The sequence below is a fragment of the Bacillus sp. 179-C3.3 HS genome, assembly GCF_047229225.1.
Taxonomy (GTDB): Bacteria; Bacillota; Bacilli; order Bacillales; family Bacillaceae; genus Bacillus.
The window spans coordinates 1-57,671 of record NZ_JBFEFT010000023.1; the positions used below are offsets into that span (position 1 = coordinate 1).

Genomic DNA, 57,671 nt, shown 5'->3' on the forward strand with positions numbered 1-57,671 from the left:
GTTGTGATGGGGTTTTATATAGGGAAGGCACGTTTTTCCGATAAAAAGGAGCAGCGGAAATGGCTTTTCTTTTCGTTATTACTTCCCGTGCTTTTTCACGGCTTGTATGATTTTATTCTTCTTGGTATGAAAAACTGGGGATATATCATGCTGCCATTTATGATCTTTTTATGGTGGTTTGGCTTACGAAAAAGCAAAAAAGCACGTGCAGTAAAAATGATCCAAATGTAAGGTAAGAAAACGTCCTATGAGGTAATAGGGCGTTTTTTGTCGTTTCCACCCAATTCTCTCCTGTGAGAATGTATAAAAATAGGGATCGGAAGAAACATATAGTCAAACACCAAACATACAGGAGGATCAAATATGGACAGAGCTCATTTCAAGAAACAAGTCGTCCTCATCTTCTCAATTGTTCTACTCGTCTCTTCACTTATGACAGCTCAAAAAAGTGAGGCATTTACCAATCAAGTGATTCAGCGAGGAGCGACGGGAGAAGATGTTGTGGAGCTACAAGCTAGGCTCCAGTATAACGGTTTTTATAACGGGAAAATTGATGGCGTGTACGGCTGGGGAACTTACTGGGCGGTTCGCAACTTTCAAAGTCAGTTCGGCATGAAGAAAGTGGACGGACTTGTAGGTGAAAAAACAAAAAAGAAATTGGTTCAAAAAACAAAATACTATAAAACCTTCGTACATGAACAATTGCAAAAAGGGAATGAGTTTACACATTATGGCGGAAAACCTCTTGACCAGCAAACAAAGGCACCGAAAAGAAGTGCACGAAAAAATACGGCTGGGAAAAATGAGCAGCCAAAAAGTGGATCAACTGGGAAGTCTAGCAGTCAATCCGGTAAACAACAAGCAAATCAATCTCCAAAACAAACAGCAACGAATATGCCAGGCGGTTTTTCTAGTAATGATATACAGCTACTGTCACAAGCGGTTTATAGTGAAGCAAGGGGTGAGCCTTATGAGGGGCAGGTGGCCATTGCGGCAGTTATTTTGAATCGTTTGAATCATCCAACATTCCCTAATACGATTGCCGGTGTCATTTTTGAACCATTGGCATTTACGGCAGTCGCGGACGGGCAATTTTATATGACGCCGAATGAAACAGCAAAAAAGGCGGTGTTTGATGCCATCAATGGTTGGGATCCATCTGAAAGTGCCGTCTATTACTTTAACCCTGATACAGCCACAAGTGAATGGATTTGGGGAAGACCACAAATTAAACGAATCGGAAAACATGTTTTCTGTGAATAAAAAGAGGTGTATATAAATGATCAGAGGAATATTGATTGGTATTTTAGGGATTGCTGTGATCTCAACAGGCTATTGGGGCTATAAAGAACATCAAGAAAAAGATGCAGTGCTCCTGCATGCTGAAAATAACTACCAAAGGGCGTTCCACGATTTAACGTATCAGGTCGATCAGCTGCACGATAAGCTAGGGGCAACCCTTGCGATGAACAGTCAAACGTCTATCTCACCAGTGCTTGCAGATGTTTGGAGAATGTCAACAGAAGCACATAACAATGTCAGTCAGCTTCCACTCACATTGATGCCTTTTAATAAAACAGAAGAATTCTTGGCGAATGTAGGGGATTTTAGTTACAAATCATCACTAAAATCCTTATCAGATGAACCGCTGAAAAAAGACACACATCAAACCATTTCGGCTCTTTATGAGCAAGCGGCAGATATTCAAAACGAGCTGAGACAAGTTCAGCACCTCGTATTAAATAAGAACTTAAAATGGATGGATGTTGAAATGGCACTGGCAGAAGGTGATCATAAAAGCGACAACACCATCATTGATGGCTTAAAAACCGTTGAGAGAAATGCAGATGCATTTGCAGATGTAGATTTAGGCCCAACCAATGTTTCATCTGAGTCAGAAGCACGTGGTTTCAATCACTTACAAGGTAAAAAGATTTCGAAAAAAGAAGCAATGACCATCGCACAGCAATTTGCACCTGACAACAATCAAGATTTTAAAGTGAGAAAAAGTGGAAGTAAAACAAATCGAGATGTTTACAGCTTATCGATGTCAGACCCAGATAATCGCGCAAATTTTTACTTGGACTTAACTGAAAAAGGAGGACACCCCGTTTACCTTCTTCAGAATCGAAATGTAAAAAAACAAAAGATCAGTTTAAATGATGCGTCTGAAAAAGCATTGAGTTTCTTAAAAAAGCATGGATTTCAAACAGAATCATTCCATCTAGATGAGAGTGCACAATTTGATAATATCGGTGTATTTACCTATGTGCCTCTTCAAAAAAATGTTCTGCTTTATCCAGACAGTATTCGAATGAAAGTCGCTTTAGATGATGGAGAGATTGTTGGTTTTTCAGCTAAAGATTATTTATTGAATCATAAAAAGCGTGAGATCAAGGCGCCTAACCTTTCACAAAAAGAAGCGGAAAAAACGCTGAATCAACATGTGAAAATTGAGGACAGTCATCTTGCTATCGTACAGAATGATATGTCAGAAGAGGTTCTCTGTTATGAGTTTCTTGGAACGATCAAAAATGACACATATCGCATGTTCATCAATGCGGATACAGGAAAAGAAGAAAGAATAGACAAGCTAAAAAATGCAGAACCTATATATAAAGACCTATAGAAATTAGAAGTGAGGAAAAGGCTAATAAGTCTTTTCCTTTTTTATTGGACATGGTTTAATAAAAAGGAGGATAAAACTTCATAAACGAAAAGAGTGATGAGGAATGTTACAAATAGGGGATGCAATCACAATTGAGTATGTCAATGAGAACAAAGAAGTGAAAACAGTGAAATCTAAAGTTCTGGAAAATAATGACGATAGTATTTGCATTCATTATCCAGCAGATAAAGAAACGGGACGTACGATTTACTTAAATCAACATACAGAGATTACTGTCTTCTTTTATGATGAAAATCAAGTTCCATACAAATGTGCAAGTGAAGTCATCGGTAAAAAGAAAGTAGACATCCCGATGATCATGATTTCAATTCCGCCAAAAGAAGAAATGATTCGCTTGCAGCGCAGGGAATACTTGCGTGTCGATGCATTGATTAACGTCCACATCAAACAAGATCAAGCGTCTTTTGAAACATTGATTGTCAATATCAGTGCTGGCGGAATAGCGATTGTTGTGCCAGAAGGGGTTTCATTCAAAGAATATGGTGATGTGATCGCTGAATTTCAGCTTCAGTTAAAAGAGCAATTACTTCATATTAAAGCGGTTGCAGAAGTAAATCGCGTATACAAAGATGAAGTATCAGGTAAAACTAGAGCCATCATGGAGTTTACTGAAATCACAAATGACCAACAGCAGCACATCATGAAGTACTGCTTCCAACAGCAACTTTTAACACGTGTCAAAAAAGTGTAAGAATAAAGGGTGTAAAAAGCTTCCATACTAGAGAGGGATAACTCTAGCATGGAGGCTTTTTACATGAGAACAATCGAGCGATGGTTAATCAAAGTCGTATTCATTCAGCTTGTTTTATTAATAGCTGTTCAACTCACACTCCATTTGACAAAAGGGGAATTGTTTTTGTCGAAAGTCGTACAATACGAGGGTGTGAATAACATGAAAATTGAAGATTGGATTGAGACATTTAAGCAGAAGGATTGATACAAAAATTCCCCGTTTTTGCGGTGAACATGTTACAATTCAAATGGGAGATTCAATCAAGGAGAGGTATTATGAAAAAGAAATTATCTATTGCAATTGATGGTCCTGCAGCTGCAGGAAAAAGCACTGTGGCAAAAATTGTTGCAGCAGAAAAATCATTTATTTATATTGATACAGGCGCTATGTATCGCGCTATCACACTTGCGGCACTTGAACATGATGTGAATTTAGAAGATGAACAGGCACTAGATGCTTTGCTTAAAAAGACGGTGATTGAACTTGTCTCGACTGACGAAGGTCAAAAAGTTCATGTAAACAATCAAGATGTCACTGAAGAAATTAGAACAGACCGCGTCAGTAACCAAGTATCTGTTGTAGCGAAACATCGAGCTGTTCGTGAAGAAATGGTTCGCAGACAGCAAGAGCTTGGCAAACGTGGCGGCGTTGTGATGGATGGCCGGGACATCGGTACTCACGTTCTTCCAGATGCAGAAGTGAAAATTTTCTTGCTTGCATCAGTCGAAGAAAGAGCAAAGCGCCGTTTTGAAGAAAATCAGAAAAAAGGTTATAAAGTTGATTACGATCAGTTGATCGAAGAAATTGCAAGACGTGACAAGCTAGATTCCGAGCGGGAGGTATCTCCGTTAAAGAAGGCGGATGATGCGCTTGAAATTGACACAACGTCCCTCACCATTCAAGAGGTAGCAGGTAAAATCCTAGATGTCGTCAGCCGCGTAGAAAAACAGTGAGAAATTTTAGAAAACTTTAATAAGTAAGAGGTTTATCTCTTGACAAACAAGGCCTTTTATTAGAAGTTTATACTAATACTATTTTTTTATTGATCATTCAAGCAATTAAGTTGATTTGAATGTTTCTATAATACATATTCGGCTGGTAATCATCATGCTTAAGACACATATTCATCCAGTCGTTTAATTTAAGCTGTGTAGGTTTGGACCAAGGAGGTTATCGAAATGACAGAGGAAATGAATCAAATCGATGTTCAGGTACCAGAGGTTGGAGATGTAGTGAAAGGGATCGTTTCAAAAGTTGAGGATAAACATGTTAATGTGGATATCGTTCATGTGAAACAACCTGGGATCATCCCAATCAGTGAATTATCAAGTCTTCACGTTGAAAAAGCATCAGATGTCGTAAAAGATGGCGACGAGTTAGAGCTTAAAGTAACAAAGGTCGAAGACGATGCTTTGATTTTATCGAAACGTGCTGTTGATGCAGACCGCGCTTGGGAAGACCTAGAGAAAAAGTTTGAAACAAAAGAAGTATTTGAAGCTGAAGTAAAAGACGTTGTCAAAGGTGGTCTTGTCGTTGACATTGGAGTGCGTGGATTTATCCCTGCATCTCTTGTGGAAGCGCACTATGTAGAAGATTTTACAGATTACAAAGGCAAATCGCTTTCACTTGTTGTGGTAGAACTTGACCGTGAAAAAAATCGTGTCATTCTTTCACATCGTGCAGTTGTAGAGCAAGAGCAATTGGACAAAAAGCAAGGCTTCCTGCAGAAGCTTGAAGTAGGAAGTGTCATCGATGGAAAAGTCCAGCGCTTGACTGATTTTGGTGCATTTGTTGACATTGGCGGCATTGATGGATTAGTTCACATTTCTCAACTATCCCATGCACATGTTGAAAAGCCATCTGACGTTGTAGAAGAAGGACAAGAAGTGAAGGTCAAAGTATTAGCAGTTGATCGCGATAACGAACGCATCTCGCTTTCTATTAAAGAAACATTACCAGGACCTTGGAGCCAAATTGGCGAAAAAGTAAAACAAGATGATGTTCTTGAAGGAACTGTACAGCGTCTTGTGAGCTTTGGTGCATTTGTTGAAATTCTACCAGGTGTAGAAGGACTTGTGCATATTTCACAAATTTCGCATAAACATATTGGTACCCCACAAGAGGTTCTTGAAGAAGGCCAGACTGTAAAAGTGAAGGTGCTTGATGTCAATGAAGAGGAAGAGCGCATTTCATTAAGCATTCGTGACCTAGAAGAAAATCCTGAAAAACAAATAGAAGAAAATTATCGTCAATATCAGGCGAAAGAAGAAAACACAAGTGGATTCCAGCTTGGCGACCTGATTGGTGATAAACTCAATAAACTAAAATAATTTGGTGATCAAAATTGACGCGAGCTGAAAGAAAGAAACAGCATATTGAACATGCTTTGTCGACTGGACAACAGGCAGCAACTGGATTAAAAGATGTATCCTTCGTTCACGTCGGTCTACCAGATCTTGCGACATCACAAATTGATACACATACGACAATTGGCGGACTGACTTTCGGTTCGCCAATTTTTATCAATGCAATGACTGGTGGGGGTGGAGAGTCAACATATGAGATCAATCGCTCTCTATCTATCGCAGCGAAGGAAACCAATATACCAGTGGCAGTTGGCTCCCAAATGGCTGCCATCAAAGACAAGGAAGAAAGACATACGTTTGAAATTGTTCGGAAAGTCAATCCAGATGGACTGGTTTTTGCGAACTTAGGTAGTGAAGCAACTGTTCAGCAAGCACATGAAGCGGTTGAAATGCTAGAGGCGAATTTGCTTCAGATTCACTTAAATGTGATTCAAGAGATCGTCATGCCAGAAGGCGACCGTGACTTTCGAGGAGCCATTGAGCGAATCGCAGCCATTACAGAGTCAATCGGCATCCCTGTTGTCGTCAAAGAAGTGGGATTTGGAATGAGTAAAGAGACAGCTAAGAAACTATTTGATGCTGGGGTTGCGGCTGTTGACATTGGCGGATTTGGTGGAACGAACTTTTCTAAAATCGAAAACCTAAGACGCCAGAAAGCGCTGCTTTATTTTGATAATTGGGGCATTCCGACTGCTGCAAGTATTGCTGAAGTACATACAGCCTTTCAAGATCAAACCCTTTTAGCCTCTGGAGGAATCCAAGATGCACTGGATGTCACGAAATCAATTGCACTTGGCGCATCCGCAGCTGGTTTGGCAGGCTTTTTCTTAAAATCGCTGACAAATGGCGGGGAGAGCGGTCTTATTTCCGATATCATCAGCCTTCAAGAAGATGTGAAGATGCTCATGACTGTCCTTGGGGCGAAGACGATTGAAGAGCTTAGAAACACGCCGCTCGTCATTACGGGTGACACGAGTCATTGGTTAAAAGAAAGAGGCGTGAATACGACATATTATAGTGTAAGGTAAGTGGCATGTGAGAGGATCACATGCCTTTTTTTATTGATTTCTTTTTCGAGCACTTTCTGGACTTTCTAACGTTGTTGCGCCTTTATGATGAACCGATTGGTCACGATCAGATTCCACTCTTCTTGATGCCTTTAGGCGTTTTTCCTGTCTATCTTTTCCCATCATACATCCCTCCTTTCCTCATAGGTTTCACCTCTTGCCATTTTTCATACGAAGCTGACAGTGATATACATGTTTAAAAACTGGAGATCTTCCCATAATGTAATTGAGGTGATAGGCGTTGGAAGCGATGTATTATTGGTCGATCTGGTTCATTTGGATTATTGTGACCTTTATTATGGAGAAAAGCATATGGCGTACCGTGCTGGCCATTTGTGTATTGTGTCATATGATCTTGAGTCACTGGATGATCAACATAATGGACATCGACATGAATGCAGGGTATTTGCTCACATGTTTATATGCATGTGTTGCATTTGTAATCTTTCACTCTTCATATCGAGTCATTAGAATCATGCAATTAGGTTCTATGATTAGTGCGTATGCCTTTTTTAAGATCTTTGCATTATATGACCCTGTTTGGTTCACGCTAATAAAGGTCGAATGGGTTGTATTTGGCTTGTTGGTTCTCATGTGTTTCACATATGGTCATCATCTAACTGAACGAATGACATTGTGGATGATGTCTATGTGTCTCGGAGAGTCCCTATATTCATTTGCCATACAACGCCTCACATCATCAGTTGTGATAGGGGATCTGGCGTTTCTCTCACTTGTCGTTCAAGGAATCATCTTCCTTTTAGGTGTAGATCAGCTAGCAACACTCATGACCACCCGTTCATCCAGAAAATTAGTCAAAGGGGCTGCAAAATCAACATGACGAACTACACGTTTCCTGTGATTATTGGTGTCATCTTTGGGATGGCAGCCAGATTGTATATGTTACGAACCGATTATCGTCAATATCCGACGTACATACATGGACAAGTGATTCACATTGCACTCGGTTTTATTGCGTCAGGACTTGGGGCAATCATTATGCCTGCGCTCATTCAAGAGGAATTCACAGCGATTACCTTCTTAACACTAGCAGCCACCCAATTTCGCGATGTACGTAATATGGAAAGAAACACGTTGACACAAATGGATTCGTACGAACTTGTCTCACGAGGCAGTACATATATCGAAGGGATTGCCATCGCTTTTGAAAGTCGAAATTATATTGCCATTCTCACTGCCCTCATTGTAACAAGCGCTTGTATTTTCTTTTCCTTGCTTGTTGGAACAGTGGTCGGAATCATTTGCGTTTTTGTGGCGAAAATATTGATGTCTGGGAGTCAAATGAAAGATATTGCCGATATTGAAAAAGCTGAACTGCGGTTTGATGGAGCAGGGCTTTACGTCAATGATATTTATATTATGAATATCGGGCTTCCTGAAAAGCAGAAACTCATATTAGAGCATGGAATGGGTTTTATTTTGAACCCAAAGAACTTCAATGCAGCCACAACGATTGCCAATCTTGGTCAAAGGCAAGCGGTGTTATTCGATTTATCCAATGTGCTAGGTGTGTATCGAGATTCTGGTGAACCATCACTTTCTCCCCTTGCAAAACGGGATCTCAATAAGGGCACACTCGGAGTGTTCATATTGCCTCAATTAAAACGTGAAGATTTAGCCATTCGTGTATTAGAAGAAGTACCAATCTTGGAAAATGCCATTAGAATGCCGACAGAATTCATTAAAAAGAAAGCGAGGTAAATGAAATGGGGAGTAAAATAGAACAATTTATTTTGGCAGTGGCTACAACGAATAAGCAACGCGTCATGGGGGGGACAGCGGTTTTTTTCTGTAAAAACAAAGAAGAACTGGATATGTATGCGATGAATTTAGAGGCCATTTTGGATGGGATTGCACACGCAATTGGAGAAGATCTTTACTTGATTGTCAAACATTTTTAAGTTATACATTGTGGTCTGATTAAAAATTGATATAATATATAAGTTGAACCCTTCATATTTGAAGGGTTTATTTCATAACAAACTGAATGAAAATTTTAAATCCCGGTTGAAACATGATGATGAACATATTGAATCGCGGCTGGATTGAAAGGAAGGGTACTATGGGTAAACCTGTCGTAGCCATTGTTGGAAGGCCCAACGTTGGAAAATCTACAATTTTTAATCGAATCGCAGGCGAAAGAATATCGATTGTAGAAGACACACCTGGTGTCACAAGAGATCGGATCTACAGCTCTGCTGAATGGTTAAATTATGATTTTAATTTAATAGATACAGGTGGAATAGATATTGGCGATGAGCCGTTTTTGGCCCAAATTCGCCATCAAGCAGAAATTGCAATGGATGAAGCAGATGTGATTATCTTTATGGTGAATGGTAGAGATGGCGTGACATCCGCTGATGAAGAAGTAGCGAAAATCTTATATCGCACAAAAAAACCAGTTGTTCTGGCTGTAAATAAACTGGACAACCCTGACATGCGAAATGAGGTGTATGACTTTTATGCACTTGGCTTTGGTGAGCCGCACCCGATTTCTGGTACACACGGGTTAGGTCTAGGTGATTTACTTGATTCGGTGGCAGAGCATTTTAAAAACTTGCCGGAAACGCAGTACGATGAAGACATTGTGCAGTTTTGTTTAATTGGCCGTCCGAATGTAGGGAAATCTTCTCTGGTCAATGCCATGCTCGGTGAAGAGCGCGTTATTGTGAGCAATATCGCTGGTACTACACGAGATGCTGTTGATACGATGTTTACGTACAATCAGCGTGACTTTGTCATTGTCGATACAGCAGGTATGCGGAAAAAAGGGAAAGTATATGAAACAACTGAGAAATACAGTGTACTTCGTGCGTTAAAAGCCATTGATCGATCTAATGTGGTCGCTGTTGTTCTTGACGGACAAGAGGGAATCATTGAGCAGGACAAACGAATTGCAGGCTACGCCCATGAAGCTGGAAAAGCTGTTGTGATCGTTGTAAACAAATGGGATGCAGTTGAAAAAGATGAGCGCACAATGAAAGAATTTGAACAGAACATTCGTGAGCACTTCCAGTTCCTTGATTATGCACCCGTCTTATTCATGTCTGCTCTGACGAAAAAGAGAATCCATACCTTAATGCCGTCCATTATTACAGCAAGTGAGAACCATGAGATGCGTGTTCAAACAAATGTTCTGAATGATATTATTATGGACGCTGTTGCAATGAATCCAACTCCAACACATAATGGACAACGCCTAAAAATTTATTATGCGACACAAGTGGCGATTAAGCCGCCGTCCTTTGTTGTGTTTGTCAACGATCCAGAATTGATGCACTTTTCTTATGAACGTTTCCTAGAGAACCGTATTCGTGATGCGTTTGGTTTTGAAGGAACACCAATCAAAATATTTGCGAGAGCGAGAAAATAAAAAGGGTGAGCAGGATGAAGAGAATTACTGTACTTGGAGCAGGAAGCTGGGGAACAGCTCTTGCACTTGTATTAGCTGATAATCATCATGACGTACACATGTGGGGCCATAGACAAGAATTGATTGATCAAATCAATGATCAACATGAAAATCATGATTACTTGCCAAATGTCGCATTGCCTAAGTCTATTAAAGCTACAACCGATATGAAGCAAGCATTAGAAGGCACAGACGTCATCATTGTGGCTGTGCCAACAAAAGCGATACGTGAAGTCTTAAAAGCAGCAAATGAGTTTATCACGGCTAAAGTACCGTTTGTTCATGTGAGCAAAGGAATAGAGCCAGATACACTTCTTCGAATTTCAGAAATGATTGAACAAGAAGTCCCAGCCTCCATCAGAGACGCTGTTGTCGTATTATCAGGTCCGAGCCATGCCGAAGAAGTAGGATTGCGTCATCCAACAACGGTGACCGTTTCTTCAGAAAATATTGAAGCAGCACAATTTGTTCAAGATTTATTTATGAACAACAACTTTAGGGTGTACACAAACCCTGATGTGATCGGTGTAGAAATTGGTGGAGCGCTTAAAAATATTATTGCGCTTGCAGCAGGGATTACAGATGGCCTCGGATATGGTGACAATGCGAAAGCCGCCCTCATTACGAGAGGATTGGCTGAAATCGCTCGTCTTGGGACGAAAATGGGCGGAAATCCACTGACATTTGCCGGTTTAACTGGTGTTGGGGATTTAATCGTGACATGTACAAGTGTCCATTCTCGTAACTGGCGTTGTGGGAATTTACTCGGAAAAGGCTATAAGCTTGAAGAAGTACTAGAGGAAATGGGAATGGTCGTTGAAGGCGTCCGTACGACAAAAGGCGCCTATCAGCTATCCAAAGAATACAATGTCAGCATGCCAATTACTGAAGCTTTGTTCCACGTTCTATTTGAAGGAAAAAAAGTCGATGATGCGGTTGAATCGTTAATGGCTCGTGTGAAAACACATGAGATGGAAGACCTTGTGAACATGTTTGAAAATCAAACAAAATAATTGATAGACTGAACATAGGCATGTAGAGGATGCAAGATGGGGGAGACTTGCATAACATAGCAATGAAGTTTGAATAGAGCTTTGCCTCTACAGAATGTGGAAGAATATAGTCGATGAATTGACTGAAGCGGAGTCCCCCTCTTTGCTTCAGTTTTTTTATCCCCTTTTTCCCGAATGATTGGAAAAATGATTGATATTTACCTTATTTTTGGTTTAGAATGAAATATAAACGCTTACAATTTGTTCGTTATTAAGGGAGGACAGGCAGGATGAGTTTTGCTTTAATCAAGATGTGGTTTGCGCTTGGTTCAATGGGGCTCATGTTTTTAGCCGTAGTAACCATTTATTTAAGCCGGTTTAAGCTGAAGAGTCGATTTCTTAAAATAACCGCCTCTACCATTGCATACAGTTTAATGCTTATATCAGGAATCATTGTGTTTTTCGTTGTATTTAGCGGACCGGTCAATGAATAAAGGAAAAGGAAGAGTGTGATGATCAAAGCAAAAGTCAGTGTCATGTTGTTAACACTCATTTTACTTACAGGATGTCTTTATCCAGAAAACCGTAAAGTAGAAAATAGAGTGCCGTATGAAGAGCAGCTGCAAAGTGTACAGGCTGCGATCGGCGATTTTCAAAAAGCAACAAATGGTCTCTTGCCCATTGAAACAAAAGAAGCTGACACCCCGATATATCAGAAGTATGTCATTGATTTTAAGCGCTTGTCACCAAGATATCTGCATGATGTACCGTCCACATCATTTGAAGGCGGAGGAGAATACATATATGTTCTTACAGATGTTGAAAATAACCCGACAGTGAAACTGATTGACGTGAAAATGACACAAACCATCAGTGAATTGAGGCTAAGGATCAAAATATATCAAGACGAACATACATACCCGCCATACGGCAAAGTAGTTTCGAAAGATTTATATACTTTAAATGAAAAAAAATTAGGATTAAAAACACCGCCAGTCGTGACGAGTCCAGTCACAGGCAACTCACTCCCATTACTGATTTCTTCAAATGGTGAAATTTATGTTGACTACCGCAGTGATTTCACGCATATTTTAGAAAAAATGAAACAAAAGCCGAAAACAGGCGAAAATATTCAAGATGTATATTGGCGGGAAACCCCATTTGTACCGGCCTATTCTGTCCCATACACAATCAATAAAAAAGGCGAGCCTGCCTTTCTACAAAAAAAGACGTCATAAACAAGAATGAACCTTTTTCCTTTGCATATAAATGAGGAGAAAGGTTTTTTTATGGCTTAACCATACTCTTAAATCAAAAAAGTGTCATATTCAAATAGGACAACGTCATACACATATATTGTCCTGACACCTTTTAAGCAAAGTTTGATTGAAGTATAGAGTATTTTAAATTGAAAATGAGGATAGCAAGTCCGGGAGGGGATCACTTGGAAAAAGTCGATATTTTCAAGGATATCGCTGAACGAACAGGAGGCGATATATATTTAGGAGTCGTTGGCGCTGTTCGTACGGGGAAATCTACGTTTATTAAAAAGTTTATGGAGCTCGTGGTGCTCCCGAATATCAATAATGAGGCGGATCGTGCGAGAGCACAAGATGAATTGCCGCAAAGTGCGGCAGGGAAAACAATTATGACCACAGAGCCAAAATTTGTGCCAAATCAAGCGGCATCCATTCATGTGAGTGATGGCCTTGATGTGAATATTAGACTCGTCGATTGTGTAGGGTATACTGTCCCTGGTGCACGAGGCTATGAAGATGAAAATGGCCCTAGAATGATCAATACGCCTTGGTATGAGGAGCCGATCCCGTTTCATGAAGCAGCGGAAATTGGTACACGCAAGGTCATTCAGGAGCATTCAACAATCGGCGTTGTGATCACAACAGACGGGTCGATTGGGGAAATTCCAAGACATGACTATGTTGAATCTGAAGAACGTGTCATTGATGAACTGAAAGAAGTGGGCAAACCATTTATCATGGTGATCAACTCTGTAAGACCGTATCATCCTGAAACAGAATCGCTGCGTCAGGAATTAAGTCAAAAATATGATATCCCTGTACTCGCCATGAGTGTAGAAAGCATGAGAGAGCAAGACGTACTCAGCGTTCTTCGTGAAGCATTATATGAATTCCCAGTGCTAGAGGTGAATGTAAACTTGCCTAGCTGGGTCATGGTGCTAAAAGAAGATCATTGGCTGAGAGAAAGCTATCAAGATTCTGTAAAGGAAACAGTGAAGGATATTAAGAGATTAAGAGATGTGGATCGGGTGGTTGGCCAATTCAGTGAATTTGATTTCATTGAGAGAGCGGGCTTAGCAGGGATTGAAATGGGGCAGGGAATTGCAGAGATTGACCTGTATGCGCCAGATGATTTATACGATCATATTTTAAAAGAAGTTGTTGGAGTGGAAATTAGGGGGAAAGATCATCTCCTCGAGCTCATGCAAGACTTCGCTCATGCGAAAACAGAATATGATCAAGTATCAGATGCATTAAAAATGGTCAAACAAACCGGCTATGGCATTGCCGCTCCAGCCCTTTCAGACATGAGCTTAGATGAGCCGGAAATCATTAGACAAGGCTCAAGGTTCGGGGTCAGATTAAAAGCGGTCGCACCATCCATTCATATGATCAAAGTCGATGTAGAGAGCGAATTTGCGCCGATTATCGGAACAGAAAAACAAAGTGAAGAGCTCGTTCGTTACTTAATGCAAGACTTTGAAGATGACCCGCTATCAATTTGGAATTCTGACATATTTGGCCGCTCCCTGAGCTCCTTAGTCAGAGAAGGCATACAAGCGAAGCTGTCTCTTATGCCTGAAAATGCAAGGTATAAACTGAAGGAAACACTTGAAAGAATCATCAACGAAGGATCAGGTGGCCTGATCGCGATCATTCTATAACATGTGAGACTCCTCATCGATAGGGGTCTTTTTTTGTGCTTCAGTCATAAATAGACAATTGAATAAAGATTAGTCAGATTCAGCTAAAATTAGGAATGTTCGTTCGTAAAAGTGCGCTTGATCCTTGACGAATAAGGCTTCTCCCCTTTAAAATGCTTGATATGGTATTTCATATGTGTTAATCTACTTACAGAAAATCTTCACTTTGTTGGACAATCATTCCTTCAAAAAGGATTTTCTACATGAAAGCCATGAATAACGCTTTTTATACGCTCTTTTTTCAAAGGAAGCGTATAGAAAGAAGTTGAATTGTGAAGTAATGATAACAATCTACTGATTGCATCTTTTTGGGAGGAGGTGAAAGGCATGAACAAGACAGAACTTATTAACGCGGTTGCTGAAGCAAGCGAGTTATCTAAAAAAGACGCGACAAAAGCAGTTGATTCTGTTTTTGATACAATTTTAGATGCACTTAAAAATGGTGACAAAATCCAACTAATTGGTTTTGGTAACTTTGAAGTACGTGAGCGTTCTGCTCGTAAAGGACGTAACCCACAAACTGGTGCAGAGATCGAAATCCCTGCAAGCAAAGTACCTGCTTTCAAACCAGGTAAAGCACTTAAAGACGCGGTGGCAGGTAAATAATCGTTATGTGTAATGATCCTGGTGCAGGAGTTATACATATACAGTTTCGCACTGGTCTAGAAAAGCCCCTTCGATAAGGGGCTTTTCCTTTTGATTCTAGAGGTGTCATTAGAACGCTCTTCTTTGCTTTTAGGATCTGAAGTGTGCTAGAATCTGAATGAAATGTAATCGCCTTTGGAGGATATAATACATGAGTGAAATAAATAAAGAATTAATCGAACATGCTGTACGTGATATATTAAAAGCAATTGGAGAAGACCCAGATCGTGAAGGACTTCTTGATACTCCGAAACGAGTAGCAAAAATGTATGAAGAAGTGTTCTCAGGCTTAAATGAAGATCCAAAAGAACATTTTAAAACCATTTTTGGTGAAGATCATGAGGAACTCGTTCTTGTCAAAGATATTGCATTCCATTCAATGTGTGAACATCACCTCGTCCCGTTCTATGGAAAAGCCCATATCGCTTACATTCCCCGTGGTGGAAAAGTGACGGGACTAAGTAAGCTTGCAAGAGCAGTAGAAGCAGTAGCCAAACGCCCGCAGTTACAGGAGCGTATCACATCAACGATTGCAGATAGTATGGTGGAAACACTTGATCCGCATGGCGTGATGATTGTCATTGAAGCAGAGCATATGTGCATGACGATGCGCGGTGTGAAAAAGCCTGGCGCTAAAACTGTGACATCAGCAGTACGCGGCACATTTGCAAATGATGCGGCGGCAAGAGCAGAAGTGCTTTCCTTGATTAAAAACGATTAATCAATAGATAGATGGAAGGTGAAAAGGTTGAGTGAAAATAAAGCATCTGATTTTGTGGTGATTAAAGCCATTGATAATGGCGTGAATGTAATCGGCTTAACAAGAGGCTCTGATACAAGATTTCACCATTCCGAAAAACTTGATAAAGGTGAAGTCATTATCGCACAATTTACTGAGCATACATCGGCTATCAAAGTAAGAGGCGATGCCGTCATTCAAACAAGCTTCGGTGAAATTCAAAGCGAGGCAAAGAAATAAAGCGTGACCATCACTTGATCAGATCAAAATGAGAATGGTTATGATATAATAAATCTCTATACAATGTGCAGGGCTACATATGAAACTGTAATTTTTGGGACAAGGGTGATATCTTTGCAAGACATCTACGGAATTTTATCGAATATCAATATAAAACTGAACAAAAAGCTTTCTCATCCTTACTTAGCCAAGCATTTACGGGCACCACTCATTGATGAGGATAAGCTCTTTCTTTTTCATGCAATGTTTGATGAAGCTCAGATTGATGCAGAAAAAAAAGAAAATTATATTTTAACGGCGATGCTTGTGCAAATTGCCCTTGATACCCATGATGAAGTCACAACGGCTGCAGCGATTAAACAAGACGAGTTCAAAAATCGTCAGCTCACCATCCTAGCAGGAGACTATTTCAGTGGTCTCTATTATTCTCTTCTCTCAGACATGAAAGATATATACATGATCCGGACTCTTGCGACGGCGATCAAAGAGATCAATGAACATAAAATTAGACTGTATGATCAGTCCATTCAAGATGCGTCGAGCTTTTATAAGAGTGTGGCGACAGTAGAATCTGCGCTATTCCAAAGGGTCTCTGAACACTTTAAGCTGCCGCACTGGAACGAGATCGCTAGTCGTTTCCTTGTTTATAAGCGTTTTATGAGGCAAACAGAAGGTGACAAACATTTAAAACTTTTTTTGAACGATCGCTTTATGGATGCCTACCAGTGTTTTGATAACTTTCAAGATGAAGGCTATGTGCAAGCTGAACAGCCGATCAAGGCGTACCTTGGTTCATCACCGTTCGTTCAAAAAGAGCTATTAAATCGCTTGGATCATATTAAAAATGAGCCTGCGTACCATCAGAAAGTGGAAGAAGGGTAAGTCATGCAGCAATCAAAAGAACAGCGAGTACACGGTGTATTTGAAAAAATATATAAAAACTATGATCAAATGAACTCTGTCATTAGTTTTAAACAACATAAAAAGTGGCGCGACAAAACAATGAAGCTTATGAATGTTCCAAAAGGAGCAAAAGCGTTAGATGTTTGTTGCGGAACTGCCGATTGGACGATTGCACTTGCAGACGCTGCAGGAGAAAATGGCGAGATCAAAGGGCTGGATTTTAGTGAAAATATGCTAAGTGTTGGGGAAACGAAAGTGAAAGCAGGGGGCTACAGTCAAATTGAATTGCTTCACGGCAATGCGATGGAACTGCCTTTTGCGGATGATTCATTCGATTATGTCACCATCGGCTTTGGCCTTCGAAATGTCCCTGATTACTTAACAGTATTAAAAGAAATGACTAGAGTGGTGAAGCCTGGCGGAATGGTTGTATGCCTTGAAACATCACAGCCTGAAATGATTGGATTTAAGCAAGGGTATTATATCTATTTTAAATACATTATGCCGCTTTTTGGAAAGCTGTTTGCTAAAAGCTATCAAGAGTATTCTTGGCTTCAAGAGTCTGCCAAAACCTTCCCTGGCATGAAAGAGTTAGCTTCGCTTTTCGAAGAAGCAGGCTTGTCTGATGTCTCGTATCATCCATTTACAGGTGGTGTCGCAGCAACACATATCGGAAAGAAGCTTTGAATAAACGATATTCGGGTGAAAATAATGAAACTAAAAGCAATGATTTCTTTTTTAAATCATGATATTGATATAATTGAAAAAGAGCTTGAACAGACTGTTCGCTCTGATTATGCTTTATTAAGTGAAGCAGGTCTTCATTTGCTACAAGCGGGCGGAAAACGAATCCGCCCCGTTTTTGTTCTCCTTTCAGGTATGTTTGGCGACTACGATATTAATAAAATCAAGTATGTCGCTGTTGCCTTGGAATTAATTCATATGGCATCACTCGTCCACGACGATGTGATTGACGATGCTGAACTAAGAAGAGGAAAACCAACCATTAAGGCAAAATGGGACAACAGAATTGCCATGTATACAGGTGACTACTTATTCGCACGCTCACTTGAGTATATGACGAAAATCAATCACCCAATGGCACATGAAATCTTATCGAAAATGGTTGTTGAACTCTGTCTTGGTGAAATTGAGCAAGTAAAAGACAAATACAATATGGACCAAAATCTCCGTACATATTTAAGAAGAATTAAGCGAAAAACAGCCCTGCTGATTGCAGGAAGCTGTCAACTAGGTGCTATTGCAGCAGGCACTGATGAAAAAACACATAAAGCCCTCTATTGGTTTGGGTATTATGTCGGTATGTCCTATCAGATCATAGATGATGTCCTTGACTTCACCTCAACAGAGGAAGAACTAGGCAAGCCTGTAGGCGGCGATCTATTACAAGGAAATGTCACACTACCAGTGCTATTTGCATTGAAAAACCCGACATTAGAAGGTCAATTAAAATTGATTAATAGTGAGACAACGCAAAAGCAACTAAAGCCTGTGATCGATAGCCTAAAACAAACAGATGCCATCGATCGCTCCATTCGCGTGAGTGAGATGTATTTGCAAAAAGCATTCGAACAGCTAGACGAGCTTCCGCGTGGACGGGCTAAAACAGCACTTGCCTCCATTGCCAAATATATTGGGAAACGAAAATTCTAATCAACTTCGTGTTGATTGGTTTTTTTTGTGAAATATTTTGTCAAAAATTGATTCTTTTTTAAAAAGATGATACGATCACTTTGTAAGAATGTAAGCCTATACATACATAACGACGGGGTGGGAAACGGATATGGACAAAACATTTCTGATGGTGAAACCTGATGGTGTTGAAAGGCAATTAATCGGTGAAATTGTAACAAGATTCGAAAAAAAGGGGCTTAAGCTTGTTGGTGCAAAACTAATGAGTATTCCGAAAGAAGTAGCCGAAACACATTACGGAGAGCATAAAGAAAAACCATTTTTCGGGGAATTGGTTTCTTTTATTACATCAGGACCGGTTTTTGCAATGGTATGGCAAGGGGAACAAGTAGTAGACGTGACAAGACAGATCATTGGCAAAACCAATCCGAAGGAAGCATTGCCAGGTACAATCAGAGGAGACTATGGATTAACCGTTGGAAAGAACATCATTCATGGATCTGACTCACCAGAGAGTGCCGAAAGAGAAATCAACTTATTCTTCAAGCAAGAAGAGCTCACACACTGGGATCAAACCATTTCTAGCTGGATTTATTAATTCATCAAGCCAAGGTGTTCATCAAGAGAACACCCTGGCTTTTTTTATATTACGTCTTTTTCTATTATGAATTTCACAAGAGATGATACAAATTTATGATAAAAACAGCTATACTAGGACAAAGAAGATCAGACAGGAGAGGACACAGATGGATCAATATCAAGTATTTGTAGAAAAATGGAAAAAACTAACCGGAGTAGATTTAAATCTATACAAAGAAGCACAAATGAAAAGAAGGTTATCGTCTCTTTACGATAAAAAAGGATACAAGGATTTTGAAGCATTTGCAGTGGCTTTAGAAAAAGACAGAGAACTACTTGAAGAAACGATGGACCGTATGACCATTAATGTGTCAGAATTTTACCGAAACTATCAACGGTGGGAAGTGCTTGAGCAAAAAATCCTTCCACTTCTATTAAAAAACGGTGGGAACTTAAAAATATGGAGTGCCGCATGTTCTACAGGAGAAGAGCCCTATACCCTTTCTATGTTGTTGTCGAGCCACCCACTTGTAAAGGACTTTCAAATTATTGCGACAGATATCGATGACAAAGTCTTGCAATCGGCTCAAGAGGGGAAATACCATGCACGCTCCTTACAAGAAGTGCCTGAACATATAAAACAGAAATATTTCACAAAAGAAGATACCTCATATTACAAAGTCAATCATGAGGTGCGAAAACATATTCAATTTAAAAAGCATAACCTTTTAGCAGACCCATATGAGAAACAGCTAGATCTCATTGTTTGCCGAAATGTACTGATCTATTTCACAGAAGAGGCGAAAGAAGAGATTTACTTAAAAATGAGCAACAGCTTAAAAACAAATGGGGTATTATTTGTTGGGTCTACAGAACAGATTTTCCACCCAGAAAAGTACGGGATGACCTCTGCTGATACTTTCTTTTATCAAAAAAAGTAATCTAGCTGACTTTTTGCTAGAGAATATGTTATTATAGTTTTACTTAAAAGCGTTAATGCGATGAAGGGAGATAGAGTCATGAGGTACTTAACAGCAGGTGAATCACATGGTCCACAATTGACGACGATTATTGAAGGAGTTCCGGCGGGGCTTTACATAGAGCAGGATGATATCAATTATGAATTGGCAAGAAGACAAAAAGGCCATGGACGCGGAAGAAGAATGCAAATAGAAAAAGATCAAGCTCAAGTATTAAGTGGTGTTCGCCACGGAAAAACGTTAGGTTCTCCTATTACACTTGTTGTTGAAAACAACGATTGGAAGCACTGGACGAAGGTCATGGGTGCAGAGCCGATTACCGAAGAAGAAGAAAGTGAAATGAAGCGTCAAATTTCTCGTCCTAGACCAGGACATGCAGATTTAAATGGCGCCATTAAATATGGACATCGTGATATGCGGAATGTATTAGAGCGCTCATCAGCTCGCGAAACAACTGTACGAGTGGCAGCAGGTGCAGTGGCGAAGCAAATTTTGGCCCACCTTGGGATCAAAGTCGCTGGACACGTGCTTGAGATTGGTGGCGTAAAAGCAGAAGATACTGCATACAAATCGATTGAAGATTTGCAACAGGTAACGGAAGAATCACCTGTCCGTTGTTATGATGAAGAAGCAGGTCAAAAAATGATGAACGCGATCGATGAAGCGAAGAAAAATGGTGATTCGATTGGTGGGATTGTAGAAGTCATTGTAGAAGGAATGCCAGTTGGAGTCGGCAGTTACGTTCATTATGACCGCAAACTGGATAGCAAGCTTGCAGGTGCTGTTTTAAGTATCAATGCATTTAAAGGCGTTGAATTTGGGATTGGATTCGAGGCAGCGTCTAAGAATGGCAGTGAAGTTCATGATGAAATCATTTGGGATGAAGAAAAGGGATATACGAGAAAGACAAATCGCTTAGGCGGTCTTGAAGGCGGAATGTCAACAGGTATGCCAATTGTCGTAAGAGGTGTCATGAAACCAATTCCGACACTTTACAAGCCACTAAAGAGCGTTGACATCGAGACGAAAGAACCTTTCACAGCAAGCATTGAACGCTCAGATAGCTGTGCTGTGCCAGCTGCAAGTGTTGTAGCAGAAGCAGTCGTTGCTTGGGAGATTGCCAATGCAGTCGTTGAACAATTCGGTCTTGACCAAATCGATCGTATTAAAGAGAATGTAGAAAAAATGCGCCAACTTCAGAGGGAGTTTTAATGAAAACATTGGAAGTTCGTACGTCATTAACCACATATCCTGTATATATCGGTGACGGGATTAGACAGAATATCGTAGACTTGATGACTTCCACTGGCCGCTCCTATACGAAACTTTTACTTGTGACAGATTCTGCAGTTGATGCCATTTACGGTCACGAAATGGTCCAGCTACTTAAGCAGAAGTGGTCAGTCGAAAAAGTCGTCGTACCAAATGGAGAAGAGTCAAAATCATTCTCACAGTTTGAGCATATCCATACGAAAGCCATCCAATTTCAGCTAGATCGCTCCTCGTGTATCATAGCACTAGGCGGGGGCGTGATTGGTGACTTGGCTGGCTTTGCAGCAGCCACTTACATGAGAGGCATTGATTTCATCCAAGTTCCGACCACCTTGCTCGCACATGATAGTGCAGTAGGAGGGAAAACAGGCATCAATCACACACTTGGGAAAAACCTGATTGGGGCATTTCATCAGCCAAGAGCTGTCGTTTATGATACAAGCATGCTAGATACATTGTCTGACGTAGAAATGAGGTCTGGTTTTGCAGAGGTCTTGAAACATGCGCTTATTTCAAGTGAGGACTTTTTGTCAGAATTAATGTCGATCCGTTCGCTCGTAGAATTATCAAAAGACGAGTTAGCACATATGCTGTATCGAGGGATTCAAGTAAAAGCCTCTATTGTTCAAGAAGACGAAAAAGAACAAGGCATTCGTGCATTTTTGAATTTTGGTCATACACTAGGTCATGCCATTGAAGCAGAGTATGGATACGGAGTCATTACACACGGTGATGCGATTGCGATCGGTATGCAGTTTGCTTTATATGTCAGTGAAAAGGTGGTAGGACTGCGTATTCATCGTTCACAACTAAAAGAGTGGATGAAAGAATTAGGCTTCCCGCTACAAGTCAGACAAGATATCTCCACAGATGCGTTTGTGGATCGAATGATCGGTGACAAGAAGGCAAGGGGCGGACGTGTTCAATTTGTTTTATTAAAACAAATAGGTGATGTGACCTTGCATTCATTTACGAAAAATGAACTGTATCAGTGGCTTGAAGAATGGAAACGTGAGGAGGGATGTCTATGATGTTTCGCGGGATACGTGGGGCTACAACGGTAACAGAAGATACAGAAACAGAAGTGTTAACTAAAACGAAACAACTGTTAGAAGCCATCATTTCAAGAAATCAAGTAGAACCAGAACGTGTCGTGCAGATTTTAATTTCTGCAACACCTGATATTCACTCCGTCTTTCCAGCAAAAGCGCTTCGACAGTTCGAAGGCTGGACGTATGTTCCTGTTACGTGTATGCAGGAGCTTGACATCGATGGAGGACTAAAACAGTGCATCCGGGTATTAATGACTGTCCAGACAGAGACGAATCAAAAAGACATACAACACGTTTACTTAGAAGAAGCGGTGACGCTCCGTCCTGATTTACAGTTGACAAAAAACATAGACTTATAATACGATATGAACAGCCGAAGTTTACACACAGGTGTAAACGGCAAAGTAAGTGTAGAGAAGCTGAGAATGAGACTAGGGTAGTTGAGATGAGTAGAGTTGAGCAGAGATACGATACTTCTATTTAATCATACTGCCTAAAAGAGGAACATCTCTTTTAGGCTTATTTCGTATACTCACAACCCCCTATATTTACCCCTCATTCTCCTTAATCCAAATTAAGGAGCGTGCCTATGAATTCCCAATCAAACTTTACCCAATTTTTAACGGACAGTGAGTCCTACAAAACAATTCCAATTGTTAAAACCATTACCGTTGATACACTCTCTCCTATTCAAATTGTAGAGAAGTTGAAACAAGATATTGTGTATTTGCTTGAAAGCAAAGACGAATCTTCAAGCTGGTCGAGATACTCTTTTATTGGACTCCATCCATTTTTAACGTTACATGAGGACAGACAACAATACATTGCACGTGACGATACAGGCGAGGAAGTAATGCGAAAGCAAGAACTGAAAGATTTGCTAGACTGGATGAAAGCACAGTATCAGATTAAGACACCAGATGTTGATATTCCATTTACAGGCGGAGCGGTCGGTTACTTAAGCTATGATCTCATCCCAAGCATTGAGCCATCTGTTCAGCCACATCCAAAAGCTTCAACATCAGATCAATGCACATTATATGTCTGTCAAACGATGATCGCTTTTGACCATGTAACAAATCAAGTCCATTTTATTCAATATACAAAACTATCAGGTAACGAAACCGTTGAACAAAAACAGCAAGCTTACACACAAAATCAAGAGCGTCTCGAACACATGATTCAACAGTTACACACGCAAATAAACATGAAAGAACTCATTCTATTAGATGATACGAATGAGCCGCCAGTTTTTGATCAAGTGACATCAACGTACGAAAAAACACAGTTCTTGCATGATGTAGAAAAAATAAAGGAGTATATCCGAGCAGGGGACATCTTTCAAGGAGTACTCTCACAACGATTTGATATTCCCGTGACCGTCAGTTCATTTGAATTGTATCGTGTGCTTCGCATCGTAAATCCCTCGCCATATATGTATTTTATGAGATTAAAAGATCGGGATTTAGTAGGGAGCTCACCAGAACGATTAATTCATGCGAAAAATGGCCATTTAGAAATTCACCCAATCGCAGGAACAAGAAAACGGGGAAAAACAAAAGAAGAAGATGCTGCACTTGCAAGAGAACTGTTAGAAGATAAAAAAGAAAAAGCAGAGCATTACATGTTAGTAGACCTTGCTAGAAATGATGTTGGGCGCGTCGCAGAATACGGCAGTGTATCTGTCCCCACCTTTACAAAAGTCGTGAACTTCTCACACGTCATGCACATTATTTCGGTTGTGACCGGAAAGCTGAAGCGCGGGACTCACCCAGTTGATGCCTTAATGTCAGCCTTTCCGGCAGGTACATTAACTGGCGCACCGAAAATTAGGGCCATGCAATTATTAAATGAAATGGAACCTGAGCCAAGAGAGACATATGGTGGCTGTATCGCCTATATCGGCTTTGATGGCAATATTGATTCCTGTATCACCATTCGGACGATGAGCGTCAAAAATCAGGTCGCCTCCATACAAGCAGGCGCTGGTATTGTTGCAGATTCTGTACCTGAAAAAGAATGGGAAGAAACGTGTAACAAAGCTGGGGCACTACTCAAAGCCATTCAACTCGCTGAACATATTTTCACAGAAAAGGAGCGTGTGCAAGATGAATCAACGACTATCAGCTCTTGTTAACGGTGCTTATTTAACGGAAAGTGAAGCTAGCAGGCTCATGCAAGATATGATGAGCGGTTCTTTAACAGATGCGGAAGTCGCTGCAAGTCTATCTATCCTAGCGCACAGGGGAGAAACGTCTGAAGAGATGACAGGCTTTGTGAAAGCGATGAGGGAGAATGTCACGCCGGCGGATGGATCTCTTGACGTCGTTGATACGTGTGGTACCGGCGGAGATGGATTATCGACTTTTAATATATCGACAGCTGCGGCGATTGTAGCATCTGCTACCGGAGCTAAAATTGCCAAGCATGGAAATCGGTCGGTTTCGTCCAAGAGCGGGAGTGCTGATGTGTTAGAACATCTTGGTATCCAAATTCAATCTACACCAGAAGAAACAAGAAGACACATACAGCAAAAAAACATGGGATTCTTATTTGCACCGCTTTATCATGCATCAATGAAGCAGGTAGCAGCGGTCCGTAAGCAGCTCGGATTTCGCACGGTCTTTAATTTATTAGGACCACTTTGCCATCCATTGCAAGCCAAAAAGCAAATGATTGGTGTTTATTCAAAGGAAAAAGCAAAAATAATGGCCAAAGCCCTTGCCCCTCTAGAACCTGAACATGTTCTATTTGTTTGTGGGGAAGATGGATTAGATGAATTAACCATTACAGCAAATTCATATGTCATTGAACTTAAAAAAAATGTGATGACAGAATATACACTGAACCCAGAAGACTTTGGATTAAAAAAAGGGCGTTTATCAGACATTCAAGTACATTCACCAAAAGAGAGTGCGAATCTTATTCAGAATATATTGAATCATCAAACAGAAGGAGCACCCCTGCATATTACCGCTTTGAATGCGGGAGCGGCTTTATATGTGGCAGGAAAATCAGAAAGTCTAATGGCAGGTACATTAAAAGCTCTTGAGACCATTAAAAGTGGTGCAGCCAGACAACAATTAGACCGACTAAAACATTATGAGAAAGGGGAACAAATCTATGCTTAAAGAAATCATTGCACGAAAAAAGGAACATATTCAAACACTACAATTGCCCATCGATAGACAGTTTGAAAGGCGGTCATTTAAAGAAGCGCTCGCCCATCCGCAACGGTCCATTGGTCTCATTGCTGAAGTGAAAAAGGCGTCTCCATCAAAAGGAATCATTCAGCCAAACTTTGATCCATTACAAACAGCAAAAGCATACGAATCATCAAAAGCAGACTGCTTGTCCGTCTTAACGGACGAACCTTTTTTTCAAGGGAAAAATGAATATTTGTCTCTCATAAAAGAGCACGTATCATGTCCGATTTTAAGAAAAGATTTCATCATAGATTCGATACAAATTGAAGAGTCGAAGCGTATCGGGGCTGATGCGATTTTGTTAATAGGAGAAGTGTTAGAGCCTAAAAAGCTATATGAATTGTATCTTGAAGCGAAAGAAAAGGGACTCGATGTGCTTGTTGAAGTGCACGCAGCAGATACTCTGTCAAACATATTGAATATTTTCACCCCTGACATTATCGGGATCAATAACCGGAATTTAAACACATTTACAACAACCGTCGTGCAAACGGAAGAAATTGCACCACTTGTTCCTAAAGATGTTTTACTAGTCAGTGAAAGCGGCATCCAGTCATTTGACGATCTTACCTTTGTGAAAAAACATGGAGCAAATGCAGTTCTTGTTGGTGAATCGTTGATGCGAGAATCGTCACAGGAACATGCTGTTAAAACCTTGTTTGGAGAAAAATAATGAAGAAGCCATATGTAAAATATTGCGGTGCGACATCTCAAGAGGACGTTGAATGCATCTCGGCATCTCGTGCGGATGCCATTGGATTTATCTTTGCGCCGAGTAAAAGACAAGTGAATCCAGTTCATGTCAAACACTGGCTAGAACAAACGACGTGTTGGCAAGATGTCGTGGGTGTGTTTGTGAATGAACATGTAAAGAAAGTCTGTGAGATCACTAGACAAATTCCGTTAGATATTGTCCAGCTACATGGGGATGAAACACCTGAAGAAGCCCAAAAAATAAAAGAACAAACAGCGGCTACCATTTGGAAAGTGTTTCACCACGAATCGAATATTCAGGAAACACTTGATCATATGACAGCATTTGCACCTGTGGTAGATGGCTTTCTCATCGATGCCAAAGTAAAAGGAGTAAGAGGTGGATCTGGAACTGCTTTTGCATGGGAGGCAGTGCCCACATACGTCCAGCATGCAAGACAATTGAAGAGAACTTGCGCCATTGCAGGAGGAGTAACACCGGCAACGATCAAGAAGTTACTTGCCTTTGAACCAGAAGCGATCGACCTTTCAAGTGGAATAGAAGAAAACGGAAAGAAAAGCATGGCAAAGATCAAATTGCTAGAAGAAAGGATGTTAAATGATGTACACATACCCAAATGAGATTGGTAGATATGGAGAGTTTGGCGGCAAATTTGTTCCGGAGACGCTCATGCAGCCACTTGAAGAAATTGAAACAGCATTTCGTGAATTACAACAAGACCCTCATTTTCAGAAAGAGTATATAGCACTTTTGCAAAATTATTCAGGTCGACCAACTGCTCTCACATACGCAGATCAATTATCCACATACCTTGGCGGTGCAAAAATCTATCTGAAAAGAGAAGATTTAAATCACACGGGCGCACACAAAATCAACAATGCATTAGGGCAGGCGCTACTTGCGAAAAAAATGGGGAAATCGCATATCATCGCCGAAACAGGTGCAGGTCAGCACGGTGTAGCAGCTGCAACTGTCGCTGCAAAGTTTGGATTATCTTGTACGGTCTTTATGGGAAAAGAAGATGTGGAAAGACAATCACTGAATGTATTCCGAATGAAACTACTAGGTGCGAAGGTTATCCCTGTGACAAGCGGGAATGGCACATTAAAAGATGCTACAAATGAAGCCATTCGTTATTGGGTACAAAATTGTAGTGATCATTTTTATATGATTGGATCGGTTGTGGGACCTCACCCCTATCCTCAAATTGTTAGTGAGTTCCAGCGGATGATTGGGGATGAAGCAAGAGCACAGTTACTTGAAAAAGAAGGTCAGCTTCCCCATAAAGTAATTGCCTGTGTAGGAGGAGGAAGTAATGCCATTGGCATGTACCGTGCTTTTTTAAATGATGATGTAGATCTGATTGGGGTAGAGGCCGCTGGTAAAGGAATCGATACCCAATTACATGCAGCAACCATCACAAAAGGAACAAAAGGTGTGATTCATGGCTCGTTAACGTATTTAATTCAAGATGAATTTGGCCAAATCATAGAGCCGTATTCCATTTCAGCTGGATTAGATTACCCAGGCATCGGACCAGAACATGCATACTTACATGCGAGTGGGCGCGTGCAATATATCAGTGCGACAGATCAAGAGGCGCTGGATGCATTAAAACTACTGACTGAAAAAGAAGGGATTTTACCAGCAATTGAATCAGCACATGCTTTAGCGAAAGCGTTCGAGATCAGCCAGAAGATGAATGAACAAGAGATCGTTCTTGTCTGTCTATCAGGTAGAGGTGATAAGGATGTACATACCTTAATGAACGCATTTGAAAGTGAGGGTAAAACAACATGTTGACATTTCAATTAGAGGAAAACGAAAAATTATTCATCCCTTTTATTACGGCAGGAGATCCGACAGAAGAGATCACGATTGATATCGCTCTTGCCCTACAAGCAGCGGGTGCACATGCTATAGAATTAGGTGTCCCTTATTCCGATCCATTAGCGGACGGCCCTGTCATCCAAAGAGCCTCCAAAAGAGCGCTGCAACATGGCATGAATATTGTAAAAGCAATAGAATTAGCAGGAAAGATGAAAAAAAATGGTCTAAAAATTCCCGTCATTCTATTTACGTATTATAATCCTGTGTTACAATTAGATACAGAATACTTTTTCGCTTTACTGCACAAAAATCATATTTCGGGACTCTTAACGCCCGACTTGCCGTTTGAAGAGAGCAGCGATCTTCAGAAAAGTTGTCAAACTCATGGCATCACTTATATATCGCTCGTTGCACCAACTAGCAAGTCACGATTAGAAAAAATTATAGGGCAGGCAGAAGGTTTTGTGTATTGTGTTTCATCTCTTGGTGTAACAGGTGTCAGACAATCCTTTGATACATCCATTTCTGATTTTATTCAACAAGTGAAACAGCTCAGTCAAATCCCAGTTGCAGTCGGTTTTGGCATCTCAACAAGAGAACAAGTAGAGGCAATGAATAAAATGAGTGATGGTGTCGTTGTAGGCAGTGCACTTGTGAAAAAGATAGAAGAACTTCAACAGCAATTGCTGGAAAGTCAGACACGTCCAGACGCCTTAAGAGAATTTGAAGCATATGCAAAAACATTTAGTCCCCTCTATTCATTCAAATGAGGTGAACAATTTTGCAAATCAAGGATCAATTAAAACAGCTAAAACCGTATCAACCTGGTAAACCAATAGAAGAGGTTAAAAAAGAATATCAATTAGATAAAATTGTGAAACTGGCTTCAAATGAAAACCCTTTTGGATGTTCAGCACATGCAAAAGACGCAATACAAGGTGAGCTCGATCAATTAGCGATTTATCCTGATGGATACAGCGCAACATTAAGAACGGAGCTAGCTGAATTCCTTGATGTCGGTGAAAAACAATTAATTTTCGGAAATGGCTCTGATGAACTTGTACAAATCATCGCGCGAGCGTTTCTTGATAAACATACAAACACGGTGATCCCAGCTCCATCTTTCCCGCAATATCGTCACAATGCAGTGATCGAACAAGCGGAGATTCGGGAAGTATCACTGTTAGAAGGCGGTGCCCATGATCTCCAAGGCATGTTAGATGCCATCGATGAAAAAACGAAGGTTGTATGGGTGTGTAATCCAAATAATCCGACTGGGAATCATTTGACAGAAAAAGAGCTTGTGGCGTTTTTAGACAAAGTACCAGATCATGTACTTGTTGTATTAGATGAAGCATATTTTGAATATGTTCGAGCGGAAGACTTTCCAAATAGCCTATCGCTATTAGACACGTATCGAAATATCATTGTCCTTCGTACATTTTCTAAGGCGTATGGACTTGCTGCACTACGTGTAGGTTATGGCGTCGCATCAGAGGAACTGATTACAGCCATCGAACCAACTAGAGAGCCGTTTAATACAAGTCGTATTGCCCAAGCAGCAGCACGCGCTGCCATTAAAGATCAGGACTTTATTCAATCTTGTAGACAAAAAAATGAAGCAGGCCTTCTGCAATATCAAACATTTGCTGATCGGCTTGGACTATTTATCTATCCGTCTCAAACGAACTTTGTCCTCATTGATTTCAAAAGGGATGCAGATGAATTATTCAATGCATTATTGAAAAAAGGCTATATTGTTCGTTCTGGTAAAGCCCTTGGTTTTCCAACATGTTTGCGTATTACTGTTGGCACAGCAGAGCAAAATGAAGAAATCTTAAAGACACTTGCTGATTTATTAGAAGGCATTCATGCGTAATATCACAATGAAGTCATATCTGTTTTTGGATATGGCTTTCATTGTACCAATCCAACATACAATACATATAAGCTTTGAAAGGGCTTGTTGAATTTTTGTGAAAAAACAGGTGATGAACATGAACGAAGCAAACGAAACAATTTTAATCGCTGGACTCGGTTTAATAGGTGGTTCCATTGCACTGTCGATAAAAAAGAAATTCCCTCATAAAAAAATTGTAGGCTACGATGTGTCAGAGGAGCAGACGGTGGCTGCTACAAAACTTGGCATCATTGATGAGGCAGCAGGTTCCTTTATGGAAGCTTTAAAAAAATCAGCAACGATTATTTTAGCGACGCCTGTACAGCAAACGGTGAAGATGCTAGGTGAAATTGCAGACTCTGGTATTGAAAGAGAGCTTACGATTACGGATGTCGGCAGTACAAAGCAAAAAGTTGTTGATTTTGCCGAAAAAACACTACCTTCTCATTACCAATTTATTGGTGGACATCCAATGGCAGGCTCACATAAATCAGGTGTAATCGCAGCAAAAGATTTTTTATTTGAAAATGCCTTCTATATTTTAACGCCTGCAAAACACACACAACGAGTTGCCGTTGACCGTTTGAAGGACTTATTAATTGGGACAAATGCACATTTTATTGAAATGACGCCAGAAGAACATGATGCTGTGACAAGTGTGATTAGTCATTTCCCGCATATCGTAGCAGCAAGTCTTGTGCATCAAGCGCATCACTTTGAAGAGCAATCCCCACTTGTAAAACGCTTTGCAGCTGGAGGCTTTCGTGATATTACTCGCATTGCTTCAAGTAATCCTGCGATGTGGCGAGATATTCTACTGCACAATAAAAACAAGATTTTGGACCGTTTTCATGATTGGAAGAAAGAAATTGATCGCATTGAATCAATTGTCCAAAATGAAGATGCGGAAGGTCTATTCTCTTATTTTCAAGACGCAAAGGAATATCGTGATGGGCTACCTTTAAGAAAAAAAGGAGCAATCCCTGCTTTTTATGACCTATATGTTGATATCCCCGATCATCCGGGTGTTATTTCAGAGATTACAGGATATTTAGCTAGTGAAAAAATTAGTATTACGAATATCCGAATTATTGAAACACGTGAGGACATTAACGGGATATTAAGAATTAGTTTTCAAACAGATGATGACCGCAAGCGGGCAGAAATCTGTATCAAAAATCGAGCGAAATACGATACATTTTATGCTGACTGAGGTGACAAACATGAAAATTCATAAAAATGCTCCAATGAATGGAGAGATTCATATTCCAGGTGATAAATCTATTTCACATAGATCTGTCATGTTTGGTGCAATTGCGGAAGGGACCACAGTGGTATCAAACTTTCTCCCTGGAGCAGATTGTTTAAGCACAATTGATTGTTTTAGAAAAATGGGGGTCGACATTCAGCAAAAGGGTACGGATGTTGTCATCCATGGAAAAGGAATGAAAAAACTGAACGAACCAACTGATATTCTTGATGTTGGTAATTCAGGTACAACCATTCGATTAATGATGGGGATTTTGGCTGGCTGTGATTTCCACAGTACCCTCGTTGGTGACGAAAGTATTGCCAAAAGACCAATGAAACGTGTAACTGAACCACTCAAACAATTTGGTGCAAAGATTGATGGCAGGGCGAATGGAGAATACACACCACTATCGATTCGTGGAGGTAATTTAAAAGCTATTTCTTATGATTCTCCTGTTGCGAGTGCACAAATTAAATCAGCTGTTCTCTTAGCTGGCCTTCAAGCAGAAGGGGTGACCACATTAAGAGAACCACATAAATCAAGAGATCATACGGAAAGAATGCTCTCCATGTTTGGTGTGTCGTTACAAGAAGATGCCCATAGTGTTTCACTTGAAGGTGGACAAACTTTAAAAGCGACAGATATATTTGTTCCTGGTGACATTTCTTCTGCTGCATTCTTTTTAGTGGCTGGTTCTATTGTTCCAAATAGCCGTATTGTATTGAAGAATGTTGGGTTAAATCATACAAGAACCGGCATTATTGATGTGCTTCAACAAATGGGGGCAAACTTAGAAATAAATGAAGTTGAGGCCAAAGGCGGCGAACCGTATGGCGATTTAATCATCTCAACATCCTCATTAAAAGGCATTGAAATATCTGGTGATATCATCTCTAGATTAATCGATGAAATCCCTATCATTGCGCTTCTTGCCACTCAAGCAGAGGGGACAACGGTCATTAAAGATGCCGCAGAGTTAAAAGTAAAAGAAACAAATCGGATTGATACTGTTGTGTCAGAACTGAAAAAACTTGGTGCTGATATTGAAGCGACTGAAGATGGAATGAAAATTCATGGGAAAACGACCCTTAAAGGTGGCGCAATGACGTCAAGCTATGGTGATCACCGAATTGGTATGATGTTAGGAATTGCAGCTTGTATAACGAAAGAGCCAATAGAGATTCAAGATACTGAAGCAGTACATGTATCCTATCCAAATTTCTTCGACCATATAGAATATTTAACGAAAACAGTCTGAGGATGTCCTCAGGCTTTTTCTTTCCTCCTGCATATTTCAACATAATATAGCATAGCTTGTCTCAAGGTGAAACCTTGAAAAATAACATTATATGCATGAGAAAATGATTTTTGGGTAACCTCTTGTTTGGAAAATGACATTTTGGTGAAGGATTTGAATGAAAAAACAAGTTGAAATAGCAAAATAGGTTCATTTTAGAGGAGCAACATATTTGCTGGATGAGTACCTGTAGATTATGATATGAATTAACAAGAGTTTAGGTTTTTGGAAACAGAAAGGAACGGTTTGATTTGAATAGTTCATTAAAAGAAGCCATAAAATTAGTTGAGGCGGGTGAGATTGAAAAAGGTCTGACTATACTTGCACAAGCTGAAAAACATCTACATGATGAGGAAAAAGCACAAGCGGCTCAGTTATATTATGACTGGGGAGATATAGATAAAGCGAGACAATTGATTCGTGATCTACATGATTTATATCCAGAAGAAACGGGTTTAGCTTGTTTTTATGCGGAGCTTTTAATTGACTCAGATGAAGAAGAAAAGGCGATTGCTGTACTAGAATCGATTCCAGAAGACGATGATGCTTATCCAGAATGTCTATTATTAATGGCAGATTTGTATCAAATGCAAGGGTTATTTGAAGTCAGTGAACAAAAACTGCTGAAAGCGAAAGAACTACTTCCGCAAGAAACCGTCATTGATTTTGCATTAGGAGAGTTATATTTTTCTCAAGGTCTTTCGAAGAAAGCAGCTGAGTATTTTTATCATGTTGCAACGCAGCAAAATGAGGTTGGTGGGATCAACGTATATCAGAGACTTGCAGAATCGTTAAGTACAGCAGGAGAATTTGAAGATGCTCTTGAATGGTACGAAAAAGCAGTACAAGATCAAGCAGAACCAAATACCCTCTTTGGCTATGGATTTACTGCAATGAGAGCTGGCAAAACAAAGACAGCGATTCACCAGCTTTCTGAATTAAAAGAGATTGATCCGTCCTATTCATCTCTTTATATGCCTTTAGCAAAATGTTACGAGGAAGAAGGTCAATATTTCGAGGCATTAGACATTGTCAAAGAAGGTATTAAAATGGATGAGTATAATAAAGAGTTGTACTTATACGGTGCAAAGATCGGTTTAAAAAATGGGCAGGCAGATGATGCGAAAAAACTCCTGCAAGAAGCACTTGCTCTTGACCCTGGATATATTGAAGCAATTCAAACATTACTTGCGGTCTATTTAAATGAAGAACTTTTTGACGAGATACTGGACTTGATTCAAGAAGTAAGAAATTTTGGGGAAGATGATCCGAAATTGAATTGGTATGCTGCAACTGCATCTGTCGGACGTGAGGAATATAAAGAGGCAGCTGATTATTTTAAACGTGCTCTGCCAGATTTTGAAGAGGAGCGAGACTTTTTACATGAATATGCTCTTTTCCTTTTAGAAGAAGGCAGACAAAAAGAAGTATTGCCACTACTACGTAAAGTTCTTCAGAAAGATGGCACAAATGAAGAAATTGAAGAAATGATCTTGAGAATTGAAGACGAAATTTCCTTATAGTTTGCAGGAATGAAGAGCTGTTTTGTTGAATAATTCATGTATAGCAAGTTAATTTACGATAGAGGAGGGAATAACATGCAGACCCCTGTTTCTGTCAATGAAAAAAAGGAATTTATCCGGTGGTTTTTAAACCATTATCAGCTCAAGCGAAGAGAGTGCGTTTGGATTTTGAATTATTTAATGAGTCACGACTCTTTGATGGAAAAGGTTCATTTTGTAGAGCAAGCTGAATTTTGTCCAAGGGGAATCATTATGTCAACACACTGTGTGGATGAAGTTCCCTTTAGATTTTATAAAGAAAATATCATGACGACAGATGCTGAAAAGTCATTTCATGATATTCGCCTGAATAAACAGCAAGATTTGTTTATTCAACTAAATTTTCGCTCTGCATATCGTTCACCTGAATATGCCGCAGTCCTTGAAACAAACCCGCATATTCCAAAAGAACTTTATGAAAATGAAAAAGACAAAGATTTGGCAGAGAAAGTACTTGAACACTCCATTGCCACTTTCCAAAAAGAACGACTCATGAAAGAAATCGATGATGCACTTGATCGGCATGATCAAGAAACATTTAACAAGTTAGCAAAAGAATTAAGTCTATTATCATAAACTAAACAATTCGCCTTGCCCTTTACAGGCAGGGCTTTTCTGTCAGAAAGAGGGGAAATGGATGAAGTTTAAGTCAGAGGATGCGGATCAATTTTTACAATCTAAAGATTACATTGATACCGCTATCATTCCATTAGTTGGAATGAATATGAATCAAATCAAACAAACCGTCTCTTTAGGTGAGTTTACAATGCTTGTAGCAGAGGAACTTGAAAGGCAACTAAAAGGCCGGGTGTTTCTGTTTCCTACTTATACATATTTAGAAGTAAATGAGGTCAAAGAGGCAGACATTCTTGAAGTGAAAAAGTCAGTGCATCAACACTTTCAGAATGTGGTTTTTGTGACATCTGACAGCAATTGGCGACAGTATGATGAAATCAATGAATCACTTTTTCTCTTAAAGCCCGTACCACTTGAGCACTTAAAAGTCGAGCTGAAGCAAAAAGTCCTTCAAGACAGTGTTGAACAAATTTTGAACTTTTTGTTACAAAAATGGAACCCTTCATAAAAACCCTTACATTTGCATTGTACATAGCTTTTTAGCCTGTTGACCTTGTGAATAGATTGATATATTATGAGGGTGTCCTAGTTTTATGAAATTTTTTCTAATTCAGTTATAAAGTAGCTGACGACCTGAGGGGGGGAGAAAAAAATGAGCGAGAAGAGACATGGAGTGTCCAGGCGTCAATTTTTGAATTACACGTTGACCGGCGTAGGGGGATTTATGGCCGCTGGAATGCTCATGCCTATGGTTCGCTTTGCGCTTGACCCTGTGCTAAAAGGAACAGAGGAGCAAGATATGGTTCAAGTTGTCAGTGTTGATGAACTGACAAAAGAGCCGAAGCGCTTTGACTTTAAAATTGACCAAGTAGATGCATGGTATGAGTCAAAGGAATCTAGGTCAGCATGGGTGTACAAAGAAGGGGATGAAATTGTCGCTTTATCGCCAATCTGTAAACATTTAGGATGTACAGTGAACTGGAACAGTGATCCGAAAAATCCAAACAAATTTTTCTGCCCATGTCATTATGGGCTGTACGACAAGGATGGTACAAACGTACCCGGAACTCCACCGCTTGCGCCGCTTGACCATTATAAGCAGCAAGTGAAGGACGGATACCTCTATCTTGGAAAAGCTGTGCCGAAAGGGGAAGGGTAACGATGCTTAACAAGATTTATGATTGGGTAGATGAGCGGCTAGACATTACACCGATATGGCGGGATATTGCGGATCATGAAGTGCCAGAGCATGTCAACCCGGCACACCATTTTTCTGCATTTGTGTATTGTTTTGGCGGCTTAACTTTTTTTGTCACTGTCATTCAAGTCCTTTCGGGTATGTTTTTAACCATGTATTACGTGCCTGATATTAAGAACGCATGGGAATCTGTGTATTACTTACAAAATGAAGTGGCATTTGGACAGATTGTCAGAGGGATGCACCATTGGGGCGCGAGTCTAGTCATTGTCATGATGTTTTTACATACGCTGAGGGTCTTTTTCCAAGGGGCGTATAAGAAGCCTAGAGAGTTAAACTGGATTGTTGGTGTGCTCATTTTCTTTGTGATGCTTGGGCTAGGGTTTACAGGTTATCTTTTACCATGGGATATGAAAGCGCTCTTTGCGACAAAGGTAGGTCTTCAAATTGCGGAGGCGACTCCTTTCATTGGGACAGAGATTAAAACGCTACTAGCTGGTCATCCTGACATCGTAGGAGCACAAACGCTGACGAGATTTTTCGCTATCCATGTCTTTTTCTTGCCAGCGGCATTATTTGGGCTCATGGCTGCCCACTTTATTATGATACGTAAGCAAGGAATTTCTGGACCGCTGTAAAATTACGCGTTTGATGAATGTTCAAATAAGGAGGGGATGACTTTGCATAGGGGGAAAGGGATGAAGTTTGTCGGAGATTCTAGAATTCCGGCAGAAAGAAAACCTAATATACCTAAAGACTATTCCGAATATCCGGGGAAAACTGAAGCCTTTTGGCCAAACTTTCTATTAAAGGAATGGCTTGTAGGTGCCGTTTTTTTAATTGGATTTTTGGTCCTAACTGTTGTTCATGCACCTCCGCTTGAGCGGATGGCTGATCCAACAGATACAGGCTACATTCCGCTTCCTGACTGGTATTTCTTATTTTTATACCAGTTATTGAAGTATGAGTTTGCTGCAGGAAGTTATACTGTTGTTGGTGCGATGATTATGCCGGGAATTGCATTTGGTGCTTTATTGCTTGCTCCATTTCTTGATTCTGGTCCTGAGCGCAGACCATATAAAAGACCGATTGCAGTCGGCATGATGCTTCTAGCAGTTGGCGCAGCTACCTACTTAACTTGGGAGTCTGTTGCAACACATGATTGGGAAGCAGCAGCGAAACAAGGTGAAATTACGAAAGAAGCGGAAATTGATACCTCGGCTGAAGAGTATAAGATTTATCAGGAGCAGACGTGTATTTCCTGTCATGGTGAAAATATGCAAGGCGGTGCAGCTGGACCGTCACTTGTGGACAATGGGCTTTCACCAGAGGAAATCGCTAAAATCGCTGTAGAAGGAAAAGGAAACATGCCTAAAGGGATTTTCAAAGGCAGCGATGAAGAACTTGAAAAGCTTTCTAAATATTTATCTGAGGTCAAATCTAAATAATTTCAGTTGTTTAAATGCAAGTACAAGGATATACTCAAAATAGAAAAAAGCTGGCGCTGTCAGCTTTTTTCTGATTTTAACAGATCGTGAGTGAAGAAAAATATGAGATGGATCCAATATCTTTTAGCCACGCGCTATATGCTTGTGCTCGTGCTCATTGTCAATTTTTTTGGCACTGTGTACGGCTACTACTGGTATATTCCGCAGCTCATAGAGACACCGGCTAGCTTTTTACCTTTTGTTCCAGACAGCCCAACGGCTAGCTTTTTCTTTTTGTTTGTATTACTTGCGTTTCTGATGAAGCGTCACGCTCCTTATTTTGAAGCACTTGCGCTAGTGACCTTGATCAAATACGGTCTATGGGCGGTAGGGATGAATTTCCTTGTGCTTCTATCTGCTGATCAATTTCCGTGGGAAGGTTATATGTTAATTGCTTCTCATTTTGCGATGGCGGTTCAAGCTGTTTTATTTGCGCCGTATTATCGTTTTCACATGCGTCATTTGGTCGTAGCAGGCATTTGGATTTTACATAATGATGTGATTGATTATGTATTCGGTATGATGCCTCGTTACTCGATGCTTTCTGCTTATTCCGATGAAATCGGCTATGCTACGTTTTGGTTAAGTGTGGCTGTTCTTCTTTTTGCCTATTACCTTGTTATATCCAAAAAAGCAGTCAAACTCGAACTCCCTTAACAATGTTGGTCTAACCTTGTCCTTTTCTTCATACGCTGTAAGGAGAAGGGCTAGGAGGGACTTGCATGAAACGAAAGCCAATCGCGATGATTCTATTACTTTTTCTCGTCTGTCATCCAGCTGTTGCTAAAGGAGAGGACACAGCTGGTGTTACGTTGCAGGAATTAACCGAACTATCAGACTCAATCTTTCAATTAACGAGACAAGCTAAATACGATGAAGCGTTACAAGTGGCATTGTATGTTGAGAAGACATTTAAAGCTGAGGATTGGCGAGGAACGTTAACGAATACACAGGTGCGCCAAATAATACTTGGCTATCAAGATATGATTAAAGGGCTCCCGCAAGAAGATTTGAATGCGCGCGACAAGCTTCGTTATGCCTCGCAATTTAGAATGCTCATCGATGCGATTCAATCAGATTCTGAACCACTCTGGGGTTCGTTAGAAAGACCGATCATGGCGTCTTTTCCTACTTTGAAAAAGGAAGTGGAAGATTCAGAATCGACCACATTCTATGAAGCGTGGAATGAGTTCGTTTCATTATATGATATGATTTATCCTAGTTTAACCATTGATGTACCAGTTGAAAAGCTTCAAACGATTAAGCAGCATATAGAAGTGATTGAACAAGGCGGATTTTTAAAAGCATCAAGTGGGACAAAGCTTGAACGTCTCACACTGCTTGAGGAAGATCTATCAAGTGTATTTGCCAATAGCGATCAAGATGAAGCAGATCCATCGCTATTATGGGTGATCTTTACGACAGGAAGTATTATTTTATTGACGTTAACGTATGTCGGGTTTCGAAAGTATCGGGCTGAAAAAGAGAAGAAGAAAAAGCGCCAGGCTGATTATCCAAAGTCATAAAAAAGAAGCACCAATATTGGGCTTCTTTTTTTATTGGGGCTTGAGTGGCTTTTTATGTTCATCTAATGTAAAGCCTTCACCAAGTACATCATGAACATCACTAACTGAAACAAAGGCATGAGGATCAACAGATGTCACGACACTTTTCAGATGGACGAGTTCATTTTTCGGAACGACACAATATAACACATTACGCTCCTGTTTTGTATAGGACCCAACCCCTTTGAGTATCGTTACACCACGCTCCATTTCCTCTGTGATTTTCTTTTGAATGATGTCATCCTTTTCAGAGATAATCATCGCACCTTTTGCTGCATAGGCGCCTTCTTGCATGAAGTCGATGACTTTAGCCGCAACAAATACGGCAACGAGCGTATACATGGCTTCTTTGTAATTTAAATAAGTGAGTGAGATGGTGATGACGAATGCGTCGAAGATGAACATCGTTCTGCCCATCGTAATCTGATAGTGTTTGTTCAACAGTCTGGCGATAATATCTACGCCGCCTGTTGTACCGCCAAATTTAAAGATGATTCCGAGGCCTATTCCGATAAATAAACCTGCAAATAGAGCGGCTAACGCTAGATCGTGCTGGAGAGGCATATGTATTTGAAAGCGCTGGAAGATGGCAAGGAACACAGAGAGGCTCACTGTTCCGATAATGGTATATGTAAACATCGTTCTGCCGAGCATTTTCCAACCGATAAAGAAGATTGGAATGTTTAACACAATGTTGGATATGGACGGGTCAATGTGGAATAGAAAATATAAAAGTAGTGTAATTCCTGTAAATCCGCCTTCCGCCAAGTTGTTTTGCATATTGAAATGGACAAGTCCAAATGAAAAAATCGCAGATCCTATCAAAATAAAGATGATATTTTTAAGACGAATTTCTTTTAGCAAAAGATCACTCCTTTTTTTGCTTAGACAGCGATAATATTATATGGTATGGGAGAGAAACAAGCAAATTCAGTCATAAACATTTGTCAAATATTTATGATTTCGCTAACATGTAAGAGATGGATAGGAGGGTGAGCTTTATGACGAATGAAAAAACGCTGAACAAGGTGCAGAAAGAAGTCGATGATTACATAGGACAATTTAAAGAAGGCTATTTCAGTCCACTTGCCATGATGGCCCGTTTGACAGAGGAATTGGGTGAACTGGCGAGGGAAGTGAACCATTATTATGGAGAAAAGCCGAAAAAATCGACTGAAACGGAAAAAAGCATGGAAGAAGAGATTGGTGATGTTTTGTTTGTTTTAACATGCCTTGCCAATTCACTAGATATTTCACTTGAAGAAGCTCATGACCGTGTGATGCATAAATTCAATACAAGAGACAAAGACCGCTGGACGAAAAAAGAAGGGAAGTAGAGAACATGACGAGTCAAACGATTAAAGTTGTCATTGCTGGAGCAAGAGGAAGAATGGGGATAGAGGCTGTTAAGCTTGCAGAAGAAACAAGTCACTTCGACCTAGTGGCAGCAATAGATCATACACACGAAGGAAAAGCACTATCTGATGTGATGCATACGACATCACATGCACCGATTTATACGGATATTGATCTATGTCTTTCAGAAACCAAACCAGATGTTTTAATCGATCTCACAACACCTGAAATCGGAAAAGTACATACAAAAAAAGCACTGGCGCATGGCGTCCGTCCGGTCGTAGGGACAACAGGTTTTTCTGATACTGACCTCAAGGAACTTCAGCAATTAACAGAGGAAAAAGGAATCGGCTGTATTATTGCGCCAAACTTCGCTGTCGGTGCCGTTTTAATGATGAAATTCGCTAAAATGGCGGCAAACTATTTCCCTGATGTTGAAATCATTGAGCTGCATCATGATAAAAAACTAGATGCTCCAAGCGGAACAGGATTAAAAACAGCGGAGATGATCGCAGAAGTAAGAGAGAGCAAAAAGCAAGGACATCCAGATGAAAAAGAGTTAATTGAAGGAGCGCGCGGTGCGGATTATGATGGCATCCGTATACATAGTGTAAGGCTACCAGGTATGATTGCCCATCAAGAGGTACTGTTTGGGATGGATGGTCAGACCCTTACTTTGCGTCATGACTCTTATAACCGGGCATCGTTTATGTCAGGTGTGAAATTGTCAGTAGAACAAGTCATGAAGATTGACCAGCTTGTCTATGGATTAGAAAATATCATCGATTAATAAGGAGAGGATTCCTGATGAAAATTGCTTTAATCGCTCATGATAAGAAAAAAAGTGACATGATTCAATTTGCCATTGCCTACCGTGAGATTCTGGCAGATCATACACTTTATGCAACAGGAACGACTGGTTCGAGAGTGAAAGAAGCGACAGCGCTTCCCGTTCAATGTTTCCAATCAGGACCATTAGGAGGAGATCAGCAAATTGGTGCCATGATTGCAAATAATGACATGGACCTTGTGCTCTTTTTTAGAGATCCGCTGACCGCGCAACCACATGAGCCGGATGTCACTGCACTCATCCGTCTTTGTGATGTGTATGCCATTCCACTAGCAACAAATATGGGAACAGCTGAAATTCTAGTCAGGAATTTAAACGAAGGAACCTTTGATTTTCGAGATGTAGTAAAAGATGGAGGAACAAATGAAACAACTTGATATCCTTGCGTTCGGTGCCCATAGTGATGATGTAGAGATTGGAATGGGTGGAACGATTGCAAAATACGTAAAAAAAGGGGCGCATGTCGGAATTTGTGACTTGACCCAGGCTGAATTATCATCGAACGGAACGGTCGCTACCCGGAAAGAGGAAGCCAAAAAAGCCGCAGCCGTCTTAGGTGTGACCACCCGCATTCAGCTTACATTGCCAGACAGAGGACTCTATCTACATGATCACGCCATCAAAGAAATTGTTCGTGTGATTCGAACCTATAAACCAAAGATTATTTTTGCCCCGCACGGCCAGGATCGCCATCCTGATCATGGTCGCGCGGGCTCTCTTGTAGAAGAAGCTGCTTTTTCTGCTGGTATACATAAATTTGAAGATTCAAACAAACAGCCAGCGCATAAAATAAGTCAAATGTATTATTACATGATCAATGGCCATCATCGACCAGATTTTGTGATTGATATTTCTGAAGAGATGCATCAGAAAATCGATAGCTTACATGCGTATCAAAGTCAATTTGTGAAATCAGAGCATTCGGTGGACACACCACTTGTAAATGGGTATATTGATTTTGTCAAAATGAGAGAGTCCATGTATGGAAGAGAAGTCAATAAAGCTTTTGCGGAAGGGTTTCTGACGAAGAAGCCATTCTTAATTGATGATGATTTACTTGGGGGGTAAATATGAAAAAATTGAAGATCGGTATCACTTGTTATCCAAGTGTGGGCGGGTCAGGAATTATAGCCACTGAGCTTGGAAAACGTTTAGCTGAAAAAGGGCACGATGTTCATTTCATTACCTCTAGCATTCCGTTTAGACTGAATAAAGTGTATCCAAATATTTATTTCCATGAGGTGGATGTCAATCAATATGCCGTGTTCCAATATCCACCGTATGACCTTGCGCTCGCAAGTAAATTGGCTGATGTCGTGAAACGTGAAAAGTTAGATATTATTCATGCACATTATGCAGTCCCGCATGCCGTCTGTGCGTTCCTAGCAAAACAAATGACGGGCGATTCTGTGAAAGTGGTGACGACCCTTCATGGGACAGATATTACAGTGTTAGGGTATGACCCTTCCTTAAAAGATGTCATTCGCTTTGCGATTGAATCATCTGATGGTGTGACGGCAGTGTCACACTCCTTAGCAGCACAGACGTACGATTTAATTAAACCAAATAAGAAAATCAATACGATTCATAACTTCCTCGATGAGCGCGTGTATTTGCGTGAAGACCATGGGTTCCTAAAAAAACATTATGGTCTCATGCCTAACGAAAAGGTTGTCATCCATGTATCGAACTTCCGAAAAGTAAAGCGGGTACATGATGTGATTCACGTATTTAAAAAAATCTCAGAGCAGGTGAATGCCAAACTTCTCCTCATCGGCGATGGGCCTGAGAAATCCGTTGTATGTGAACTTGTGAAAAAGCTAGGGCTGACAGATCGTGTCTTGCTTTTAGGCAAGCAAGAAAAAGTAGAGGAGCTTTATTCGATTAGTGACTTGAAATTACTCTTATCTGAAAAGGAGAGCTTCGGACTTGTCCTACTTGAAGCAATGGCATGTGGAGTGCCTTGTATTGGCACAAATATAGGCGGTATTCCAGAGGTCATTACCCATGGAGAGACGGGCTTTTTAGTCCCGCTTGGTGATATAGACGAAGCAGCAAAGTACGGAATTGACTTGCTCAAAGACGACACACTGCATCAGCAAGTGTCAATGGCAGCACAATCAAGTGTACTCGCAAAATTTTCATCTGAAAAAATCGTGAGAGAGTATGAAGAGCTTTATCTTGAGCTGATTGAAGGTGACAAAGATGAATGAAGCATTTACACAGGCGATTCCAATTTTACATACATTACATGAACATGGTTACCAGGCTTATTTTGTCGGTGGAGCAGTAAGAGATGTCCTGTTAGGGCGAGAGATAGGCGACATCGACATTGCAACAGATGCAACACCTGATACGGTAGAGTCGTTATTTGACAAAACGGTTGATGTTGGCAAGGAGCATGGCACAGTCATTGTCATACATCATGGTGTAAGCTATGAGGTCACCACATTTCGAAGTGAATCGGAATATGAAGATTTTCGCAGGCCTAAAGAAGTCCAGTTTATCTCATCGCTGAAAGAAGACCTTTTAAGAAGAGACTTAACGATCAATGCGATGGCGATGGATATCAATGGGGAGATCATTGACCATGTGGGCGGTAAGCAAGATATTCAGCGGAAACAAATCCAAACGGTTGGAGATCCGGCGTGCCGTTTTGCAGAAGATGCCCTTCGAATGATGAGAGCCGTGCGCTTTTTAAGTCAGCTTGGTTTCCATCTGTCTGCTGAAACGGCAGAAGCCATGAAAAAAGATAAGCATCTGCTAGCAAATATATCAGTTGAACGAAAAAAGATTGAAATGGAAAAACTTTTACAAGGTCGTTATTGCGGCCAAGCGATCAAAGTGCTCATTTCAACCAATTTATACGAAGAATTACCGGGCCTACACGAGTATGAGCTTCATGAGGAGTTGCAAAAATTTCCGTATTATTTGTTAGATGGACTAGAAGAGGTGTGGGGAGCGTTCATTCACTTTCTTGGACTCAATGAAACAGAGGCTCTGTCATTCTTAAAAGAATGGAAGCTGTCCACAAAACTTCTGAAAGAGGCGATGGCCATTAGCAAGCATGTGGATTGCCACTGGGATGCGGAGAAAATGTTTGAAGCTGGAGAACATGTGCTGTTATCTAGTCTGAAAATTACCCAGCTAAAACACGAGCGACGCGTCATTTTTGATGAGCTAGAAGCGATAAAGCGTTCATATGATGCGCTTCCTATAAAGAAACTCAATGAACTAGCGGTTTCAGGAAAAGATTTAATGGCATTTCGGCAAAAAACGTCAGGGAAATGGATTGCAGACGAGCTTCATGCAGTGAAGAAAGCAGTGCTGCAAAACCGACTAGTCAACCGAAAAGAAGCCATAGAGGAGTGGCTCAACGCATGCGATCAGCAATTAGAAAACGATTGATTGAACTATTTACAACAGCTCCACAAGATTTTGTTTCGAGCCAGCAAATATGTGATGAGCTTGGTTGTTCGCGGACGGCTGTATGGAAGCACATTGAAGACTTGCGAAAAGAAGGGTATGAGGTAGAGGCCGTTAGAAGAAAAGGCTATCGATTGCTACATAAACCAGACAAAATTAGTGAAGACGAAATTCTTTTTGGGCTTGAAACAGAGGAGTTTGGGAGACATATTTATTTTCAAGAACAAGTGTCATCGACTCAGCTAATCGCCCATGACCTTGTCAATGAAGGGGTACCGCATGGGACACTTGTTGTAAGTGATCATCAGACTGAGGGGAAAGGACGTCTACAAAGAACGTGGTATTCACCAAATAGCACAGGGATTTGGATGAGCTTCATCGTACGTCCTGACATACCCTTGCATCAAGCACCACAAATGACGCTCCTTGCGTCTGTGGCCATTACAGAAGCGATTAGGCAGCAGACGGGACTAAGTGCGTCGATTAAATGGCCGAACGATATTATGTTAAATGGAAAAAAGGTCGTTGGGATTTTAACCGAATTAAAAGCAGAAGCTGACCAGGTTCATGCAGTGATTATCGGTCCGGGCATTAACGTGAATCAAACGGTAGATGACTTTCCAGATGACCTCAAGGATATTGCGACAAGTTTACGAATGGAACTAGGGAAAAAGGTGGACAGGGCGGCACTCATTCAAAGCATCATGTACCACTTTGAAAAAAGGTATGACGAATATGTGACGCATGGTTTTGAACCGATTAAGCAATTATGGGAAGATTATACGACGACCACCGGCCAACACATCATCGCTCGCACCATTAACGGGCAATATACTGGAAAAGCACTTGGCATTAATGATGAAGGTGTTTTGTTGCTTGAAACATCGGATGGTATTCAAAAGATCTATTCAGCAGATATAGAATTGGAGACAACTTGAGTGGAACACCCGGCGCATTTTTGATATACTTCGTGTGGGCAGTATCTGTAAAGGAACTGTACCTGTTTAGAATTAAAAATTAAAAAGAAATTTCTGCCTTGATCCTAATGGGACTTGGACAGAGGGATGATTCGCTGACACATGTGAGATAGACGCATGTACATTTCAGCAAACATCTCCTCTCCAGAATGAGGAGGAACAAATGAAGACAAAGCTCGATTTTTTCAAAATGAAACAAGAAAAAGAACCCATTGTGATGCTAACAGCATACGACTATCCAGCTGCAAAGCAAGCAGAAAAAGCGGAAGTCGACATGATCTTAGTTGGTGATTCACTTGGGATGGTTGTACTTGGACTTGATTCGACCGTTCAAGTCACTGTGGATGATATGATTCATCACACGAAAGCGGTCAAAAGAGGCGCAAAAGACACATTTGTTGTCACCGATATGCCATTTATGTCTTATCATTACTCATTAGAAGAAACAATGAAAAATGCGGCACGCATCATGCAAGAAAGTGGTGCAGATGCACTGAAGTTAGAAGGTGGAGACGGTGTGTTCGAATCCATCGAAGCAATGACAAGAGGCGGCATTCCAGTCGTTAGTCACCTAGGCCTCACCCCTCAATCAGTTGGTGTCCTTGGCGGATATAAAGTACAAGGAAAAGACAAAGAGAGCGCTCAAAAATTGATTGATGATAGTCTAAAGTGTGAAGAAGCAGGTGCGATTGCTCTTGTATTAGAATGTGTACCTGGTGAACTGACGAAACGAATTACAGAGATGCTGACGATCCCAGTCATCGGAATCGGTGCGGGCGCAGAAGCAGATGGACAAGTCCTCGTTTACCATGACGTGGTCGGATACGGTGTGTCTAGAACACCGAAATTTGTGAAACAATACGCGCAAATTGATGTTACGCTAGAAGATGCGCTGATACAATATACGAAAGAAGTAAAAGCACGTAAATTCCCAGAAGAAGCACATACGTTTCATGTGAAAGAAGAAGTTCTGAGTGGTTTATATGGGGGAGTCAAGCAATGAACGTTGTGACTCATTTTCACGAGTTAAAAGAATTGATTCAGCAACATCAAAAGCAACAACATTCAATCGGGTTTGTACCAACAATGGGTTTTCTTCACGAAGGGCATTTGACCTTGGCGAAAAAAGCAAGAGAGCAAAATGATCTCGTCGTGATGAGCATTTTTGTGAATCCATTACAATTTGGACCGAATGAAGATTTTGAATCCTATCCAAGAGATATGAAAAGAGATGAGCTTCTTGCAGAAGAAGCTGGTGTGGACATTTTATTTACACCGGATGTAAAAGAAATGTATCCACATGAACCCTCGATCACCATGACTGTTCAGAAACGAACGGATGTATTATGCGGGAAAAAACGACCAGGGCATTTTGATGGTGTTGTGACGGTGCTCACAAAGCTATTTCACCTTGTACAGCCAACCGATGTGTACTTTGGTTTAAAGGATGCACAACAAGTTGCCGTGATTGATGCCATGATTGAAGACTTCTTTTTCGATCTTCATCTAGTGGCTGTACCAACTGTTCGTGAAGAAGACGGTTTAGCGAAAAGTTCTAGGAATGTGTATTTGTCTGAAACTGAAAGACAGGAGGCGCCTACTCTTTATCGCGCATTAAAGCAAGGGAAAGCCGCTGTTGAACAAGGCGAGCGTGATCCAAATCGTCTTGTTCAGCTAATCGAGAAAGAACTCATTCAAACAAGTGGTGAGATCGATTATATCGACATCTATTCCTATCCAGAACTTGAGTCACTGCCGCATTTGAAAGGCAAAGTCATTATAGCCATTGCTGTCAAATTCTCAAAAGCAAGATTGATTGATAATGTGATTTTCCAAGTCCCTGAAAGCGGTGAAAAACATGTATAGAACCTTTATGACGTCTAAACTCCATAAAGCGACTGTGACAGAAGCAAATTTACATTATGTCGGTAGTATTACGATTGATGAGGACTTGCTTGATGCAGCAGGTATGCTGGCAAACGAAAAAGTACAGATTGTGAATAATCATAATGGAGCAAGACTAGAAACGTATATCATTCCTGGCGAGAGAAAAAGTGGCGTCATTTGTCTAAATGGGGCGGCTGCGAGATTGGTTCAGCCGGGAGATGAAGTCATTATTATCGCCTATGGCATGCTGACAGAAGAAGAAGCGAAAACTCACACGCCTAAAGTCGTTGTGTTAAACAAACAAAATCAGATAGAACAAATGATTGGACAAGAGCCTGCAAGAACGATTTTATAATGCACACTTGCACAAACAGAACAGCTTGAGAGAAGAAGCTGTTCTGTTTTAAGCATATTGTCCTGAACGCGTTTCACTAGAGTGGAACGAAGAATTGAGGTGTCCATTTTATGACCGATCAAAGATTTGTTGTCGTTGATATCGAAACCACCGGGAATTCACCTAAAAAAGGTGACAAAATCATTCAAATTGCTGCGGTGGTCATAGAAAATGGACAAATTGTCGAACGGTATTCAACATATGTGAACCCGGGGAAAACAATTCCTGGCTTTATCGTGCAATTAACGGGCATAGAGCAACATATGGTCGATGAAGCAGTGTGCTTTGAAGACATTGCCCAAGAGGTATACGAGCTCATACAAGGGGCTTATTTTGTTGCACATAATGTTCATTTTGATTTGAACTTTTTAAATGATGAACTAAAGGCATGCGGGAAAAATGAGCTGGATGTACGAACGATTGATACAGTTGAGATTTCTAGAATTCTTTATCCTAAGCTTGAAGGGTACAAGCTGACTGAATTAAGTGAAGAGCTCATGCTTCCACATGACCACCCGCATCGAGCGGATAGTGATGCGGAAGTTACTGCCATGTTACTTTTAACGCTGTTCAATAAATTAAAAAATACACCACCGCATGTCATCAAGCAACTTCGCCGCCTATCACAATATTTACTAAGTGACATCGGACTGTTATTGAAGCAATTTGAATTGGACCCTATGATGGAATGGCCTTCAGTTATGGAAGTTGGGTCATTTGCCATAAAACATGTGACCAATCACACAACAGATACGACTGATTCAATAGACGTAGATGATGAGCAGCTTTTTGAAAAAGTAAAAGAAAAGCTACCGGACACACTAAATGGCTATGAGGTAAGAAAAGGCCAGCTGACAATGATGAATAAAGTAAGAGACGTTTTTCAAGAAAGAGCGTACGCATTGATTGAAGCAGCGCCTGGTATTGGAAAAACATTGGCTTATCTCATCCCAGCAGCAATAGAAGCAAAAAAATCAGGCAAACCCGTGATTGTCAGTACTTATTCTATTTTACTACAGCAACAAATGCTCGACCGAGATGTTCCAATATTGAATGAACTCTTTCCGTTTGAACTAAATGCTTGTGTATTCAAAGGACGTTCTCATTATATTTGTTTAGACAAATTTGAACACGTTTTGCTTGAAGAAGATGATAACTATGATGTCGTCTTAACAAAAGCGCAAATTTTAATGTGGCTTCTCGAAACAGATACGGGTGATTTATCTGAACTCAATTTACCGTCAGGCGCTGTGAATATCAAAGACCGTATTTCTTGTGTACATATGCCGTTCACATCAAAAAGGCGGCGCTTTAAGGAGTATTGTTTTTATGAGCGAGCCAAAAGAAAGGCACAAACCGCTGATCTGATTTTAACAAATCATCGCCTGCTTTTGTCACAGACAGAGGCATCATCGATATTCAAACAGGCAGACGTCTTTGTGATTGATGAAGCCCATCATTTTGAGAAAACCGCCAATGAAACACTAGGCGACAGCACCTCGTATATTCAGCTTCACGCAAAATTAACTCAGCTTGGCTCCTTGCATGGCGGGTTGTTGAAGAAACTCAAAACGAGATTTTATCATGAAGGGTTATCGACAGAAACTTTTATTCAAATGGATGAGTATATACAACAGATTCATATTGAGAGTGATGCTTTTTTTAGTACGGTTCACTCTTTTGTGAAAAGAACAAAACCAAAGGCAGATATTAACCGTCTCATTTATAGGGTGCGCCATCAATCAAAGCATGCACAATGGAAACGAATAAGAGAAACAGCAAGTAAGCTTTGTTCACTGCTCATTGCTTGTGAGAAAGTGTATGAACAGCAAAAACATGACATGCTAAAAAAAGAGGATCAGCTTATTTCTCAATTTGCTTTTGAAGTAGAGGAATATGATCACGTCATGTCATTTATGCAAACATTTTGCAACACATTGTACCGGTTTATGTTTGAGCCACAACATGATGAAACGGTCTGGATTGAGATCGATGCCAAAGGTGCCAAAAACGCCGTATTTATGTATGCACAACCGTTAGATACAGGAGAATTATTGGCTGATCGGTTCTTCATGAATAAAAAGAGTGTTGTCCTCACTTCAGGAACGTTGACGGTTCATTCTCGTTTTGATTATTGCTTGGAGCGTTTTGGACTGCATGATTTTTACCCGCAGCTCATTCAAATCGATTCGCCGTTCGAGTTTGAAAAACAGCTCAAAGTCGTTGTGCCAACGGACATGCCAGTGATCACAAACCGTGATGAACGAGAATATGTAAAACAAGTGGCAAAATATATAACCATCATGGACAAACAGCAACATGCAAAGACGTTGGTTCTGTTTAATTCACATGAAATGTTAAAAGCCGTTTATGAGCAATTAAAAACAGAACATATACAATCGGTTCTCCTTGCCCAAGGTGTGACAGGTGGTAGCCCTGTGAAACTGACGAAAATGTTCAAATTAGCCAAGCAAGCCATTTTGCTTGGGACCGGAAGCTTTTGGGAAGGGGTCGATTTTCCAGGTTCAGAATTGACCACAGTGATTATGGCAAGGCTTCCTTTCAGACCACCTGACTCACCGCTTATCGAAGCAAAATGTGAAGCGGCTAAGAAACAAGGGAAGAATCCATTTAAAGCCGTCGCGCTTCCAGAAGCGGTCTTAACCTTTAAACAGGGGGCAGGTCGCTTGCTCCGTTCAGAAAAGGATACCGGCACATTGCTCATCTTAGACCGCCGTGTAAAAACAGCGTCATACGGGAAACTATTTTTAGAGTCATTTTCAAGTGCACCAGTTCATGAAATGTCAAAAGAGTCCCTTGCCGTTTACATTGAACAATTAAATAACGAAAAGCCGCTGTCATAAGCGGCCTTAGCTGGTGTGGGTTTGGAGTTAGTTTATCGTAACGGCTTTTTGTTCCGTTGTAAAAATAGTATCGGTTCTCCGGCAGTAAAGTATAACTAACAATATTTACGTACCGAGGAGGAATGAGAAGTGGAAAGTAAAATTGAGGTACTTTCAACAGTGCAAATTCAGCATTCAGATGACCTTTATAAGATCGTTGACTTGTTGAACAGAACATTAAAGAGAGAGGATCTTATGTTTGGTTTAGCATTAGATCAAAAAGATCAAAATCAGGCGATATTTACCATTTATCGCACATAGGGGAAGCTTGACATGAAAAAAATCGTTTGGATCATATCGTCCATTCTCGCGCTCATTTTAATCATTGGCATCATTAGCTTTACTTGGATTTATCAAATAGCCATGGGGCAAAAAGAACAAGGGCATGAGAGCGCCATCACACGCGCCAAAGAAGCAGCACCAATCGTTGAGGTTGAAGAAGTAGAAACATTTGTTGGAAAAGAAAAGCAATTTATCGTTGAAGGAATTGACAAGCAAAAAGAAACGATGTATGTATGGGTTCCAGCAAGCAAAAAAGAAGAAGTCATTGCAAAAAAAGCAAAAGAAGGCATTACATCAAATCAAGCGGTACAAGCGGTACAAAAGGAAAAGACCATCACTCGATTAAAAGACGTCAAATTAGCAAGAGAAGGTGACGTGCTCCTTTGGGAAGTCACGTACTTAAATGAAAATGATCAATATAGCTTCAGCTATGTCGATTTTACGACTGGTAGAGTGGAAAAAAATTTAACACCGTAGTTTATTCTATCATGCGTTGACCATGCTGATTTACAACGGTTATAATAAATTGTATGAATAAAGAATCCACTCATTATCGGGTGCGTTTCTTTCTGGCTTTGGAGGGAAATATGTTGAAAACAACTATTAATCAAGTGTACAAACACGTCGATAAAGAAGTCACAATCGGCGCATGGGTCGCGAATAAGCGATCAAGCGGAAAAATTGCATTCTTGCAGCTGCGTGACGGAACAGGCTTTATTCAAGGGGTCGTTGTAAAAGCAGAAGTAGAAGAGGAAATGTTTAAGCTTGCAAAATCAGTCACACAAGAAACATCTGTCTACGTAACTGGACAAGTGACAAAAGATGAACGTTCACCACTTGGATTTGAACTGCAGGTGAAAGCGATTGAGGTTATTCACGAAGCAACAGATTACCCAATTACGCCAAAAGAACATGGTACGGAATTCTTAATGGACCATCGTCATTTATGGCTACGTTCGAAAAAACAGCACGCTACAATGAAAATCAGAAACGAAATTATTCGTGCTACATACGAGTTTTTCCATCAAGAGGGCTTTGTGAAAGTGGATCCACCGATTTTAACAGGTAGTGCGCCAGAAGGCACAACTGAGCTGTTTTCAACGAAGTATTTTGATGAAGATGCTTATTTGTCTCAAAGTGGACAGCTTTACATGGAAGCAGCTGCGATGGCACTCGGAAAAGTCTTCTCATTTGGACCAACATTTAGAGCGGAAAAATCGAAAACAAAACGTCATTTAATTGAATTCTGGATGATTGAGCCAGAGATGGCCTTTGTCGAATTCGATGAAAGTCTTGAGTATCAAGAAAATTATGTGTCTCATATTGTCCAGAGTGTATTAGAAAACTGTAAAGTGGAGCTTCAAACACTTGGTCGTGATACATCAAAATTAGAAAACATCAAAGCACCGTTCCCGCGCATTACGTATGATGAAGCGGTGAAATTCTTACAGGATAAAGGGTTTGATGACATTGAGTGGGGAGATGACTTCGGTGCGCCTCATGAAACAGCCATCGCTGAAAGTTATGACAAACCGGTGTTTATCACACATTATCCAACATCATTGAAGCCATTCTATATGCAGCCAGCACCAGATCGCGAAGACGTTGTTCTATGTGCTGATCTAATTGCACCAGAAGGCTATGGAGAAATAATCGGTGGTTCTGAGCGTATTTATGACTTAGAGTTGCTTGAAGCAAGATTAAAAGAACACGGGTTAGATGAAGAAACATACAAATGGTACACAGAACTGAGACAATACGGATCTGTACCTCATTCAGGATTTGGACTTGGGCTCGAACGGACAGTTGCGTGGATTAGTGGATCACCGCATGTGCGTGAAACGATTCCATTCCCAAGACTACTAAACCGTTTATATCCTTAAGACAAAGAAGCCTCCAATTTATGGAGGCTTTTTTAAAGGTCATTTGACAGGCACGTGAAACAAAACGTGATATACTGAATATGAAGAGGTGTATCCGATGAATAGGCAGCAATTTATCAATATGCAACAAATGGGGTCGACAAGTTTGCCTAATTTGTTGATTGCACATTATGGGCAATTAGGACTGAATGAATCACAAATGATGGTGATGTTAAAAATTAAGATGAACGAAGAGCAAGGCATCTTCTTTCAAACGTTTGAAGAGCTTTCAGCTGGAATGACCATTTCAGCCGAGGAATGTGCCTATATGGTTCAACATTTGATCCAAAAAGGGTTTATTTCAATTCAGCCGTTTGAAGACAGATCCGGTATTCAACATGATCGTTATTCGATTGAGCCTTTATGGGGCATGCTTTATGATTATCTAGAGGCGAAACAGGCGAAAGAAAAACAAATGAACGAAGTGCAGGCAGAAAAGTCTTTATATGCCTTATTTGAAGATGAGTTTGGCAGACCACTGTCTCCTTTAGAAGGAGAAACGCTCTCTATCTGGATCGATCAAGATCATCACGATGCTTCGATGATTCGTCTCGCTTTAAGAGAAGCGGTCTTATCAGGTAAGTTGAATTTCAGGTATATCGATCGGATTTTATTTGAGTGGAAGAAAAAAGGGCTAAAAACAGCGGAAGAAGCGAGGGAGCATAGCAAACAGTTTCGTTCCCAGCAAAAATCAGCACCATCCAATGAAGAAAATTCATCTTATAAGCGACAAGTTCCTTTTTATAATTGGCTGGAACAATAACCAATAAAGGAGAAGGCATGTTATCAAAAAAGCAAATCAATGAGTGTTTAGACATAATAGGGGACATGTTTCCAGAGGCGGAGTGTGAGCTTGTTCATTCTAATCCATTTGAATTAGTCATTGCTGTTGCGCTCTCGGCTCAATGTACAGACGTTTTGGTGAACAAGGTAACAAAGAACCTATTTCAAAAATATAAAACGCCAGAAGACTATTTAAGTGTGCCACTTGAAGAATTACAGCAAGATATACGCTCAATTGGTCTTTATCGGAATAAGGCGAAAAATATACAAAAATTGAGTCAAATGTTGATTGAAGAATATGATGGAGAAGTCCCAAGGGATCGTGATGAACTTGTCAAACTTCCTGGTGTTGGAAGGAAGACAGCGAATGTTGTTGTGTCAGTCGCGTTCGGGATTCCCGCCATTGCTGTAGATACCCATGTGGAACGTGTGAGTAAACGGCTTGGCATATGCCGCTGGAAGGACTCTGTGCTAGAAGTAGAGAATACGTTAATGAAGAAAGTTCCGAAAGAAGATTGGTCCGTCACGCATCATCGTCTCATCTTTTTTGGCAGATACCATTGTAAAGCGCAGCGCCCACAATGTGAGTCATGTCCACTTCTTGATATGTGTAGAGAAGGGCAGAAGAGGCTGAAAAAAGGGCTGGTGAAGCTGTCATGAGTGCATCAACTGTTTTTGCTTCACATGTAGAGAAGCTGACAGAAAGAGGGCGCTTGTCAACAAATGATCGACATGGCATCTTGAGAGACAATCCATTAGCGTTTGATTTGTCTTCAGAGCCTATCACAGAGAGTGTCCCGTGGGAACAGACAGAAGAATTTGTCCCAATGATATTCGCCCTCTGGGATGAATTAAAAGAAAAAATGCTCCCGTGTTTCCAAACAAGAAAATCTCGTTGTGAAGAACAAGATATGTTACAGGGCATTGTCGGAATGGTGGCTGTCTTTCATTGGATCAAAGGAAAGCGTCTTTCGAATGTACAATGGGACGAAATCAAGAAAGAAACCTTTCCTGTTGCTCCGATCAATTGGACAGAACGTTTAGACTTTATTTTGCTCAAACCTACACAGTACCACTGTTTTATTCAATTGGACGAGCTTTATACGGAACTCAAAAAGCAGTATGGAAAACACGTAGCGCTTCAAAAAATAAAACAAAAACGTTAAAAAAGCACTTGCCGGAAGGGGCAAGTGCTTTTTGGATTAATCATTTTCTTTTCTAGCATTAGAATTGGCTGGAACATCGTTGTTCTTTTTATCCTTGTTCGAATCGTTGTTCTGGTTGGAACCATCTGACCCACCATCTGAATCGTTGTTGCCGTTACCAGGATTACTACCTTGATCTGGATTTTTTTGATCGTCTGGCTTTTCGGCATCATTGTTTTGTTTATCATCGTCTGGTTGTTCATCATCTGGTTGCTTAGGTTCTTCTTCTTTGTTTTCATCCTCTGTATCTTCTTCCTTTTCCACTTCCTTAATGGTGAGGAAAGTAGATGCAGCTGGACTTGTGACATCTTCTACAGTCGCAGTCACTTGGAATTTATAGGTCGAACCAGGTGTGACATTCGAAATGACAGCTTCTTTAGCAGAACTGTTTTGAATCTCTTGATAACCACCATTGTCTACGGCTTGCTTCACATTAAATGTAGCATCTTCCTGATCGTAGTCCCATGTCAGTGTAATTGATTTGTTTTCTTCATCATAGACCGCTTTCAGGTTTGATGGCTTATCAGATTCTTCTTTTTCATATGTGTCAGACACTTTAGTAGGGACTGTTCCTCTGACGAAGTACTCTGTTGTCTTTTTATCGGCTGGTGTATTTGGTCCAGCTAACTTCGCAGGGTCTGATCCTTTTTCGATTGTGGCTTGAACAACGCTGTCTGGTTTTTCAAACGAGCCGCTACCATCATCAATTTGAGAAATTAATCGCTGGAAGACAACTTTTGCAACACGCTGTTCATAATTCGTTAACCACATCTTTCCGTCTGCATCTTTTGAATTCGCAATTCCTGTCCAAACAGCTGCCGTATACTGTGGAGTATAGCCGACAAACCATGAATCTTTTGCACCGCCAGATGGAATATTATATTTCGTAACATCATCTTGCGTAAAGTTGGTTGAACCTGTTTTACCAGCTACTTGAACATTTGGCACTTGTGCAAGTGTACCAGTACCAGATTGTACAGCTGTTTTCAGCATATCTGTGATCATAAAGGCAGTGAAATCACTCATTGCTGCTTTTGATTCAGGTGTAAGGTCTAGCTTTGTTCCATCATTAAATTCAACAGAAGTGACAGCATGGGGTTCATTATAGTACCCGTTATTCCCAAAGGCACTAAATGCACCGGCCATTGTTAAAGAAGAGACACCATCGTCAAATCCACCAATCGAATAAGATTCTGGAATGTCAGTAGGTAAATCCATTCCTAGATTATTGGCAAATTGAACCGCGTTGGCTGTGCCGGCTTCTTGGAATGCTTTTAATGCTGGGATATTTCGTGATTGCGCCAAAGCACTTCTCATGGACATTTTCCCTAAATGTCTTCTATCAAAGTTATTAATTGGCGTACCGTTTGAGTATGAATAAGGTTCATCGGCAATTTGTTGGTACGTTGACCATTTTTTATTCTCAATGACTGGACCATAATCTAAGATTGGTTTAATCGTAGATCCTGGTTGACGCTTCGCATCAATGGCATAGTTAAATCCGCCGACTGGAACATCTCGGCCTCCGCCAATGGCACGAATTTCGCCGCTTTTCGTATCAAGTAGGGTAACACCAGCTTGCATGCCTTTTGTAAAACCGGCAGTATCGCCATTAATGATGCTTTCAAGCTCATCTTGTGCATTTGTATCAAGAGTTGTATAAATCTTTAATCCATCAGTGGATGCATCCACTTTGGCTTTTTCCTGTACTTCTTCCATGACTTGTTCAATGAACGCATAGTATTTACTTGAATTTTTGCTGTTGTATTTTTCTGGTGAAACGACTGTTTTGCTTACAGGTGTTGTTTTTGCTTCGTTATACTCTTCGTCTGTAATATATCCTTGTTTTTTCATGAGTCCTAAAACGATATTACGACGTTTTTCCGCTGCTTCAGGGTTTTTCACAGGGTTATAGGCTGATGGACTTTGCGGCATACCAGCAAGAGTTGCAGCCTGTGCAATCGTCAGTTTATTTAAATCTGTCACACCAAAAAATTGTTCTGCGGCTTTTCCAACACCATATGCCTGAGGGCTGAAGAAAATCCGGTTTAAATACATTTCTAAAATTTCATCTTTAGAGTATTTTTGCTCTAGCTGAAACGAAAGCCATACTTCTTGTACTTTTCGTTTTAATGTTTTGTCTTTGCTTAAGATGGTGTTTTTTACAACTTGCTGTGTAATGGTACTTCCGCCTTCAGAGCCGAATCCGTCCTCGACGTTAGCCACAAGGGCACCACCGATTCGGATAGGGTCAATCCCGTGGTGTTTATAAAAACGGGCATCTTCAGTTGCAATAAAGGCTTCTTTTAGAAGATCGGGTATGTCTTGAACAGAGACATACGTCCTTTTCTCCGCACCGACTTCTGCAATCACTTTATTGTTCATATCATAGATTTTTGAAGAATACGGTGTTTTGAGTTTACTATCATCAAGAGAAGGAGCACTTGACGCAAAAATGGCAAAAGTTGTGATTCCGGCGACTAAACAAAGTAGACCGATCACAAGTAATGATATGAATATTTTTTTAAATAGACCTGCTTTCTTTTTGCCTTTTTTATTTCTGTTCTTTTGTTTGTTTCCTTGAGTTGCTTTACGTCGTTGTTCACGACTTGTAAATTGATCAGACATCACATCTCAACCTTTCGTGTTAAACCTTTTTCGAACGTTAGTGATCGTAGTGATCATCCGAAAAATGAAGTGTTTCCACTACTTTAATATAATCAATTCTTGGCGAATATCCAAGTGTAATCAGGTGGGCAGCTTCCATTAATTCATCTTTGGAAATGGATTTAC

The 57,671-nt window shown here is 40.5% G+C and carries 65 protein-coding genes (1 of these 65 running past the window's edge); 61 read left to right on the top strand and 4 right to left on the bottom strand.

Annotated features, from left to right (window positions below; all coding sequences use genetic code 11):
• The 8 genes from AB1K80_RS13565 to fni all read left to right on the top strand — a co-directional run.
• On the top strand, positions 1 to 231 hold a 231-nt coding region (locus AB1K80_RS13565), incomplete at its 5' end, for a PrsW family glutamic-type intramembrane protease (protein WP_412857221.1).
• Positions 232 to 432: 201 nt separating this feature from the next.
• Positions 433 to 1,263, top strand: coding sequence for a spore cortex-lytic enzyme (gene sleB, locus AB1K80_RS13570; protein WP_412857300.1), 831 nt, complete (start codon positions 433 to 435; stop codon positions 1,261 to 1,263).
• 16 nt (positions 1,264 to 1,279) lie between these two features.
• Positions 1,280 to 2,629 (top strand): germination protein YpeB, encoded by a 1,350-nt coding sequence (ypeB, locus tag AB1K80_RS13575; RefSeq protein ID WP_412857223.1) that lies wholly within the window; start codon positions 1,280 to 1,282, stop codon positions 2,627 to 2,629.
• 103 nt (positions 2,630 to 2,732) lie between these two features.
• A complete protein-coding gene (locus tag AB1K80_RS13580) occupies positions 2,733 to 3,380 on the top strand; it encodes a flagellar brake protein (RefSeq protein ID WP_412857224.1) in 648 nt (215 codons plus the stop codon).
• Between the two features lie 63 nt (positions 3,381 to 3,443).
• Positions 3,444 to 3,626, top strand: a complete 183-nt coding sequence (locus AB1K80_RS13585; RefSeq protein ID WP_412857225.1) for a YpfB family protein — start codon at positions 3,444 to 3,446, stop codon at positions 3,624 to 3,626.
• 71 nt (positions 3,627 to 3,697) lie between these two features.
• The gene (cmk, locus tag AB1K80_RS13590) at positions 3,698 to 4,375 is read left to right on the top strand and encodes a (d)CMP kinase (protein WP_412857226.1); all 678 of its coding nucleotides are present in this window, start codon (positions 3,698 to 3,700) and stop codon (positions 4,373 to 4,375) included.
• Between the two features lie 225 nt (positions 4,376 to 4,600).
• Positions 4,601 to 5,752, top strand: a complete 1,152-nt coding sequence (gene rpsA, locus AB1K80_RS13595; RefSeq protein ID WP_412857227.1) for a 30S ribosomal protein S1 — start codon at positions 4,601 to 4,603, stop codon at positions 5,750 to 5,752.
• A 14-nt stretch (positions 5,753 to 5,766) separates the two neighbouring features.
• Positions 5,767 to 6,816, top strand: a complete 1,050-nt coding sequence (fni, locus tag AB1K80_RS13600; RefSeq protein WP_412857229.1) for a type 2 isopentenyl-diphosphate Delta-isomerase — start codon at positions 5,767 to 5,769, stop codon at positions 6,814 to 6,816.
• A 30-nt stretch (positions 6,817 to 6,846) separates the two neighbouring features.
• On the opposite strand, the gene AB1K80_RS13605 is transcribed toward fni, so the two are convergent.
• Complete coding sequence (locus AB1K80_RS13605; RefSeq protein WP_412857230.1) at positions 6,847 to 6,978, bottom strand: YpzI family protein; 132 nt, start codon at positions 6,976 to 6,978, stop codon at positions 6,847 to 6,849.
• Between the two features lie 127 nt (positions 6,979 to 7,105).
• Here AB1K80_RS13605 and AB1K80_RS13610 point away from each other — a divergent pair, with 127 nt between their 5' ends.
• The 36 genes from AB1K80_RS13610 (at position 7,106) to ypjB (ending at position 38,854) form a co-directional block, all read left to right on the top strand.
• Complete coding sequence (locus AB1K80_RS13610) at positions 7,106 to 7,696, top strand: hypothetical protein (RefSeq protein ID WP_412857301.1); 591 nt, start codon at positions 7,106 to 7,108, stop codon at positions 7,694 to 7,696.
• Positions 7,693 to 8,577, top strand: a complete 885-nt coding sequence (locus AB1K80_RS13615) for a YIEGIA family protein (protein ID WP_412857231.1) — start codon at positions 7,693 to 7,695, stop codon at positions 8,575 to 8,577. Before AB1K80_RS13610 ends, AB1K80_RS13615 begins: the two co-directional genes overlap by 4 nt.
• Positions 8,578 to 8,582: 5 nt before the next feature.
• Positions 8,583 to 8,777, top strand: a complete 195-nt coding sequence (locus AB1K80_RS13620) for a capping complex subunit for YIEGIA (protein ID WP_412857232.1) — start codon at positions 8,583 to 8,585, stop codon at positions 8,775 to 8,777.
• A 161-nt stretch (positions 8,778 to 8,938) separates the two neighbouring features.
• Positions 8,939 to 10,249, top strand: coding sequence for a ribosome biogenesis GTPase Der (gene der / locus AB1K80_RS13625; RefSeq protein WP_412857233.1), 1,311 nt, complete (start codon positions 8,939 to 8,941; stop codon positions 10,247 to 10,249).
• 14 nt (positions 10,250 to 10,263) lie between these two features.
• Positions 10,264 to 11,301, top strand: a complete 1,038-nt coding sequence (locus AB1K80_RS13630) for an NAD(P)H-dependent glycerol-3-phosphate dehydrogenase (protein WP_412857235.1) — start codon at positions 10,264 to 10,266, stop codon at positions 11,299 to 11,301.
• A 269-nt stretch (positions 11,302 to 11,570) separates the two neighbouring features.
• Positions 11,571 to 11,774: a DUF2768 domain-containing protein gene (locus AB1K80_RS13635; RefSeq protein ID WP_412857236.1), complete on the top strand. Its 204-nt coding sequence runs from the start codon at positions 11,571 to 11,573 to the stop codon at positions 11,772 to 11,774.
• 18 nt (positions 11,775 to 11,792) lie between these two features.
• Entirely contained in the window at positions 11,793 to 12,518 is a 726-nt protein-coding gene (locus tag AB1K80_RS13640) for a hypothetical protein (RefSeq protein ID WP_412857237.1), read from the top strand.
• Positions 12,519 to 12,724: 206 nt separating this feature from the next.
• Positions 12,725 to 14,203 carry a stage IV sporulation protein A gene (spoIVA, locus tag AB1K80_RS13645; RefSeq protein WP_412857238.1) on the top strand — a complete coding sequence of 493 codons (1,479 nt, stop codon included), beginning with the start codon at positions 12,725 to 12,727 and terminating at the stop codon, positions 14,201 to 14,203.
• Positions 14,204 to 14,569: 366 nt separating this feature from the next.
• The gene (gene hbs, locus AB1K80_RS13650) at positions 14,570 to 14,848 is read left to right on the top strand and encodes a non-specific DNA-binding protein Hbs (protein ID WP_003215863.1); all 279 of its coding nucleotides are present in this window, start codon (positions 14,570 to 14,572) and stop codon (positions 14,846 to 14,848) included.
• A gap of 190 nt (positions 14,849 to 15,038) precedes the next feature.
• Positions 15,039 to 15,608 carry a GTP cyclohydrolase I FolE gene (folE, locus tag AB1K80_RS13655; protein WP_412857240.1) on the top strand — a complete coding sequence of 190 codons (570 nt, stop codon included), beginning with the start codon at positions 15,039 to 15,041 and terminating at the stop codon, positions 15,606 to 15,608.
• Positions 15,609 to 15,635: 27 nt separating this feature from the next.
• Positions 15,636 to 15,866: a trp RNA-binding attenuation protein MtrB gene (mtrB, locus tag AB1K80_RS13660; RefSeq protein ID WP_008344541.1), complete on the top strand. Its 231-nt coding sequence runs from the start codon at positions 15,636 to 15,638 to the stop codon at positions 15,864 to 15,866.
• Between the two features lie 114 nt (positions 15,867 to 15,980).
• Entirely contained in the window at positions 15,981 to 16,748 is a 768-nt protein-coding gene (locus tag AB1K80_RS13665) for a heptaprenyl diphosphate synthase component 1 (protein ID WP_412857241.1), read from the top strand.
• A gap of 3 nt (positions 16,749 to 16,751) precedes the next feature.
• Positions 16,752 to 17,456, top strand: coding sequence for a demethylmenaquinone methyltransferase (locus tag AB1K80_RS13670; RefSeq protein WP_412857242.1), 705 nt, complete (start codon positions 16,752 to 16,754; stop codon positions 17,454 to 17,456).
• A 24-nt stretch (positions 17,457 to 17,480) separates the two neighbouring features.
• Entirely contained in the window at positions 17,481 to 18,443 is a 963-nt protein-coding gene (gene hepT / locus AB1K80_RS13675) for a heptaprenyl diphosphate synthase component II (RefSeq protein ID WP_412857243.1), read from the top strand.
• 130 nt (positions 18,444 to 18,573) lie between these two features.
• Positions 18,574 to 19,020, top strand: a complete 447-nt coding sequence (gene ndk / locus AB1K80_RS13680) for a nucleoside-diphosphate kinase (protein WP_412857244.1) — start codon at positions 18,574 to 18,576, stop codon at positions 19,018 to 19,020.
• A 148-nt stretch (positions 19,021 to 19,168) separates the two neighbouring features.
• A complete protein-coding gene (locus tag AB1K80_RS13685) occupies positions 19,169 to 19,942 on the top strand; it encodes a CheR family methyltransferase (RefSeq protein WP_412857246.1) in 774 nt (257 codons plus the stop codon).
• Between the two features lie 78 nt (positions 19,943 to 20,020).
• On the top strand, positions 20,021 to 21,193 hold the full coding sequence (aroC, locus tag AB1K80_RS13690; RefSeq protein ID WP_412857247.1) for a chorismate synthase: 1,173 nt from the start codon (positions 20,021 to 20,023) through the stop codon (positions 21,191 to 21,193).
• Positions 21,193 to 22,284 (top strand): 3-dehydroquinate synthase, encoded by a 1,092-nt coding sequence (gene aroB, locus AB1K80_RS13695; RefSeq protein ID WP_412857248.1) that lies wholly within the window; start codon positions 21,193 to 21,195, stop codon positions 22,282 to 22,284. Before aroC ends, aroB begins: the two co-directional genes overlap by 1 nt.
• Positions 22,281 to 22,664, top strand: coding sequence for a chorismate mutase (gene aroH, locus AB1K80_RS13700; RefSeq protein ID WP_412857250.1), 384 nt, complete (start codon positions 22,281 to 22,283; stop codon positions 22,662 to 22,664). The genes aroB and aroH overlap by 4 nt, the downstream gene beginning before the upstream one ends.
• A gap of 230 nt (positions 22,665 to 22,894) precedes the next feature.
• On the top strand, positions 22,895 to 24,442 hold the full coding sequence (gene trpE / locus AB1K80_RS13705) for an anthranilate synthase component I (RefSeq protein WP_412857252.1): 1,548 nt from the start codon (positions 22,895 to 22,897) through the stop codon (positions 24,440 to 24,442).
• Positions 24,414 to 25,436: an anthranilate phosphoribosyltransferase gene (gene trpD / locus AB1K80_RS13710; RefSeq protein ID WP_412857254.1), complete on the top strand. Its 1,023-nt coding sequence runs from the start codon at positions 24,414 to 24,416 to the stop codon at positions 25,434 to 25,436. Before trpE ends, trpD begins: the two co-directional genes overlap by 29 nt.
• Entirely contained in the window at positions 25,429 to 26,184 is a 756-nt protein-coding gene (gene trpC, locus AB1K80_RS13715) for an indole-3-glycerol phosphate synthase TrpC (RefSeq protein ID WP_412857255.1), read from the top strand. Before trpD ends, trpC begins: the two co-directional genes overlap by 8 nt.
• The gene (locus AB1K80_RS13720; RefSeq protein WP_412857256.1) at positions 26,184 to 26,846 is read left to right on the top strand and encodes a phosphoribosylanthranilate isomerase; all 663 of its coding nucleotides are present in this window, start codon (positions 26,184 to 26,186) and stop codon (positions 26,844 to 26,846) included. The genes trpC and AB1K80_RS13720 overlap by 1 nt, the downstream gene beginning before the upstream one ends.
• Positions 26,827 to 28,029 (top strand): tryptophan synthase subunit beta, encoded by a 1,203-nt coding sequence (trpB, locus tag AB1K80_RS13725; protein ID WP_412857257.1) that lies wholly within the window; start codon positions 26,827 to 26,829, stop codon positions 28,027 to 28,029. The genes AB1K80_RS13720 and trpB overlap by 20 nt, the downstream gene beginning before the upstream one ends.
• Complete coding sequence (gene trpA, locus AB1K80_RS13730; protein WP_412857259.1) at positions 28,023 to 28,826, top strand: tryptophan synthase subunit alpha; 804 nt, start codon at positions 28,023 to 28,025, stop codon at positions 28,824 to 28,826. The genes trpB and trpA overlap by 7 nt, the downstream gene beginning before the upstream one ends.
• Positions 28,827 to 28,837: 11 nt before the next feature.
• Entirely contained in the window at positions 28,838 to 29,935 is a 1,098-nt protein-coding gene (gene hisC, locus AB1K80_RS13735) for a histidinol-phosphate transaminase (protein WP_412857260.1), read from the top strand.
• A gap of 118 nt (positions 29,936 to 30,053) precedes the next feature.
• Positions 30,054 to 31,169, top strand: coding sequence for a prephenate dehydrogenase (locus AB1K80_RS13740; RefSeq protein WP_412857262.1), 1,116 nt, complete (start codon positions 30,054 to 30,056; stop codon positions 31,167 to 31,169).
• Between the two features lie 10 nt (positions 31,170 to 31,179).
• Positions 31,180 to 32,466 (top strand): 3-phosphoshikimate 1-carboxyvinyltransferase, encoded by a 1,287-nt coding sequence (gene aroA / locus AB1K80_RS13745; RefSeq protein WP_412857264.1) that lies wholly within the window; start codon positions 31,180 to 31,182, stop codon positions 32,464 to 32,466.
• A gap of 290 nt (positions 32,467 to 32,756) precedes the next feature.
• A complete protein-coding gene (locus AB1K80_RS13750; protein WP_412857266.1) occupies positions 32,757 to 34,028 on the top strand; it encodes a tetratricopeptide repeat protein in 1,272 nt (423 codons plus the stop codon).
• Between the two features lie 75 nt (positions 34,029 to 34,103).
• Positions 34,104 to 34,643 carry a ReoY family proteolytic degradation factor gene (locus AB1K80_RS13755; protein ID WP_412857267.1) on the top strand — a complete coding sequence of 180 codons (540 nt, stop codon included), beginning with the start codon at positions 34,104 to 34,106 and terminating at the stop codon, positions 34,641 to 34,643.
• Positions 34,644 to 34,704: 61 nt separating this feature from the next.
• A complete protein-coding gene (locus tag AB1K80_RS13760) occupies positions 34,705 to 35,151 on the top strand; it encodes a YpiF family protein (RefSeq protein ID WP_412857269.1) in 447 nt (148 codons plus the stop codon).
• 144 nt (positions 35,152 to 35,295) lie between these two features.
• Positions 35,296 to 35,802, top strand: a complete 507-nt coding sequence (locus AB1K80_RS13765) for a ubiquinol-cytochrome c reductase iron-sulfur subunit (RefSeq protein ID WP_191095835.1) — start codon at positions 35,296 to 35,298, stop codon at positions 35,800 to 35,802.
• A 2-nt stretch (positions 35,803 to 35,804) separates the two neighbouring features.
• The gene (gene qcrB, locus AB1K80_RS13770; protein ID WP_412857270.1) at positions 35,805 to 36,479 is read left to right on the top strand and encodes a menaquinol-cytochrome c reductase cytochrome b subunit; all 675 of its coding nucleotides are present in this window, start codon (positions 35,805 to 35,807) and stop codon (positions 36,477 to 36,479) included.
• A 42-nt stretch (positions 36,480 to 36,521) separates the two neighbouring features.
• A complete protein-coding gene (locus tag AB1K80_RS13775) occupies positions 36,522 to 37,289 on the top strand; it encodes a c-type cytochrome (RefSeq protein ID WP_412857271.1) in 768 nt (255 codons plus the stop codon).
• Positions 37,290 to 37,391: 102 nt separating this feature from the next.
• On the top strand, positions 37,392 to 37,985 hold the full coding sequence (locus AB1K80_RS13780) for a DUF1405 domain-containing protein (protein ID WP_412857272.1): 594 nt from the start codon (positions 37,392 to 37,394) through the stop codon (positions 37,983 to 37,985).
• 65 nt (positions 37,986 to 38,050) lie between these two features.
• Positions 38,051 to 38,854, top strand: coding sequence for a sporulation protein YpjB (ypjB, locus tag AB1K80_RS13785; protein WP_412857273.1), 804 nt, complete (start codon positions 38,051 to 38,053; stop codon positions 38,852 to 38,854).
• Positions 38,855 to 38,884: 30 nt separating this feature from the next.
• Here the strand turns inward: ypjB and AB1K80_RS13790 are convergent, their stop codons facing one another.
• Positions 38,885 to 39,757, bottom strand: coding sequence for a YitT family protein (locus AB1K80_RS13790; protein WP_412857274.1), 873 nt, complete (start codon positions 39,755 to 39,757; stop codon positions 38,885 to 38,887).
• A 137-nt stretch (positions 39,758 to 39,894) separates the two neighbouring features.
• On the opposite strand from AB1K80_RS13790, the gene AB1K80_RS13795 reads away from it, so the two are divergent.
• The 17 genes from AB1K80_RS13795 to AB1K80_RS13875 all read left to right on the top strand — a co-directional run bounded on the left by AB1K80_RS13795 (position 39,895) and on the right by AB1K80_RS13875 (position 54,839).
• The gene (locus tag AB1K80_RS13795) at positions 39,895 to 40,230 is read left to right on the top strand and encodes a nucleotide pyrophosphohydrolase (RefSeq protein ID WP_412857275.1); all 336 of its coding nucleotides are present in this window, start codon (positions 39,895 to 39,897) and stop codon (positions 40,228 to 40,230) included.
• 5 nt (positions 40,231 to 40,235) lie between these two features.
• Positions 40,236 to 41,039 (top strand): 4-hydroxy-tetrahydrodipicolinate reductase, encoded by an 804-nt coding sequence (gene dapB, locus AB1K80_RS13800; protein ID WP_412857276.1) that lies wholly within the window; start codon positions 40,236 to 40,238, stop codon positions 41,037 to 41,039.
• 17 nt (positions 41,040 to 41,056) lie between these two features.
• On the top strand, positions 41,057 to 41,476 hold the full coding sequence (gene mgsA, locus AB1K80_RS13805) for a methylglyoxal synthase (protein ID WP_412857278.1): 420 nt from the start codon (positions 41,057 to 41,059) through the stop codon (positions 41,474 to 41,476).
• Positions 41,463 to 42,167, top strand: a complete 705-nt coding sequence (bshB1, locus tag AB1K80_RS13810; RefSeq protein WP_412857279.1) for a bacillithiol biosynthesis deacetylase BshB1 — start codon at positions 41,463 to 41,465, stop codon at positions 42,165 to 42,167. Before mgsA ends, bshB1 begins: the two co-directional genes overlap by 14 nt.
• A 2-nt stretch (positions 42,168 to 42,169) precedes the next feature.
• A complete protein-coding gene (bshA, locus tag AB1K80_RS13815; protein ID WP_412857280.1) occupies positions 42,170 to 43,312 on the top strand; it encodes an N-acetyl-alpha-D-glucosaminyl L-malate synthase BshA in 1,143 nt (380 codons plus the stop codon).
• Positions 43,305 to 44,507, top strand: coding sequence for a CCA tRNA nucleotidyltransferase (locus AB1K80_RS13820; RefSeq protein ID WP_412857282.1), 1,203 nt, complete (start codon positions 43,305 to 43,307; stop codon positions 44,505 to 44,507). The genes bshA and AB1K80_RS13820 overlap by 8 nt, the downstream gene beginning before the upstream one ends.
• Positions 44,480 to 45,463: a biotin--[acetyl-CoA-carboxylase] ligase gene (locus tag AB1K80_RS13825; protein WP_412857284.1), complete on the top strand. Its 984-nt coding sequence runs from the start codon at positions 44,480 to 44,482 to the stop codon at positions 45,461 to 45,463. Before AB1K80_RS13820 ends, AB1K80_RS13825 begins: the two co-directional genes overlap by 28 nt.
• Positions 45,464 to 45,665: 202 nt before the next feature.
• Complete coding sequence (gene panB, locus AB1K80_RS13830; protein WP_412857285.1) at positions 45,666 to 46,505, top strand: 3-methyl-2-oxobutanoate hydroxymethyltransferase; 840 nt, start codon at positions 45,666 to 45,668, stop codon at positions 46,503 to 46,505.
• On the top strand, positions 46,502 to 47,368 hold the full coding sequence (panC, locus tag AB1K80_RS13835; RefSeq protein ID WP_412857286.1) for a pantoate--beta-alanine ligase: 867 nt from the start codon (positions 46,502 to 46,504) through the stop codon (positions 47,366 to 47,368). The genes panB and panC overlap by 4 nt, the downstream gene beginning before the upstream one ends.
• Entirely contained in the window at positions 47,361 to 47,744 is a 384-nt protein-coding gene (panD, locus tag AB1K80_RS13840; protein WP_412857287.1) for an aspartate 1-decarboxylase, read from the top strand. Before panC ends, panD begins: the two co-directional genes overlap by 8 nt.
• A 110-nt stretch (positions 47,745 to 47,854) precedes the next feature.
• Positions 47,855 to 50,647, top strand: a complete 2,793-nt coding sequence (gene dinG / locus AB1K80_RS13845; RefSeq protein WP_412857288.1) for an ATP-dependent DNA helicase DinG — start codon at positions 47,855 to 47,857, stop codon at positions 50,645 to 50,647.
• Positions 50,648 to 50,776: 129 nt separating this feature from the next.
• Entirely contained in the window at positions 50,777 to 50,947 is a 171-nt protein-coding gene (locus AB1K80_RS13850) for a YpmA family protein (RefSeq protein ID WP_412857289.1), read from the top strand.
• Between the two features lie 12 nt (positions 50,948 to 50,959).
• Positions 50,960 to 51,445, top strand: a complete 486-nt coding sequence (tseB, locus tag AB1K80_RS13855; protein ID WP_412857291.1) for a cell wall elongation/penicillin-binding protein regulator TseB — start codon at positions 50,960 to 50,962, stop codon at positions 51,443 to 51,445.
• A 113-nt stretch (positions 51,446 to 51,558) separates the two neighbouring features.
• Positions 51,559 to 52,851, top strand: coding sequence for an asparagine--tRNA ligase (asnS, locus tag AB1K80_RS13860; protein WP_412857292.1), 1,293 nt, complete (start codon positions 51,559 to 51,561; stop codon positions 52,849 to 52,851).
• A 97-nt stretch (positions 52,852 to 52,948) separates the two neighbouring features.
• Positions 52,949 to 53,653, top strand: coding sequence for a DnaD domain-containing protein (locus AB1K80_RS13865; RefSeq protein WP_412857293.1), 705 nt, complete (start codon positions 52,949 to 52,951; stop codon positions 53,651 to 53,653).
• A 17-nt stretch (positions 53,654 to 53,670) separates the two neighbouring features.
• Positions 53,671 to 54,333, top strand: coding sequence for an endonuclease III (gene nth / locus AB1K80_RS13870; RefSeq protein WP_412857295.1), 663 nt, complete (start codon positions 53,671 to 53,673; stop codon positions 54,331 to 54,333).
• Positions 54,330 to 54,839, top strand: a complete 510-nt coding sequence (locus AB1K80_RS13875; protein WP_412857297.1) for a YpoC family protein — start codon at positions 54,330 to 54,332, stop codon at positions 54,837 to 54,839. Before nth ends, AB1K80_RS13875 begins: the two co-directional genes overlap by 4 nt.
• A gap of 36 nt (positions 54,840 to 54,875) precedes the next feature.
• Here the strand turns inward: AB1K80_RS13875 and AB1K80_RS13880 are convergent, their stop codons facing one another.
• Complete coding sequence (locus AB1K80_RS13880) at positions 54,876 to 57,506, bottom strand: PBP1A family penicillin-binding protein (protein ID WP_412857298.1); 2,631 nt, start codon at positions 57,504 to 57,506, stop codon at positions 54,876 to 54,878.
• Positions 57,507 to 57,543: 37 nt separating this feature from the next.
• Positions 57,544 to 57,671: part of a Holliday junction resolvase RecU coding region (gene recU / locus AB1K80_RS13885; RefSeq protein ID WP_412857299.1), annotated on the bottom strand (this coding region is incomplete at its 5' end). 403 nt of the annotated region lie beyond the right edge of the window; the window shows 128 of its 531 annotated nt.

Bases quoted from the DNA above. Each gene is read 5' to 3' on its own strand.
- sleB (WP_412857300.1), top strand. From the start codon at position 433: ATGACAGCTCAAAAAAGTGAGGCATTTACCAATCAAGTGATTCAGCGA.
- trpD (WP_412857254.1), top strand. From the start codon at position 24,414: ATGAATCAACGACTATCAGCTCTTGTTAACGGTGCTTATTTAACGGAA.
- rpsA (WP_412857227.1), top strand. From the start codon at position 4,601: ATGACAGAGGAAATGAATCAAATCGATGTTCAGGTACCAGAGGTTGGA.
- dapB (WP_412857276.1), top strand. From the start codon at position 40,236: ATGACGAGTCAAACGATTAAAGTTGTCATTGCTGGAGCAAGAGGAAGA.
- panB (WP_412857285.1), top strand. From the start codon at position 45,666: ATGAAGACAAAGCTCGATTTTTTCAAAATGAAACAAGAAAAAGAACCC.
- AB1K80_RS13580 (WP_412857224.1), top strand. From the start codon at position 2,733: ATGTTACAAATAGGGGATGCAATCACAATTGAGTATGTCAATGAGAAC.
- AB1K80_RS13795 (WP_412857275.1), top strand. From the start codon at position 39,895: ATGACGAATGAAAAAACGCTGAACAAGGTGCAGAAAGAAGTCGATGAT.
- trpB (WP_412857257.1), top strand. From the start codon at position 26,827: ATGTACACATACCCAAATGAGATTGGTAGATATGGAGAGTTTGGCGGC.
- aroH (WP_412857250.1), top strand. From the start codon at position 22,281: ATGATGTTTCGCGGGATACGTGGGGCTACAACGGTAACAGAAGATACA.
- AB1K80_RS13780 (WP_412857272.1), top strand. From the start codon at position 37,392: ATGAGATGGATCCAATATCTTTTAGCCACGCGCTATATGCTTGTGCTC.
- aroB (WP_412857248.1), top strand. From the start codon at position 21,193: ATGAAAACATTGGAAGTTCGTACGTCATTAACCACATATCCTGTATAT.
- hepT (WP_412857243.1), top strand. From the start codon at position 17,481: ATGAAACTAAAAGCAATGATTTCTTTTTTAAATCATGATATTGATATA.
- panD (WP_412857287.1), top strand. From the start codon at position 47,361: ATGTATAGAACCTTTATGACGTCTAAACTCCATAAAGCGACTGTGACA.
- nth (WP_412857295.1), top strand. From the start codon at position 53,671: ATGTTATCAAAAAAGCAAATCAATGAGTGTTTAGACATAATAGGGGAC.
- AB1K80_RS13755 (WP_412857267.1), top strand. From the start codon at position 34,104: ATGCAGACCCCTGTTTCTGTCAATGAAAAAAAGGAATTTATCCGGTGG.
- folE (WP_412857240.1), top strand. From the start codon at position 15,039: ATGAGTGAAATAAATAAAGAATTAATCGAACATGCTGTACGTGATATA.
- bshB1 (WP_412857279.1), top strand. From the start codon at position 41,463: ATGAAACAACTTGATATCCTTGCGTTCGGTGCCCATAGTGATGATGTA.
- dinG (WP_412857288.1), top strand. From the start codon at position 47,855: ATGACCGATCAAAGATTTGTTGTCGTTGATATCGAAACCACCGGGAAT.
- ndk (WP_412857244.1), top strand. From the start codon at position 18,574: ATGGACAAAACATTTCTGATGGTGAAACCTGATGGTGTTGAAAGGCAA.
- AB1K80_RS13875 (WP_412857297.1), top strand. From the start codon at position 54,330: ATGAGTGCATCAACTGTTTTTGCTTCACATGTAGAGAAGCTGACAGAA.
- mgsA (WP_412857278.1), top strand. From the start codon at position 41,057: ATGAAAATTGCTTTAATCGCTCATGATAAGAAAAAAAGTGACATGATT.
- AB1K80_RS13615 (WP_412857231.1), top strand. From the start codon at position 7,693: ATGACGAACTACACGTTTCCTGTGATTATTGGTGTCATCTTTGGGATG.
- bshA (WP_412857280.1), top strand. From the start codon at position 42,170: ATGAAAAAATTGAAGATCGGTATCACTTGTTATCCAAGTGTGGGCGGG.
- AB1K80_RS13585 (WP_412857225.1), top strand. From the start codon at position 3,444: ATGAGAACAATCGAGCGATGGTTAATCAAAGTCGTATTCATTCAGCTT.
- trpE (WP_412857252.1), top strand. From the start codon at position 22,895: ATGAATTCCCAATCAAACTTTACCCAATTTTTAACGGACAGTGAGTCC.
- AB1K80_RS13865 (WP_412857293.1), top strand. From the start codon at position 52,949: ATGAATAGGCAGCAATTTATCAATATGCAACAAATGGGGTCGACAAGT.
- AB1K80_RS13765 (WP_191095835.1), top strand. From the start codon at position 35,296: ATGAGCGAGAAGAGACATGGAGTGTCCAGGCGTCAATTTTTGAATTAC.
- der (WP_412857233.1), top strand. From the start codon at position 8,939: ATGGGTAAACCTGTCGTAGCCATTGTTGGAAGGCCCAACGTTGGAAAA.
- panC (WP_412857286.1), top strand. From the start codon at position 46,502: ATGAACGTTGTGACTCATTTTCACGAGTTAAAAGAATTGATTCAGCAA.
- AB1K80_RS13825 (WP_412857284.1), top strand. From the start codon at position 44,480: ATGCGATCAGCAATTAGAAAACGATTGATTGAACTATTTACAACAGCT.
- trpC (WP_412857255.1), top strand. From the start codon at position 25,429: ATGCTTAAAGAAATCATTGCACGAAAAAAGGAACATATTCAAACACTA.
- AB1K80_RS13630 (WP_412857235.1), top strand. From the start codon at position 10,264: ATGAAGAGAATTACTGTACTTGGAGCAGGAAGCTGGGGAACAGCTCTT.
- AB1K80_RS13610 (WP_412857301.1), top strand. From the start codon at position 7,106: ATGTATTATTGGTCGATCTGGTTCATTTGGATTATTGTGACCTTTATT.
- AB1K80_RS13640 (WP_412857237.1), top strand. From the start codon at position 11,793: ATGATCAAAGCAAAAGTCAGTGTCATGTTGTTAACACTCATTTTACTT.
- AB1K80_RS13760 (WP_412857269.1), top strand. From the start codon at position 34,705: ATGAAGTTTAAGTCAGAGGATGCGGATCAATTTTTACAATCTAAAGAT.
- AB1K80_RS13685 (WP_412857246.1), top strand. From the start codon at position 19,169: ATGGATCAATATCAAGTATTTGTAGAAAAATGGAAAAAACTAACCGGA.
- AB1K80_RS13880 (WP_412857298.1), bottom strand. From the start codon at position 57,506: ATGTCTGATCAATTTACAAGTCGTGAACAACGACGTAAAGCAACTCAA.
- AB1K80_RS13635 (WP_412857236.1), top strand. From the start codon at position 11,571: ATGAGTTTTGCTTTAATCAAGATGTGGTTTGCGCTTGGTTCAATGGGG.
- AB1K80_RS13820 (WP_412857282.1), top strand. From the start codon at position 43,305: ATGAATGAAGCATTTACACAGGCGATTCCAATTTTACATACATTACAT.
- ypeB (WP_412857223.1), top strand. From the start codon at position 1,280: ATGATCAGAGGAATATTGATTGGTATTTTAGGGATTGCTGTGATCTCA.
- ypjB (WP_412857273.1), top strand. From the start codon at position 38,051: ATGAAACGAAAGCCAATCGCGATGATTCTATTACTTTTTCTCGTCTGT.
- AB1K80_RS13720 (WP_412857256.1), top strand. From the start codon at position 26,184: ATGAAGAAGCCATATGTAAAATATTGCGGTGCGACATCTCAAGAGGAC.
- qcrB (WP_412857270.1), top strand. From the start codon at position 35,805: ATGCTTAACAAGATTTATGATTGGGTAGATGAGCGGCTAGACATTACA.
- cmk (WP_412857226.1), top strand. From the start codon at position 3,698: ATGAAAAAGAAATTATCTATTGCAATTGATGGTCCTGCAGCTGCAGGA.
- tseB (WP_412857291.1), top strand. From the start codon at position 50,960: ATGAAAAAAATCGTTTGGATCATATCGTCCATTCTCGCGCTCATTTTA.
- trpA (WP_412857259.1), top strand. From the start codon at position 28,023: ATGTTGACATTTCAATTAGAGGAAAACGAAAAATTATTCATCCCTTTT.
- AB1K80_RS13670 (WP_412857242.1), top strand. From the start codon at position 16,752: ATGCAGCAATCAAAAGAACAGCGAGTACACGGTGTATTTGAAAAAATA.
- AB1K80_RS13620 (WP_412857232.1), top strand. From the start codon at position 8,583: ATGGGGAGTAAAATAGAACAATTTATTTTGGCAGTGGCTACAACGAAT.
- AB1K80_RS13605 (WP_412857230.1), bottom strand. From the start codon at position 6,978: ATGGGAAAAGATAGACAGGAAAAACGCCTAAAGGCATCAAGAAGAGTG.
- aroA (WP_412857264.1), top strand. From the start codon at position 31,180: ATGAAAATTCATAAAAATGCTCCAATGAATGGAGAGATTCATATTCCA.
- AB1K80_RS13740 (WP_412857262.1), top strand. From the start codon at position 30,054: ATGAACGAAGCAAACGAAACAATTTTAATCGCTGGACTCGGTTTAATA.
- hbs (WP_003215863.1), top strand. From the start codon at position 14,570: ATGAACAAGACAGAACTTATTAACGCGGTTGCTGAAGCAAGCGAGTTA.
- aroC (WP_412857247.1), top strand. From the start codon at position 20,021: ATGAGGTACTTAACAGCAGGTGAATCACATGGTCCACAATTGACGACG.